Source organism: Wohlfahrtiimonas sp. G9077, from assembly GCF_002252155.1.
In the GTDB taxonomy this organism is placed as follows: domain Bacteria; phylum Pseudomonadota; class Gammaproteobacteria; order Cardiobacteriales; family Wohlfahrtiimonadaceae; genus Wohlfahrtiimonas.
This window is the reverse complement of record NZ_NEFD01000001.1, coordinates 459356-517026: the sequence shown is the minus strand read 5'-3', so window position 1 is coordinate 517026 and position 57671 is coordinate 459356. Positions and strand designations below refer to the sequence as shown.

The following is a 57671-nucleotide window of genomic DNA, read 5'->3' as shown; positions in this document are numbered from 1 at the left end:
TCAAGAGGCACATTCTGCCTTTTTAAAGAGCATGAGTGAATATTCTAAAGATTTACAGGCGGACATCGGTTTATTGCAGCAATTGCGCTTTCAGACGAGTGCGCGCAATCAATTGGTGGGCGAAGTGGTCAAAGTGCACACATTTGGCGTGCATGATGAGATCGAATTTAACATTGGCGCGGATGAATCCCCGCAATTACTCAAAGCATTCATCACCGATGAAAGCACAAAGTTGTTAGATGTCAAAGCGGGCGGCGAATTCATTTTGCTCATCAAAGCGCCCAATGTAGAATTGGTGTTAGAGGGCAGTGTGCCCGATGCATTGAGCGGCGTTGTGGTGGACAATAAAGTGGAAGCCGATGGCTGCGAGATCACATTGACAGTGGGCAATCAAACCCTCGTGTCTACCATGATGGCAGAATCGGTGAAAGACTTGGTTGAAGGGGATCGCGTCGGCGTGGTGATCGATCCTAAAAACATCATTTTGGTTAAAATTTAATGTAACAGTAACAACACATAAGGTGGCCGTATATGCAACGATGGATACGACTATTCATGATCGGTATGATTGCTTTGATCGTACAGGCATGTGACAACAACGTGATTCGTTATGAGCCTTTAGGGCAGGATGCTAAAGTACTGGCCTTTGGCGATAGCATCACGTTAGGCTACGGCGTTGGGGCGCAAGAGTCTTACCCTTATGTTTTGTCTGAATTATCCGGCTGGCAAGTGATCAATGCGGGCATCGGTGGTGAGACGGCAGAAGCGGCCAATAATCGCATTGATGCTGCGATGGTGCAACATCAGCCAAAATTAGTGTTGATTGAATTAGGCGGTAATGATTTTCTCAATAATGTTGAGCCAAGCGCCGTGAAAGAGAATTTGCGCCGCATCATTCGCCGTGTCAAGCGCCACAATGCCATTCCGGTGTTGATCGCCATTCCGGCACTCTCTTCATCCATGATGGTGACCACAAACATTGAAGATGCGCCCATTTATGCAGATCTTGCACGTGAAGAAGAGATCAATGTAGTGCCGGATGTGTTTAGCATGTTGCTGCGCACACCACGTTATAAGAAAGATTTGGTGCACCCAAATGGTGAAGGTTACCGTGTATTGGGTGAAGCCATTTATCTACAGCTCCACGGCATGGGATTGGTGCATTAAAGGACTCCCAATCACGTGAATCGTCTCGGTGGGAGTTAGAGAGTGATCAACGTGTGATTGGGATGAGTGCAGTATAAGCCATCTGTGTGTATCTGTTAGATGCAGTTTTTGCATTAAAAGCGATACAGATCAAGATAATCTATTGATTTTTAATCAGCTTACCCAAGCGTGCAATGGCCTTGTCTAAATCTGCGTGCCAACGCATGCCATAATTTAAGCGCATACAGTGTTTAAATTGATGGGAGGCTGAGAAAATTGGCCCGGGTGCCAATGTGATGTTTTCTGTCAATGCGGCATGATAAAGCTTTAAAGCATCCACGTGCGGCGGCAATTGAACCCACAAGAAATAGCCACCTTGCGGCTCGCTGACAGCCGTTTGGATGGGAAAATGTGCGGCAATGGTAGCCCTCATTTTTTGTGCTGAGATTGCTAAGGTATAACGTAAACGTTGCAAATGACGATCATAATGTTGATGTTGCAAATAATGAGCGAGTGCCAATTGTGACGGCATTGCCGGAGAAAGAGAGGTCATGAGTTTTAAGCGCTTAATGGCTTGATGAAACCGGCCAGCAGCCACCCAACCAATGCGGTAACCGGGGGCTAAACATTTAGAAAAAGAGCTGCAATGAAGTACCCATCCTGCTTGATCAAGGGCTTTGAGGCACGGAGGCGCCGTTTGTCCAAAATACAATTCAAGATAGACATCATCCACAATGATGGGCATGTGCAGTTGTTTACTGAGCGTGACCAATGCTTGTTGGGCGGACAGCGCTAGATTGGCGCCCAATGGATTTTGACAATGGGTCATCAGCACCACGGCTTTGATGTCAAACTGTGTGGTGGCATGAGTGAGTGCCGCAATGTCCATGCCTTCTGTGGGATGCACAGGAATCTCGATGGCGGTGAGTTGTAAACGCTCCAAAATTTGTAAAATGGCATAAAAGGCGGGTGACTCAATGGCAACAATGTCGCCAGGTTTTGTCACCGCTTGCAACGATAAGCTCAAAGCCTCCATTGCACCATTGGTGATGATGAGCTCATCGTCCATCAATGCTGTGCCATTTAAACGATAACGCAGCTCAATTTGGCGAATTAAGTCAGGATGCCCGCGGGTCATGTTGGCAATTAACGCCTGTGGATTGTGCGTCAATGCTTTTAGGGATGCGGCCATGCTCGCTGACAGCGCTGGAATGGGAAAGAGCTCTGGCGCCGGGAAGGCTGAGCCAAATTGCACCATGTGTGGATGTTTGAGGTTTTGTAAGATGGAGAAAATAAAGTCACTGACATGAACTTCAGTGGTTTGTGTCGGTAAATGGCTCGGTTGCGGCGCCTTTAATGTAGGATTAAAGGATGGCGACACATAATAACCGGAGCGATCTTTGGCATAAATGAGCCCTTGAGCCTCTAACAGATAATAGGCTTTGATCACTGTGGATTGACTGACTTGAAAACGTTGGCTTGCAACGCGCACAGATGGCAATTGCTCTTTACCTTGTAAAGTGCCCGCGTGAATGAGCACCATCAATGTGTGGGCCAATTGTTCATAACGTTTCATGATCAAGGCTCATCATAACGGTGAAATTTGAAGGGAAGGATCTCATGAATGCTGACTTCATTTGAGGAAAGCGATAGATTACCCTAAAATCAGAGATTCTAATAATTTTTACGAGTCCATTATGGCCATTTCTGCAAGTCGCTCACTGAAGGAGCGCATTTTTCATGCCATCACGTTTGAGTTTTTTGCCATCGTGTTTACGATGCTGATCGGCATTTTTATTTTAAATAAACCAGTGGGTTCGATGGGCATGTTGTCAGTGCTCATTTCAGTGACGGCGCTGTTGTTAAACATTGTGTTTAACTGGCTGTTTGATCGCATGTTTCCGTTTGTCAATGGTGATCGCCCGGTAAAAATCCGCATGCTGCACGCCATCGGTTTTGAGGGTACTTTGGTGCTGTTTACTGTGCCCATGATCGCTTTTTTCCTCAAAGTGACACTCATCGATGCCTTTATGATTGAAATTGGCTTTTTGATCTTCTTCCTCTTTTATACGTATCTTTATAATTGGCTATATGACAAAGTGCGTCGTTATTTTGTGCAGGCATCTGTTTCGCGCTAACGGCAAGGGCTCTCATATTCTGAGAAAACATTTTTAATGCGCCATGTTGTCAAATTGTAGTGATTCGCATAATGTATTTTCCTTAAGATTGATTTTGATCAAATAAGGATGAATATGAGTCACACAATGCATGCCATTCCCAAGCTGCCAACGCCAGATTGGGATGCTATTTTTCAAGTGAATATTGAGGAAAACAGTGAGGCTTTGGTGAAAGTTGAGCCTTGTGAGCGGCTCTTTTGTCGTGCCTTTTATCATGAAACCGGCATTGATGGGGCGCTTGATGAGATTTATTTGCGGGAAAATGTAGCGAAAAAGTTGCATTTAGCCGCCGCTCATTTAGCGGATGATTATGCCTTAATGGTGCTCGATGGTTATCGTCCTTATGCGGTGCAAATGGCGCTGCGATCCTCGATTGCTGCGGTGCTGAAAGCCCAATCCCCTGATTTATTAGACGATGATTTTTTACGGCACCTCAATGAGTTTGTTGCGGTACCCAGCCGTGATCCGAAAGCCCCCAGCCCACATTTGACGGGCGGCTCTGTGGATGTTGCTCTCTGTGATCGTGCAGGCAATATGCTCGATATGGGTACACCTTTTGATGGTCCTGAAATTGACTCATGGACGGCTGCTTTTGAGGAGCGCGAGGGTGAAATTAGAATTCGCCGCCGCATTTTATTCAATGCCATGACAAATGCAGGCTTTACCAATTTACCAACAGAGTGGTGGCACTTTGATTTTGGCAATCAATTGTGGGCGCATTACAGCGGTCAAACACAAGCAGTGTATTCTGCTATTGAAGGAGTGTAAGGAGCAAATATGGAAACTTGGATTTCAGCAGACAACACGATTGGCTTGTGGGCATTTTTATTGATGGCCGCCACTGTCTCGATTGTGCTTGAGCAAAAATATCAATGGGCCGCGCGTTTATCGGGTGCGGTGATTGCTTTAATCATTGGGCTTGCTGCCACGAATTTCAATTTAGTGCCGCAGGATACCGCAGTGTATGATGCTGTGTGGGCATATGTGGTACCGCTGGCCATTCCGCTGCTCCTGTTTCATGTGAACATTCACGCCATTTTTAAAGAGAGCGGGCGCTTATTGGCGATCTTTTTATTGAGCTCCATTGGCACAGTGTTCGGTGTAATTGTGGCATTTTTTGCCTTAAAAAATTACATCCCTGAGCTTGATAAGGTGAGCGCAATGATTGGGGCAACCTATACAGGTGGCGGCGTGAATTTTGCGGCGATGGTGGCAAAATATGAGCCCACCAAAGACATTGTCGCTGCCACAACGGTGGCCGATAATTTGGTGATGTCTGTCTACTTTATTTTGTTGATCATGATGGCCAGTATGGGATTGTTTCGCCGCCGTTTTCCAACGCCTTTCATCAAAGCCTTTGAAGCAGAAGCCAAAACAGGGCAGGCACAAACCATTTCTGAAGCCTATTGGCAGCCTAAAAACATTGATTTAAAAGACATTGCCATCTCGATTGCCGCTTCAGCATTATTGGTGAGCCTCGCTTTTAAAACATCCGCATTGTTAAAAGGCTTTTTTGGCGTACCGGCCAACATTGCAGAAGAGATTGCCTTAGGACTCATGACAGATAAATATCTACTGTTGACCACCTTCACTTTATTGGCACTGATATTATTTAAGCGTCAGTTTGCGAAATTACAAGGCGCGCAAGAGCTTGGCACATACGCCATTTATCTCTTCTTTGTGGTGATCGCGATGCCTGCATCCATCACATTGATCATTCAAAATGCACCATTGTTATTCATCTTTGTGATTGTGGTGATGTTGATCAATTTAGTGTGGACGCTTTTGACAGGTAAACTCTTTAAATTCTCGTTAGAAGAGATTGTGCTTGCTTGTAATGCGAATGTTGGCGGGCCAACAACGGCGGCAGCACTTGCCATCAGCCAAGGTTGGAAAAGCCTCATTGGCCCAATTTTGGTGGTGGGCACTGTGGGATACATTACGGGCAATTACATTGGGACGCTGCTCTATATCTTTTTGTCTAAGTTGTAATCTGCTAAGGATGGGCAATTCTGTTAGAATCTGCCCATTCAATCAATCAAAAGAGGAGCACGCATGCAGTCAATTGTGGAGATCATTGCCAGCGAAATCAACGCAAAAACCGCACAGGTCAGTGCCGCTGTGGCATTACTCGATGAAGGGGCAACGGTGCCATTCATTGCCCGTTATCGTAAAGAGGTGACCGGCGGCTTAGATGATACGCAGCTGCGTACGTTAGATGTTCGCTTAGGCTATCTTCGTGAGCTCAATGAGCGCAAAGCCACGATTTTAGAATCCATTCGCAGCCAAGAGAAATTAACACCAGTTTTAGAGCAAAAGATTCACAATACGCTCACTAAAACAGAGCTTGAAGATCTCTATTTGCCCTATAAACCCAAGCGTCGCACCAAAGCGCAGATTGCACGTGAAGCAGGCATTGAGCCAATGGCGATGGCATTATTAGCATCTCCAGCGCTTGATCCATTGACGATTGCAGAGCAATATCTCAATCCTGAAGCAGGTTTTGCGGATGAAAAATCGGTGTTAGATGGTGCGCGCTTTATTTTGATTGAACACATGGCAGAACAAGCCGATCTTGTGGGCAAATTGCGCCAATTTGTGTGGGATGAAGGGGTGATTGTGGCTTCGGTGGATGAAGCGAAAAAGCAAGCGGCGATTAAATATTCTGATTACTTTGAGTTCCGCGAACCCATTAAAACCATTCCATCGCATCGTGCATTGGCGTTGCTGCGCGGTAAAAAAGAGGAATTGTTGAATGTAGAGCTCATTTTGCCTGAGCCTGCCATTGATGTGCCACACAGCCTCATTGCCGAATATTTTGGCTTAACAGAGATGCACAAATGGATGAGTGACACGGTGCGCTTATGCTGGCGCTCTAAACTCTTTTTATCCTTAGCGCTTGAGCATCTAGGCAAAATGCGTGATCAAGCGGATGATGAAGCCATTAAAGTGTTCGCGAAAAACTTAAAAGATTTACTATTGATGGCGCCTGCAGGGAATCAAGCCATTTTGGGCATTGATCCCGGGCAGCGCACAGGTTGTAAAATCGCGTGTGTGGATGCGACAGGCAAAGTGTTGGACACCACTGTGATTTATCCCCATGCGCCGCAAAATCAATGGGCGCAATCGTTAGCAGTGTTAGAGGCTTTGTGTCATAAGCATCAATTGACCTTGGTCTCAATTGGCAATGGCACGGCCTCCCGTGAAAGTGATAAGTTGGCCGCTGAGTTGTGTGAACGCGTCCCGAATCTTAAAAAGATTGTGGTGAGTGAAGCGGGCGCATCCGTCTATTCAGCCTCTGAATTGGCGGCAAAAGAGTTTCCGGACATGGATGTGGCGCTGCGTGGCGCGGTCTCCATTGCTCGCCGTTTACAAGATCCATTGGCGGAATTGGTGAAAATTGATCCAAAATCCATCGGTGTCGGTCAATATCAACACGATGTGAATCAAGTGCAGCTCAACAAAAGCTTAACGGCTGTGGTGGAAGATTGTGTGAACGCGGTGGGCGTGGATGTGAATACAGCATCAACAGCGCTGTTAACCTACATTTCAGGGTTAAATGGCACAATTGCTCAAAACATCGTGACATACCGTGATGAACATGGCGCCTTTGACAATCGTAAAGCCCTTAAAAAAGTGCCACGCTTAGGGGAAAAAACCTTTGAGCAAGCGGCCGGATTCTTGCGCATCTTTGGGGACAATCCGTTAGATCGATCCGCGGTGCATCCTGAGGCTTATCCTGTGGTGGAACGTATTTTAGAAAAGCATGCGATGACCATTGATCAAGTGATCGGCAATACATCTTTCCTCAAAGGACTCAAAGCCACAGATTATACCTGTGACAAATTTGGTGTGCCAACGGTGATGGACATCATTAAAGAGCTTGAAAAACCAGGGCGAGATCCGCGACCTGAATTTAAAACGGCCACGTTTAAAGAGGGCATCGAAACCCTGAAAGATTTAAAAGAGGGCATGTTGTTAGAAGGAGTGATCACCAATGTGGCGAACTTTGGTGCCTTTGTGGACATTGGCGTGCATCAAGATGGTTTGGTGCACATCAGTGCTTTGGCCGATCGCTTTGTGAAAGATCCACATGAAGTGGTGAAAGTGGGTGACATCGTGAAGGTAAAAGTAATAGAAGTGGATGTGCCGCGCAATCGCATTCAGCTCACCATGCGTTTAAGTGATGATGTCAATCAAATGAAAAACCCATCGATCAAAGGGCAGCCGAATAAAGGCAACTTCAATAAAAAGGCGGTGAAAGAAGCCCCAAGCAATAATCCATTTGCTGCTGCACTCCAAGGTTTGAAAAAATAACATCGATGCATCAAAGAGCCCCATTGGGGCTTTTTTATTGCCCATGATTTTGTCACGATCAAAAGGCATCAATAATATAATGATTAATCATTATATTTAATAAATATTTTATATTAAGCTCTGACTTACATAAGTGTGGATAATTGCGCTATGATGGAGACTGTGCGGCATTGGCAGTGATTTTTTAATGCATTAGTGATCCTGATCATGGGATTGATGGATCAAACATAAAAATAGTATGAGCTGAATGTATAGTAATGTTAAGATTGACGGCGAATGTATGACAGATCACTGATGGTTTGATATTTAAAATATGCAATCAACTAGGAGTTTATATGGTCAATTCAACAGCATCACATGTGGCATTGAATGAACAATTGATTCAGTTAAATGCACATCCTGCGGATAAAAAAGCGGCGATTGAAGCCGTGGGCACATTATTGGTCCAAGCAGGAATGGTGAAAAACGATTTTATTCAAAGCATGATGCAGCGCGAAGCGGTGTCAAATACCTATTTAGGTTCAGGCGTTGCCATTCCTCATGGTTTGGTGGAAGACAAAGGGCTCATTGAGCACGATGCCATTGCAGTTTTGCAAGTGCCAGAAGGCGTTGAATGGAATGATGGGCAAAAAGCAACCCTCATTGTGGCGATTGCAGCAAAATCCGACACACACATCACCATTTTACGTAAGCTCACCCGTTTATTGCAAAATGAAACGTTATTAACGCAATTGTCAACCACAGATCAAGCGGCAGCCATCATTGAAGCTTTAACGGGTGAAGCGGTTGCACCACAAGCAACTGAAACTGTGAAAGATTATGCCCATGCCATTGAGTGGACGGTGGATTATCCTTCCGGTTTACATGCACGCCCTGCATCGAGTTGGGCAGAGTTCGCCAAAAAACTCGGCATTCACATCCAAGTGCGACATGACAATGAAGTGGCAGCGGCAGACAATATGGTGGCGCTATTGCAATTGGGTTTGCGCATGGGGGATCACGTGGTGATCTCTGCAGACGGTGCTCAGGCGGATGCTGTATTGGCGCAATTTAAGCAAAGCATTATGGCATTAACTGCTAAAGAAAAAGAAGATGCTGAGCGTGCTCAAGCGCAAATGAAAGCACAGAATGTTGGTGGCTGGCAGCCTGCTGAAAATCATGGCGATGCATTGTATGGCGTAACGGCAAGCCCAGGATTTATGTTGGGCAAAGCCTATTATCTCTCCGCTCATGAACCGGACATTGTCGATGCCCCTGTAAGCCTCATTGAAGGTGGTGCATTATTAGATCAAGCATTGAATCAAGCTCGCCAACGCATGGTGGCATTGATTGACAGCACCACGCGCCGTTTAGGGGCAGGCGATGCTGAAATTTTTAAAGCGCAAGCCGCCTTGTTAGAAGATACATCTTTAGTGAGCGCGGCATGTCAATTGATGGTGGCAGGGCACGGCGTGGCTTGGTCTTGGCATCAAGCCATTGAGGATCGCGCGGCACAATTGACGCAATCGGGCAATCCATTGTTGGCAGAGCGCGCCGCAGATTTACGTGATGTGGGTCAGCGTGTGCTTGGCTATATTGATCCTGCGTTAAAACGCACCACGCTGGCGGACTTACCGGATGGTGAGTGGATTTTAGTGGCCAGTGATTTATCACCTTCTGACACAGCGCTCCTTGATGTTAATAAAGTCAAAGGTTTGGTGACAGAGTTTGGCGGGCCAACCTCGCACACCGCCATCTTGGCCAGAACGTTGGGCATTCCAGCAGTTGTGGCGGTTGGGCAGGGTTTACACATCATTGAAACCAATGATGAGATCATTGTGGATGGTGATGGCGCGGCCATTTATGTGCGCCCAACGGTTAAAAACATTGAAGCGGCCAATGCATGGATCATCACGCAGCGCGAAAAACGTGAAAAAGAGGAGGCAGATCGTCGTAAACCTGCCATAAGTACAGATGGTCACACCATGATGGTGGCTGCGAATGTTAACCGACCAGATCAAGTGGCATTTGCCATGGCACAAGGTGCGGAAGGCGTTGGGCTCATGCGCACAGAATTCCTCTTTTTAGAGCGAGGCGATACGCCTTCTGAAGAGGAGCAATATGAAACCTATCGCGCCATGATGATGGCATTAGATGGCGCACCGCTCATCATCCGTGCATTAGACATTGGTGGGGATAAACAAGTGGCGCATCTTAAATTGCCCCATGAAGAGAACCCATTTTTAGGCGTGCGCGGTGCACGTTTGTTGCTGCGCCGTTTAGACTTGTTATTGCCACAACTTAAAGCCATTTATCGTGCGGCGAAAGATGGCAAAGCAGTGGCCATTATGTTTCCGATGATCACATCGGTGGCAGAAATCACAGCGCTCAAAGCCCATTGTGAAGAGATGCGTGCCGCTGTTGATGGACCAAACATTCCGATTGGCATCATGGTGGAAGTGCCCGCTGCAGCCTTAATGGCGGATGTGTTGGCAGAGCATGTGGACTTTTTCTCCATTGGCACCAATGATTTAACACAATATACGTTGGCGATGGATCGTCAAAATCCGGACCTTGCGGCAGAGGCAGACAGTTTGCACCCTGCAGTGTTGCGCTTGATTGAAAAAACTGTACAAGGCGCGAAAAAACATCAGCGTCATGTGGGTGTGTGTGGTGGTTTAGCCGGTGATCCATTAGGCGCATTGTTATTGATGGGTTTAGGCGTGGATGAATTATCCATGACGCCGCGAGACATTGCCTCTGTTAAAGCGCGCATTCGTCAGCACTCTTTAGCGGATATGCAAGCGATGGCTGCTAAAGCCGTCACCTTTGAAAACGCCGCCGAAGTGCGTGCATTAACAGGAGAAATGGCATGAGTATCATCACCGTGACATTAAATCCCGCGATTGATCAAACCATTCAGTTAGAACAATTGACGGTAGGCGAAGTGCATCGTGCGCAATCGGTGCATTATACAGCGGGCGGCAAGGGCATTATGGTGGCTTCTTGTTTGGCCGATTGGTTTGATGAGCCGATTGTGGTGACGGGCCTTTTAGGCAATGAAAACATTGGTATTTTTGAGGCGATGTTTGACTATAAAGGCATGGATGATCAATTCATTCGTGTGCCGGGGCTTAATCGCACCAACATTAAAATTGTGGATCACGATTGCACCACAGACATCAATCTGCCAGGCATTGCTGCGAGTGAAGCGGCTTTAACACAGATGATGGGCGCTGTGGCGCAAGATTATGAGATCGCCATTTTATCGGGTTCCATTCCGCCTTTGTGTCAAGGCACCATTTATGCCGAGATTTTAGAGGCACTTTCGGCTCATCAAACCAAAGTGATTGTGGATGCAAGTGGTGTTGCGCTCAAAGCAGCATTGGCATCTTCTGTGAAGCCTTATTGTGTCAAACCGAACTTTGTGGAGCTCTCTGAATATGCAGGACGCACATTAACCACAGAAGCTGAGGTGATTGAAGAGGCTAAAAAATTATTGACCAGTGGCATTCGCTTAGTGGTGATTTCCATGGGCGGCGATGGTGCGCTTTTTATCGATGACACAGGTGTCATTAAAGCAAATCTCATTGCGCCTAAAGTGATGACCACCGTTGGTGCAGGTGATGCAATGGTGGCTGGTATTGCGAGCGCCCTTCGTGAGCATGCAAGCCTTGAGCGCATTGCCCGCTTAGCCACCGCCTTTGCGGTCTCTAAATTGGGTTCCATTGGGCCAAATTTACCAGAACATGAAGTTGTAGAAGCATTTGCAGTACAAGTGACAATCCAAACTTTGGAGGTATCATCATGAAAAACATTTGGGTCATCCTCAATTCAGACCAATCAGATGTGAAGGCCATTTTAGCCAAAGAGGCATTGCACCAAGCGGCCAAAGAGCTTGGGCACAATGTGGATGTGGCGATCATTTCAAATGATCAAAAAATGGTGAATTTTAAAGCTTTACCCAGCGCACAAGATGCCTTGATTTTAGCAGATGTGGGGCAAGACATTGCTGAGCAATATCCACAAACGGATCAAAAAATGGTCACCATGAGTGATCTATTGAGTGATCCCAAATCTGTGTTAGAAACGGTGGCAAAAGAGACATCCGCAGCCTTATCTTCTGATGCTGTGAAAAAAGAGGGCGTTCATAATATTGTGGCCGTCACCTCATGCCCAACAGGCATTGCCCACACTTTTATGGCGGCAGAAGGATTACAAACCGCAGGTGAAGCACTCGGTTATCATATGCGAGTGGAAACGCAAGGCTCTGTCGGTGCGCAAGATGTATTGACGCCAGAAGAGATTCAAAATGCAGATTTGGTGATCATTGCGGCGGATCGTGAAGTGGATCGTTCCCGCTTTAATGGAAAGCGTGTGTATGCATCTGGCACAAAAATGGCCATCAGCAATGGTGAGGGTTACATTCAAAAAGCGATTGCAGAGGCAAAAGTGCAGCAAGGCAGTGCCACTTCTGATGCAGGTGAAGCGACTAAAAGTGAAGGACAATCGGCAGGTGGCGTTTATAAACATTTGATGTCCGGTGTCTCCTTCATGTTGCCATTTGTGGTGGCAGGCGGTTTATTGATTGCACTTGCCTTTGCTTTTGGTGGCATCAATGCCGGCAGCCCAGAAAATGCTGGCACCTTTGCCCATACATTGTCCACCATCGGTGGCGTTGGCTTTTCGTTGATGGTACCTGCATTGGCAGGGTACATTGCTTTTTCCATCGCCGATCGCCCAGGTTTGGCGCCCGGTATGATTGGTGGTTTACTTGCAGCACAGATCGGTTCAGGCTTCTTAGGTGGCATCATTGCAGGTTTTATGGCCGGTTATTTGGTGTTGTGGCTTAATAAACACATTAAACTTCATCGCAATTTAGAAGGTTTAAAACCCATTTTAATCCTCCCGTTACTCGGCACATTGATCGTGGGCTTAGTGATGGTGTATGTGATTGGTGAGCCTGTGGCGGCGATTTTACATGGTTTAGAATCATGGCTTCGCAGCATGCATGGCGCAAGCTCCTTTGTGATTGGTGCAATCATCGGCGGCATGATGGCGGCAGACTTAGGTGGGCCGATCAATAAAGCTGCATATGCAACGGCTGTGGCACTCATTGCATCTGGTGTGTATGAGCCCATTGCAGCAGTGATGGCTGCAGGTATGGTGCCACCATTATCTGCTGCTGTGGCAACGCGTTTATTTAAAAATAAATTCACCCACGATGAATATGAAGCCGGGGTTGCCACCGGTGTGTTAGGTTTAGCCTTCATCAGTGAAGGGGCGATTCCTTTTGCAGCGCGTGATCCATTACGTGTGATTCCATGCTTTGTGGCCGGTGCTGCTGTGGCCGGTGCGATCTCTATGGCATTGGGTTGTCAGCTCAAAGCACCACATGGTGGTATCTTTGTGTTGGCCATTCCAGGCGCAGTCTCTAACTTATTGGGCTACGCACTTGCGATTGTGGCCGGTACGGTTGTCAGCGCTGTACTGCTTGGCATCGTGAAAAAAACGGTGGTGGCCAAAGCAGCCGCTTAAGTGATTTTTCGGTATAATCAATGCGCCTTTCGGGGCGCATTTTTTATGGAGGGAATGGGATGCGCATTGTGAGTATGATGGTTGGCCTGTTTTGGCTATTGGGCATAGCGATGGCTGAACCGATGGATCGCCAAATGCAATTGGCCAATTTAGATGAATCTGTGATGGTCATCTATCCTGCTGCGGCGACAACGCAGCACACCGTTACAATTTTTACGGATGTGTTGTGCCCATATTGTCGGGCGTTGCATCAAAATCTAACTGATTTGACAGATCATGGCATTACGGTGCGTTTTGTGCCGTTTCCTTTGATGGCAGAATCTAAGCCCATTTTAGAATCCATTTGGTGTGCACCGAAGGATCAACAACATTTTTTATTGGATGCAGCGATGATCTATGGGAAATTTAAGGCGCGCCCATGTGATGCGCCCATTTTAGCGAAGGCACAAGCCGCTGCAAAAGCGATGCAAGTGTTTGGCACGCCTTCGATCTTTTTAGAAGATGGCCGTAAAGTCAGTGGTTTTATGTCGCCTAAAGAGATTCGAGCCGGCCTGAATGGCGAGCTCGACTTTGACACATGGCAGAGAACTAATCCCCAATGATGCGGGCGCGGCAGCGAATGTTTTTAATGGGGTTTTTCCAAATTTGATCCACCGCTTGCTTTGCATGTTCGCGGCGGATGGCCACATAAGCTTGCATTGGCAATAGCGTGATTTTGCCCACATCTTTACCGGCGATTTCGCCTTTTGCTGTCAAGGCACCTAAAATGTCGCCTGCGCTGATTTTAGATTTTTTCCCTTCACTGATCTCAATGGTGCTCATGGTTGCAATCAATGAGATGGGTTTCACATCTTTGAAATGTTCAGCCGGATATTGAGTAATGGTTTGATCTTGATATTTTTCAATTTCTTGCAGGCGATGCAATTTATCCATCACCACTAAACTGACGGCAATGCCTGTTTTACCTGCGCGCCCTGTGCGGCCGATGCGGTGAACATACACTTCAGGATCAAAGGGCAGGTCATAGTTGATTACCATCGATAAATCGGCAATGTCTAAGCCGCGCGCTGCCACATCTGTGGCCACCAATACGCGCGTGCTGCCGTTACTAAAGCGTAAAAGCACTTGATCGCGCTCACGTTGCTCAAGATCACCATGAAGGGAAACCACATCAATGTCTTGCTCAAATAAATAATCTTCCAACTCTTGGCACGCGGCAATGGTGTTACAAAAGATCACCGTGGATTCTGGCGCATAATGATAAAGCAGCGCTGCAGTTGTGGCGGCTTTTGCGGCTTGATTGTCCACAATCACCACAGATTGATCAATGTTTGGTTTGTCGGCAGCGGTCTCTTCCACCATGACGCGCACAGGATTGTGCTGAATGCGCGCGCTGATGGCTTCGATGTTTTCAGGGAAAGTGGCAGAAAACAGCAATGTTTGGCGTTGACGCGGTGCATGTTCAATGATGGCATCCATCTCATCGGCAAACCCCATGTCCAGCATGCGATCGGCTTCATCGAGCACCAAGACCTTAAGGGATTTGAGACTCAATGTATTGCGTTTTAAGTGATCTAATAAGCGGCCAGGCGTGCCCACAGCGATGTGTGGTGGGTGCTGGCTCATGGCATGAATTTGACGCGCAATGGGCGTGCCGCCACAAATGCTTGAAATTTTAAGATTTGGAATGTAACGGGCTAAACGGCGCAGTTCTTTACTCACCTGATCGGCAAGCTCGCGCGTTGGGCAAATCACCAAAGCTTGGGTTGCAAAGCGTGTGACATCAATGGTTTCTAAAACACCAATGCCGAAGGCGGCCGTTTTACCGCTGCCGGTTTTGGCTTGGCCCAGCAAATCTTTACCCTTTAAAATGGCCGGTAGGGCTGCAGCTTGAATGGGCGTTGTGGATTGATAACCCAAATCTTGAAGGTTTTTAAGTTGCGCGGCCGGTAAATGGAGTTCAGAAAATTGCATAGACACAGTGATTCTCGATGTTAATGAAAGACATAAAGGCCTCACTATACGGAAAATTGTCACTCAAAGCCATCTTTAATTGGCAAAAAGCCGATGACATTCATCGGCTTTTAAATATTGTGTCGTGTTGCCGTTGCTTTTTTTAAACTAAAATGTCTGACGTAATGTCTGCAATGGTGTTTGCACCCGTTAAGGTCATGGCCACTTTCATCTCTTTTTGGAAAAGATCGAGTAAGTTTTCAACGCCCGCTTGACCATTTGCTGCTAATGCATAGGCAAAAGCACGGCCAATCATGACGCTGTCTGCACCAAGGGCCAACATACGCACAACATCAAGACCAGTACGAATGCCTGAGTCTGCCAAGATTTTAAGATCACCTTTGACGGCATCTGCAATCGGTGGCAATGCACGCGCAGAGGATAAAACGCCATCTAATTGACGGCCGCCGTGGTTAGACACCACAATACCATCGGCGCCAAAGCTCACGGCATCGCGTGCATCATCAGGATCTAAAATGCCTTTAATGATCATTGGGCCATCCCAGAATTCACGGATCCATTCCAAATCTTTCCAGCAGATCGATGGGTCAAAGTTTTTCGTGAGCCAACCGATGTAATCTTCAAGGCCAATGGCAGAACCAAAGTATTTAGAGATATTGCCAAGGTCATGTGGCTTACCATTTAAGCCCACATCCCATGCCCATTTTGGATGCACCATTGCTTGACCAATGCGGCGAACATTTGCGTAAGGCCCGCTCATACCCGAGTGTGCGTCACGATAACGGGCGCCTGGCGTTGGCATGTCAACGGTGAACACAAGTGTGGTAACGCCTTGGGCTTTTGCGCGCTCAAGCACGTTTTTCATAAAGCCACGATCTTTGAGGACGTACAATTGGAACCACATTGGGCGATCAATGGCCGGAACCACTTCTTCAATTGGGCATACAGAAACGGAAGACAATGTGAAAGGAATGCCTTTGTTTGCAGCAGCTTTAGCTGCTTGTACTTCGCCGCGGCGTGCATACATACCGGTTAAACCCACCGGTGCAAGAATCACAGGAAGGGCTAATTTTTCGCCCCACAGTTCAGTTTCTGTGCTCACATGTTCCATATTGTTCAAAACGCGTTGTTTCAATTCAATGTCGGAGAGATCTTCTACATTGCGTCTTAAAGTATGCTCAGCATAAGCACCCCCATCAATGTAATGGAACAAGAAGGGCGGAAGCGTGCGTTTAGCGGCTTTTCGGTAATCTGTTGAGGCTGAAACAATCATGTTTTTCTCCAATGGTTAACTGTTTGACTCAATGAATTGCTTGACAAATAAACTACAATTCATTTACTTTTTCGCATACGGTAAGAAAAAACAAATCATAAAGCGATTTAACGCAGATTGGAATAATTAAATAACATTTTTTTGGATATTAGGATATGGAAGGGGTTTCTCAGCTGAAAAAGTCGCATGCATTATTTGTGCAGGCGCTTGGTGAAGTTTTACCAAAAGCGCAGATTTATACTGAGCTTGCGGTGCGTTTCGCCTATGGAACAGATGCAAGTTGCTATCGTTATGTGCCAGAGGTTGTGGTGCGTGCACAAAACGAAAAAGAGGTGTTAAATATTATGCAGCTTGCGGCACAATATCATTTGCCGATCACTTTTCGGGCATCAGGAACCTCATTGTCGGGTCAAACATCATCAGATTCTATTTTGGTGTTGTTAGGTGATGAATTTGTGGATGCCAAAATTTTGGACAAGGGCGATAAAATCAAATTGCGCCCGATGGTGATCGGCTCAAATGCGAACCTCATCCTCAAGCCTTTTGGCCGGAAGATTGGACCAGACCCTGCCACCATCAATACCGCAAGGATTGGTGGGATCGCTGCTAATAACTCAAGTGGGATGTGCTGTGGCACCAAAGATAACAGCTATCACACGTTGGACACCATGCGTGTCATCCTCGCTGATGGCACGATTTTAGACACTGCAGATGCCAAGAGCATTGCAGATTTTAAAGTCTCTCACCATCAATTTTTGGCGGATTTAAAGGGATTGTCTGATTTAATTCGCAGCAATCCTGAGCTCGAAGCACGCATTCGCCACAAATATCGTCTGAAAAACACCACAGGTTATGGCATCAATGCTTTGGTGGATTTTGATGACCCGATTGAAATGCTCACCCATTTGATGATCGGTTCAGAAGGTACATTGGGCTTTATCAGTGAAATCACCTACAAAACAGTGGTGGATCATCCGCACAAAGCCTCCGCCCTCATCTATTTTGATGATTTAGACAATTGCTGCAATGCGGTCACCGCACTTCGTCAGCAAGCGACGGTGGATTCATTGGAATTGCTGGATGCTCGCAGCATTCGCTGTGTGGGTGAAAATATTATCGATCGTTTGCCAAGCTTTTTCTATCAAGACATTCCTGAGGATTCTGGCTGCTTACTCATTGAAACGAAAGCAAAAGATGATGCCACGCTCGATGCGCAAATTGCGTTTATCAATCAATTGGTGGCCGATCATGGGGCGACAGAACATAGCACGTTTTCTAAAGATACAGTCGTCACGGATCTTTATTGGAGCGTGCGTAAAGGTTTATTGCCCATCATTGGTGGCAACCGTCCGCTTGGTAGTAATTTGATCACAGAAGATGTGGCATTCCCGATTGAACGCTTAGCTGAAGGCATGCGTGCTTTGACAAAATTGCTCAAAGCGTATGGCTATGAAGAGGGCATGATCATGGGTCATGCGCTTGAAGGCAATCTTCACTTTATCTTAACGCCAAAATTAGACAGCGAAGCAGAAGTTGCACGCTATAACAATTTTATGGCTGCACTTGCAGAGATTGTGGCAGTTGAATTCAATGGCTCTTTAAAGGCAGAGCATGGCACAGGACGCAACATTGCACCTTTTGTGAAAGTGGAATGGGGTGAAGATGCGTATGGCATCATGCGCAGCATCAAAGCACTGTTTGATCCGCTTGGCATTTTAAATCCTGATGTAATCATCACCGATGATCCTCATTTGCATTTAAAGAAACTCAAAGCGATGCCGGAATCCGATCCCATCATCGATCAATGCATTGAATGTGGTTTATGTGAGCCGGCTTGTCCATCGGATGGTTTGTCGTTAACGCCGCGTCAGCGCATTGTATTGTGGCGTCAACATGAGTATTTAACGCGCACAGGAGAACACCCTGAATTATTGGCATCGATTCAAAAAGTCTATCCGTACATGGGGATCGATACCTGCGCCACAACCGGTATGTGCGCCACCCGTTGCCCCATTGGCATCAACACAGGCGAGATGATAAAATCTCTGAAAACTGCCAATCGCCAACCGGATTTGGCCAATTATGCAGAGTCCCACATTAACTTTTTAAGCAAAACAGCGCGCACAATGCTCAAAGGTGCTCATGTATTGGGCGCAAAACGCAGTCATGGTGTCACAAAATCACTACATTCTGTGTTCAAAGGCATTCCGATTTTACCCGAGCATTTGCCAAAAGCCGCCAAACCCATCACGCCAATTTTGGACAATGAAAAAACGCCGGTGGTCTACTTTGTTTCGTGCGTTAACCGCACCTTTGCAGAGGGCACACAAGAGGCCGTTTCGGTTGCGGATCATACATTATCATTATTTAGAAAAGCAGGCTATCACGCCATTTTCCCTGAGGATTATCAATCATTATGCTGCGGGCAACCTTTTGATTCACTCAAAGAAGTGCTCGCCAGCGAACGCGCTGCAAATCGCGTGAACCAAGCGTTATTACAAGCGAGTCAAGATGGACAATATCCTGTCTATATTGACAATGCACCGTGCGCCTTGCGTTTATTTGATGCGCAAGAACAAGGCTTGATTGATGCACGCTTAAAATTGTATGATTCCGCCTCATTTTTAGCAGCCTTTGTGTTGCCAAAATTGACCATCGTGCATAAGCGTGAGCAATTATCCCTGCATATTCCATGTTCGGCCACGAAAATGAACAGCGGCACCGCGCTCACACAATTAGCGGCCGCTTGCACGGATTCGCTGAACTTCACCAATATTGCGTGTTGTGGATATGCGGGTAATAAGGGGATGTTTTTGCCAGAGCTCAATGCGAATGCATTGCGTTTATTAAAGCAGAACATTCCAAGCAACTGCGAACATGGAGTTTCCATGAGCCGCACTTGCCAAATGGGTTTGACTGAACATTCCGGCATTGAGTATCACAGCATCGAAGCTTTGCTCAATCACTGTTCAGGTTAATTAAACCATTCATCTATCTGTAACTTGTAAATTATGCCGATCTATATTGTGGTAGATCGGTCTTTCAACTAGCCTTTTTTTTGACAGAGGTATTTTATGACATGGATGCAAAATTACACACCCATTATGAATCTGGGTGTCTCTTCACTATTTGCTGTATTGCCAATTGTAACGTTTTTCTTATGTTTGACCGTTTTTAAACTCAAAGGGTACATTGCCGGATTATTGACATTGTCAATGGCCATTTTAGTGGCAATTTTTGTATACGACATGCCGGTAACAATGGCATTTGCAGCCTCGGGTTATGGATTTGTGTATGGCTTATGGCCGATTGCGTGGATCATCATCACTGCCGTTTTCTTGTATAAGATTGCTGTGAAAACAGGGCAGTTTGACATCATCCGCTCATCGATCATCTCCATCACTGAAGATCAACGCTTACAGTTGTTATTGGTGGGTTTTGCATTCGGTGCCTTCTTAGAAGGGGCGGCAGGTTTTGGTGCGCCGGTGGCCATCACAGCCGCTTTATTAGTGGGCTTAGGGTTTAAACCTTTGTATGCAGCTGGTTTATGTTTGATCGCCAATACAGCACCAGTTGCTTTCGGTGCGATGGGCATTCCAATCATCGTTGCCGGTGAGGTTTCTCACTTAGATGCATTCCACATTGGTCAAGTGGTGGGTCGTCAGTTACCGATTTTATCCATCATTGTACCGTTTTGGTTAGTGGCCATGATGGATGGTTGGCGCGGTGTTCGCCAAACATGGCCAGCGGTTTTAGTGAGCGGCGTTTCTTTTGCCATCACGCAATTTTTAACAGCAAACTTTGTGGGTCCAGAATTACCAGACATCACTTCTGCATTGGTGAGCCTCATCTGTTTAACGTTGTTCCTTCGCGTTTGGCAGCCTAAAGAGATCTTCACATTTGATGGTCAGAAAAAACCTTCCCCAAGACAAGCCAGCGGTTACTCCATTAAACAAATTTTCATCGCATGGTCACCGTTTATCGTATTGACCATCATGGTGACATTGTGGAGCTTTAAATCTGTTCAAGCGTTATTGACCTTTGCCACATTCAAATTTGAAGTGCCATACTTACACAACTTAGTGATGAAAGGTGCCCCAATTGTTGAAGAACCAACGGCATATGCGGCTGTGTATACATTAAACATTTTGGGCGCTGTGGGCACATCTATTTTGATCGCTTGTGTGATCTCTATGGTGATTTTACGCATGAAGGTCACAGATGGCATCAAAACCTTCACGGAAACTTTATATGAACTCAGAATGCCGATTTTATCGATTGGCTTGGTGTTAGGTTTTGCATTCATTGCCAACTATTCTGGTTTATCTTCAACCTTAGCGTTACTTCTTGCACAAACGGGTGTATTGTTCCCATTCTTTGCACCATTCTTAGGTTGGCTCGGCGTGTTCTTAACAGGTTCGGACACTTCATCAAATGCGCTCTTTAGCTCATTGCAAGCGAACGTTGCCAATCAGTTGAATGTGACCCCTGAATTATTGGTAGCGGCAAACACCACCGGTGGCGTGACGGGTAAAATGATCTCTCCACAATCAATTGCGGTGGCATGTGCGGCAACAGGCATTGTGGGTAAAGAGTCTGAACTCTTTAGATTCACCGTTAAACACAGCTTGATCTTCTGTAGCTTTGTGGGCTTATTGACGATCCTTCAAGCTTATGTCATGCCATGGACATTGATTTTCTTTAATAAATAAAGTGTCATTGCTCATATGAATGCATACAATCCTCCCATTGGGAGGATTTTTTTATGGAGGCAATATGGATTTAACGTATGTGTATATGGATTCGCCACTTGGGCAAATGGTGTTGTGTGCCCTTGATGATCGGGTGTGCGCGGTGGATTTTGTGGAAGAGGATGCTTTGTTTGCCATCAAACGCATGGAAAAATGTCATCAAGTGATCGCAAAAGCAGGCAACAATGCGGTGTTATCGCAAGTTATGGGAGAATTAGAAGAGTATTTTCAACAGAAACGGACAATCTTTACAGTGCCGATGTTGTTGTCCGGCACGCCTTTTCAGCAAAGGGTGTGGCAGATTTTGTTAGAGATTCCGTATGGGCAAACCATCAGTTATAAAACTGAGGCATTGCGCTATGGCAATGAAAGGGCCATCCGCGCTATTGCTAGCGCGAATGGGAAGAACCCCCTGAGTATATTGGTGCCTTGTCACCGTGTGATTGGTAGCAATGGCGCGTTGGTCGGATATGCAGGTGGCCTGCATCGAAAAGCAGCGTTATTGACATTAGAGCAATCCTGACTCGTTTTTGGACTGACGCACTTTGTCAAAGGCTTGATTGATGGTGTTTAAATTACACTCTAATAAACCAATGTAAGAGTCACATGGCTCACCTTTTGGCATGATGGTGTCAGAGATGAGTTGACCGCCATCGGTGATGTGATAATCCTTCACAACTGTATTGACAAAGCGGCTTTGCTCCATGGATTCAGAGAAAATCACCGGAATTTGATTGTCTTTGATCATGGTTTGAATGCCGGCAAACACTTTCACGGATGGCTCGCTTAAGCTGTGGGCATCGAGCACAGGGAAGAACATCATCGGATAGCGCTCAGAAAAATAGCGGTAACTGTCATGGAGCACAATGCCTTTAAGTGGTTGGCTTGGGTTATCGTTGAGCGAATTCATAATGGTTTGATCCACTTGATGTAACTTTTCTTGATACGCTTCTAGATTTTTGGCATAAAACTCGCGGTTCTCAGGATCTTTTTCAGAAAGTGCTTTGGCAATGTTTTCCGCCATAATGATGCCGTTGAGCGGATTTTGCCAAACGTGAGGATCTGTATCGCCATGATCATGGTGGTGATGGTCGTGATCATGATCATCGTGGTCATGATGATGGTGATGCTGTTCATCTTCTGCTAAATGGATCACTTTGATGCCATCGCTTGCGGTCACCACTTCGCCTTTAAAGTTCGATTGCTTGGTGGCGCGCTTGAGCCAATGCTCAAAATTTAAACCGTTGATGATAAGTAAATCGGCATTGTATAAGCTCTGAATGTCCGACATGGTGGGCTCATAATTGTGCGGGTTTTGATTGCGCTTAATCATGGAGGTGATTTTGATTTTATCCTGCCCGATGTTGGCCGTGATGTCTTCTAAAATGGAGAAGGATGTCACCACATTGAGCTCAGCAAAGCTGAGGGACAAGCTTGAGGCAAAAAGTGCCGATAATAAAAGTTTTTTCATAAATTACACAGTTCCTTGTATAAAGTGTTGAGAATCTTGACGCACAAGGATGCCTTCAAGCTCCATCATCATGATGGCTTGGGTGGCAATTTGTGTGTCAAGTTGTGTTCTCGCCACGATGTCATCGATGGTGAGAGGTTCGGTGAGCAGCTCAAAAATTTGGCGCTCAATGGGATCGGTGGGCGTAGGCACAATTTTGCGCACCGGCTGTAAAGGCGTGATGGGTGCTACCATGGGTGCATCAACCGCATGTGCATTGGGCAGCCAATGCTTGAGCTCAGAGAAGATGTCAAACGTGGATTCCACCAATTTTGCCCCTTCACGAATGAGGCGGTGGCACCCTTTGGATTGTGGATTATGAATGGAGCTTGGGATGGCAAACACTTCGCGGCTCGATTCATTGGCTAAGCGTGCGGTGATCAGAGAGCCTGACTTTTCTGCAGCCTCCACCACTAAAACGCCTAAGGATAAACCGGCAATGATGCGATTGCGCTTTGGAAAATTATTGGCAATGGGCGGCGTATGCAGTGGAAATTCACTGACCAAAGCGCCATTGTGCGCCACGATTTTCTCGGCCAAAGAGCGATGCTGCTTTGGATAAATGTCATTTAAGCCTGTACCAAGCACCGCAATGGTGGGCGATGGACTCGCTAAGGTGCCATCATGGGCAAATTGATCAATCCCCATTGCAAGGCCGCTTGTGATGGTTAAACCATATTCACCCAATTGCTTGGCAAAGTGATAGGCATTTTGCTCGCCCTCTTTTGTCGGGTGACGCGTGCCCACAATGCCAAGTTGTGGATTGGATAAAATCTCGGGATTGCCGCGCACAAATAAGAGTGCTGGTGGATCATCACAAATGCGCAATAACTCAGGATAGCGATCATCCGTCACCACAAGAATGTGGTTTAAAGGATCGCTCTCCATCCATAAATGCGCCGCTTCAGCTTTTTGACGGGCGACATCAGAACGCGCGGCGATGACTTGATCTGTCATGCCAGCTTTTCGCCAGTCACTGTTAGAGGCGTTGACTGCAAGGGTGGCAGAATCAAAATGTGCCACCAATTGCATCAATCGTTTTGCGCCAATATGCTTTGTATAATAAAGCGTTAACCAATCGATCAGCATTGCCATTACCCTTTTTAAGATGAGAAATTTTTATCTCTCTAAGAGTATAGCAAAGCTGTCAATAGGTAAATTTTAAGGGCTAAATTAAACGAGGGGAATGATCAAATGCCAAAGGACGATCGTCACAAACGAGACGGGAATCCCGATGCTTGTGAGGAAATTTGCCAACTCAGGATCTAAGTTTTTATCTGCTGCGATGATGACGCTCATCACCATTGGCGCCATGCCGATCTCTAAAATCGTCACCATTGAGGTCATTGGACTTAAGATGTGATCAAAAATGAATAGGGCAGGAATGGCCACAGACAATGGCATGATGATCAATTTGACCAAGAGCCCAATGGAGATCATTTTCACCATGCTTTTATCGCGCGGTAAACTTAAGCTGCAACCAATGGAGAGCATGGTCAATGGCGTTAAGAGTGAGCCAAATGAGCTTAAGGCATATTGAATGGCTTCAGGGTATTCGATCGGGCGCAATAAAATGCCTAAAATGAGCGCCACAACCGGTGGATAAATGAGTAAACGCAGGAAGATCTGTTTAAAATTGACAGAGGTGCCAGAATACAGATTTGCCACTAAAATCCCCATGGTAAAGAGCAAAATGAGGTTTGATTGATCCACAATGATGGCCACATTGAGGGCATCATGTCCTAAAATGGCTTGCAGCAATGGAAAACCGACAAAGGAGGTGTTGCTCGTGCCACAAATGAGGATCAGGCAGCCAGTGGTGACTTTCGAGAAGGGAATAAAAAAGCGGATGGCATAGATGGCGCCAACCGCTACAATAAAGGCTATCCACGGGGATAAAATGGGGAAGAAGGCATCACCTTCTAGGTGGATGGTGTGAATTTTGTCAAGAATCAAAGCTGGTAATGCCACGCGGACAACGAGAAGATTCAGGGTTCGGATGAGTTCTTGGGGGTTGGTTAATCGGGACAGTAGTTTGCCTACGCCAAGACAGATGATGATAAAAATTAAACCGCTCATAATTGATTTTCGCCAATTGAGGTTGTTACAGAAGGGGCGTTATTTTATCACCATTGATGTGGTTAACGTTAGCGTTTGCGCACTTTTTGAGTGAACCGACGGTTGGATAGAGCCCCAAAACTGTCGAAGGATTGCGCGTTGCCATCTGTAAACTTTTTTCAAAAGAATAATTTAGCGCCATCGTATTTTGAATGCATGAATATAGATCAATGTGGGCACCGGCAAGCTTACCTTCGTGATTGACGAGGCGATTTTTCTCACGATAAATGGTGTGGCCATTGAAATCAAATGCCATTAAATCACTGCCGAGCGTGGCCATTGCATCCGTGACGAGCACAATATTGTCAGGATGTTTGGCCTCAATGGCAATTTTCACCATCGTTGGATCCACATGAATGCCGTCATGAATAATGGAGCCATAACTGTTTCGATCACTCAGCGCGACGCCTAAGATGGAAGGATCGCGTGATAACATCGGCGGCATGGCATTAAAGAGATGGGTAAAACCTTTTAAGCCATGATTGAGGGCAATTTGCGCCTCATCAGCCGTTGCGTTCGTGTGCCCTGCAAATACGATGATGCCCGCAGCCGTTAAGGCTTGAATCATCGATGGGGGTACAATCTCAGGCGCGAGCGTGATCATCACTTTGCCAAGGTTGCGCTGCGTTAAACTTTGCAGCAGCTCATCACTTAATGGATGAATGTTTTTTTCAAAGTGAATGCCGCGTTTGGCTGCATTGATCATCGGGCCTTCTAAATGGATGCCAAGTAAACCTGGCATATTTTCTGCCATGGCGGCTTCCACTGCATCTAATGCGCGTGCAATGGTGTCATCATCACTGGTGATTAAGGTGATCATGATGTGATGAGTGCCAAGGGCGCGGTGCGCATTGACAATGGTGCGGATGCCTTCTAACGTTGGCTCATTATTAAAGAGCACGCCACCGCCGCCATTGACTTGTAGATCAATGAAGCCCGGAATCAACATGCCATCACTGTAATAGCTTTGGGATAAAAAAGTGGGGCTTTGGGTGATGCTGTGCACGCGATTGTGCTCAATGTTGAGCCACGCATCATGATGGTGCTGTTCACCATCATAAATGTGAGAAGCAAAGAGAGATTGCGCCATATTAAACCGTTTTGGTCACTTTATTGAGAAAAGGTGGCTCATCCGGATTCATGCCTTTTTTCATGGCGATCTCTTCGATGATGCTATAGAGCGCGGTGGTTTGAATCATGGGCTGAATGAGCGGGGAAGAGGCCGGAATGACCAATGTTTTTTCATCAAAGGCTTTGCTGTCGACGGTGTAGACATTCGCACCTAAATTGAGGAGCTTTTGTGTCGTTTCAACTGAGACTTTATGGCTTTCATCATTCATCAAAAAGTGCAAAATTGGAATGCCGCGTTCAATGAGGGCAAGCGGACCATGGAAAAACTCAGAAGATGAGTAATCTTTTGCAAACACTTGGCAGGTTTCATTGAATTTTAGTGCCACTTCTTTAGCGGTGCTAAAGTTAAAGCTGCGGCCTAAACAAAAGAGTTGATCTTCTGTGACCATGGCATCGGAAAATTGATCCCAACGCGTGTGCACCACTTGATCCATCACTTCAGGGAGGTGATAGAGTTCATCGGCCAAATCATTTTTACCGCAAAACATGGCATAAATGGAGGCAAAGGCATAAATGGTGGCAATGTAGGATTTTGTCGCCGCCACGCTGTGCTCTTTACCGGCTTTTAGGCCAAACAAAAAGTCAGACATTTTTGCAAGCGGGGAGTTTTCATCATTGACCAAACCAATGACAGTTGCACCGCCAGCTTTGGCATTTTCTGCATATTTGATCAAGTCAGGGCTCGAGCCTGATTGCGAGCAGACAAATAACAAATGGTTGTTAAAATTGAGGGTGCGATCATAAATGGAGGCCACCGATGGTGAGGCCATAGAAACGGGGATGTTTAACGCCGTTTCAAAAATGTATTTGGCATAATAACAAGCATTTTTTGAGCTGCCGCGCCCTAATAGCGTGATGCCGTGAATGGTCTCTTTTTTAATGAATTCAGCCAATTTGATGAGCATTGGGGCATTGCTTTCCCCCTGTTTGGCTATGACATCTGGGATTTCTCTGATTTCCTTTGCCATATAAGTGGACATAATTTTTATTCCTTGTTCATGTTTTTAAGTTGATGTGCACCTGAGAAACTTTTCGCAAATTGCATGGCCACTCGGCCGCTGCGTGATCCGCGTAAAAGGGCAAATTGTAACGCCTCGCGTTCGGCGTCAGGCGTGAAGTGACAATCCGGATCTAAGGTGGTTAACCAATTTTTGACAACATTGAGGTAATCTTGTTGGGAAAAACTATAAAAGGTGAGCCATAAGCCAAAGCGCTCAGAAAGGGAAATTTTCTCCTCAATGGCATCGCCTAAATGCACCTCACCGTTGTGATCATGTTGCGCGCGTTCATTATCTTTCATGTATTCAGGCAGCAAATGACGACGGTTTGAGGTGGCATAAAATAAAATATTGTCTGGCGGGTTCATTAAAGAGCCATCTAGAAGCGCTTTTAATGATTTATACGCCGCATCGTTCTCTTCAAAAGAGAGATCATCACAAAAGATGATGAAGCGCTCATTAGATTCACTGAGGCAGGTGAGCAGCTTTTGTAGATCCCCTAACGCATCGCGGTCAATTTCTACCATTTTTAGGCCTTGATCGGCAAACGCTGTCAAGGTGGCTTTAATGAGGGAGGATTTACCGGTGCCGCGTGCGCCTGTTAAAAGCACATTGTTTGCTGGTAGACCATGCAAAAATTGTAAGGTGTTTTGTCGAAGTGCCTCAATTTTATCTTCAACGCCCACTAAATTTTGATAATCAATGGCTGCAAAGCGAGGGATCGGTTGAAGGTGCGCCGGCATCCATTGACCAGCGCGCACCCAACGAAAGGCCGCGCATTCGGAAAAATCCACACAAGGTGGAACTTTCGGAATGAGCGGCTCAATTAAAGCAATGAGCGACAAAAGTCGCTCATTGAGAAGAGATTGATTGCTCATGGGCAATTACCCTTTGAATCGTCCAAATTTCATAATGCGATCATAACGTTGTTCCATGCGTGTGTCAGGATCTAACGCTTCTAATTCATTTAAGTATTGAAGGATTTGATGTTTAACAGATAAAGCCACCATTTCATGGTTGCGATGTGCGCCGCCTTCTGGCTCAGGAATCACGCAGTCAATGAGTTCAAGGTCAGACAAACGATCGGCTGTGATGCCCATTGCATTGGCCGCTTCCGTTGATTTATCCGCACTTTTCCAAAGAATGGAGGCACAACCCTCAGGTGAAATGACAGAATATGTGGAGTATTGAAGCATCATCACGCGATCGCCCACCGCAATGGCCAATGCACCGCCTGAACCACCTTGACCAATGATGGTACAAATGGTTGGCACTTTAAGCTTACTCATTTCCAATAAATTGCGTGCAATCGCTTCACTTTGGCCGCGCTCTTCTGCGCCAATGCCAGGATAGGCCCCGGGAGTATCAACGAATGTCACAATCGGGACATTAAAGCGTTCTGCCAATTTCATTAAGCGCAATGCTTTACGATAACCTTCAGGACGCGGCATGCCAAAGTTGCGTTGGATTTTTTCTTTTGTGTCACGGCCTTGTTGATGACCAATGATCATCACAGGATGATCACCAATGCGCGCAAAACCGCCCACGATGGATTTGTCATCCGCATACGCGCGATCACCATGAAGCTCTTGGAAATCGGTGGCTAAATATTTGATGTAGTCAAACGTGTAAGGACGCAATGGATGGCGCGCCACTTGTGAGATTTGTGAGGGCGACAATTTAGAGAAAATGGATTTAATCTCATTTTTGCGCTCAGCTTGCAATAAAGACAAAGCCTCGCTCACGTCTGCACCGGCTTGGGATGCTGCGCTTTGTAAGGCTTCGATTTTAGCATCGAGTTCTAAAATGGGTGCTTCAAAACTTAAAAAATTAGGGTTCAAAACTCATACTCCTAGAGTTAACGAAATGGGCATATTCTAGCATGCCCATTTCAAAACTAAAAAGAACGGATTATTTTGCTAAATAATCAGCCATAATTTTTTTATGTTCATTCAATTTTTCAGCGGTTAAAAATGCCAACTCTAAGCTTTGGGCTGCATTTAAACGCGGATCACAATGTGTGTGGTAACGGCTGGATAAATCAGCATCTGTGATGTTTTGTGCGCCACCTGTACACTCTGTGACATCTTTGCCTGTCATTTCAAAGTGAACGCCGCCGGCATGCGTTTTTTCAGCATTGTGTGCATCAAAGAATGCCGTTACTTCTGCCAAAATTCTGTCAAATGGACGCGTTTTATAACCCGATTCCGTTTTGATGGTGTTGCCATGCATTGCATCACAAATCCACACCACATGACGGCCTTCTTGTTTCACGCGGCGAAGCAATTGAGGCAAGTAATCTAAAAGATTTTTATCCCCCATGCGCGTGATGAGTGTTAAGCGGCCCGGTTCATTGTTGGGATTTAAAGTGTCAATCAAGCGAATCAAATCATCGCCCGATAAGTGTTGGCTCACTTTGACGCCAATTGGGTTAGAGATGCCGCGGGCAAATTCAATGTGTGCGCCATCTAATTGACGCGTGCGCTCACCAATCCAAATGAAGTGGGCAGAGGTGTCATACCAATCGCCTGTTGTGGAATCCACACGCGTCATCGCTTCTTCATAACCAAGGAGCAACATTTCATGAGAGGTGTAAAAATCCACTTCTTTTAAGGCGCGTGTTGAATCTGGGCGAATGCCGCATGCGGTCATAAAGTTCAAGGCATCTTGAATGCGGTTGGCAAGATCAGCATAACGTGCCGCTTGCGGTGTGGCATCGAGAAAATCCATCGTCCAGCCTTGAACACGGTGCAAATCTGCATAACCGCCGGTGGCAAAGGCACGGATTAAGTTGAGGGTTAAACCTGCTTGACCATATGCTTTCCACAAACGCTCAGGATCTGGCGTGCGTGACTCTTTGGTAAAATCAATGCCATTGACAATGTCACCACGGTAGCTTGGCAATGTCACACCATTGATGGTTTCTAAATCTTCTGAGCGCGGCTTGGCAAATTGACCCGCCATGCGCCCGATTTTAATCACAGGGCTGCTTGCGGCAAAAGTGAGCACCACCGCCATTTGTAAAAGCACGCGAAAACTATCTCGAATATTTGTGGCGTTGAATTCTGAAAAGCTCTCTGCACAATCCCCGCCTTGCAATAAGAATGAGCGTCCATAAGCGGCTTCTGCCAATGCTTTTTTCAGGGTACGAGCTTCCCCTGCAAAAACCAGTGGCGGTGCTTGATGTAAACGATCTTCAACTTCTTTTAATTTTGCAGCATCTGGGTAATTGGGCATTTGTGCCGCAGGAAATTTTCTCCAACTATCCGGTGTCCAAATATTAGACATAATTTTATCCTTTTCACTTCTAAAAAAAGAAGACTGAGTTCAGTCTTCTTTTTTAATCATTAAACTTTAGTTTTTAGACTGATCCACTAAACGATTTTGTGCGATCCATGGCATCATAGAGCGCAATTTTGCACCGGTTTTTTCAATTGGGTGCTCTGCTGTCAAACGACGACGCGCAGTCATTGAAGGGTAATTGGTTTTGCCTTCTAAGATGAACATTTTGGCGTATTCACCTGTTTGGATGCGTTTTAATGCTTGACGCATCGCTTCTTTAGACTCAGCATTCACCACTTCGTGACCGGTCACATATTCACCATACTCAGCATTGTTTGAGATGGAGTAGTTCATGTTCGCGATGCCGCCTTCGTACATTAAATCTACGATGAGTTTTAACTCATGTAAACATTCAAAGTACGCCATTTCAGGTGCATAACCGGCTTCTGTCAATACTTCAAAGCCTGCTTTAACCAATTCAACTGCACCGCCACACAATACGGCTTGCTCACCAAATAAGTCAGTTTCAGTCTCTTCGCGGAAATCTGTTTCAATCACGCCCGCGCGGCCGCCACCGTTGGCAGATGCGTAAGCCAATGCGATCTCTTTCGCTTTACCAGAAGTGTCTTGGTAAACTGCGATCAAAGTTGGCACACCGCCACCTTTAACATATTCAGAACGCACAGTGTGGCCAGGGCCTTTTGGTGCGATCATGATGACGTCTAAATCTTTGCGTGGCACGATTTGGTTGTAATGCACGTTAAAGCCATGAGCAAAGGCAAGGGCAGCGCCTTCTTTGATGTTTGGCTCGATGGATTCTGAATACACTTCAGGTTGATTTTCATCAGGCAATAAGATCATCACAAGGTCAGCGGCTTTAGTTGCATCTGCCACTTCCATAACAGTGTGACCTGCATTGACGGCTTTAGACCAAGATGCACCATTTTTACGAAGACCCACCACCACATTCACACCTGAATCTTTTAAGTTTTGTGCATGTGCATGACCTTGTGAACCGTAACCTATGATGGCAACAGTTTTGTCTTTTAATAAGGATAAGTCTGCATCTTTGTCATAATAAATGTTCATAAATTGATTCCTTTAAACTGGTTAATTTTTGTTGCTGTTATTTTTGGTCTAACAGCTAATAGTAATAGTCAAAATGTTAATTGATTGTCAAGCCTTTTGCGCCACGAACTAAGCCAAGGGCACCTGAACGGACAATTTCAATGATGCCAAGGGTCTCGACAGCAGTGACAAAAGCGTTCAATTTATCGGCGGTTCCGGTCATTTCAATGGTGTAACTCGACTCAGTGACATCTAATAGGCGACCGCGGAACATATCGTTTAAGCGATAGAGCTCAGAGCGCGCGTTTTCAGATTCAGCCTTCACTTTAATGAGCATGATTTCACGCTCAATGTGGGAGCCATCGGTTAAATCCACCAATTTGATCACATCGATCAGTTTATTGAGTTGTTTGACGATCTGCTCAATGACTGCAGCATTTGCAAAGGTCACGAGGGTCAATCGAGAAATTGACTGATCTTCTGTCGGTGCAACCGATAAACTTTCAATGTTATAACCGCGAGCAGAGAAGAGATTCACTACGCGCGATAAGGCACCTGACTCATTCTCCATTAAGATGGAGATGATGTGTCGCATGGGTTGTTGAGTTGTGTTCGTCATCATTGTCTCCTTATACTTGGCTCAATCCATCAACGGTTGTGTTTTCCATTTTATCCCGACCACGTAAAATCATCTCGTGATGACCTTTACCGGCAGGAATCATGGGGAATACGTTCGCATCTGAATCCACAATGATGTCTAAGAAAATGGTCTTATCTTTTTGCTTAAAGGCTTCGATAAGGGCGGGTTCTAGATCTTTTGGATCTCTGATTTGAATCCCGTCATGCCCGTAGGCTTTTGCTAAACCAATAAAGTCTGGTAACGATTCGAAATAGCTCATGCAGTAACGCTTCTTAAAGAAGAACTCTTGCCACTGACGAACCATGCCAAGGTAACCGTTGTTTAAATTCAAAATTTTTACAGGTGTGTGATATTGCAACATGGTGGAGAGCTCTTGAAGCATCATCTGAATGCTGCCATCGCCCGTGATGCACGCCACATCTTTATCTGGGCAACCAATTTTTGCGCCCATCGCTGCAGGTAAACCAAAGCCCATGGTGCCAAGACCGCCTGAGTTGATCCATTGTCTTGGGTGATCAAATTTGTAGTACTGTGCTGCCCACATTTGGTGTTGACCCACATCTGTGGTCACAATGGCTTGGCCTTTTGTCACTTTATATAAGGCTTCCACCACTTGTTGAGGCTGAATGATGCCGGGCGTTAAGTCATAACCCAAAGAATCCATTTTGCGCCAATCATCGATTGTTTTCCACCATTTGGCCAATGCCTCTTGGTTGAGCTGTTTTTCACCGCTTTTCACAAGTTCTAAGAACTCAGATAAAATTGGCTTAACTTGACCCACCAATGGAATGTCTGTAAAGACATTTTTGCCAATGGATGAAGGATCCACATCGATGTGGATGATTTTGGCATGTGGGCAAAAGTGCTCAAGCACGCCAGTGATGCGGTCATCAAAACGCGCACCAATGGCAAAGAGCACATCACAATTGTGCATCGCCATGTTCGCTTCATAGGTGCCGTGCATGCCGAGCATGCCCACAAATTGGCGATCAGAGGCAGGATAAGCACCCAAACCCATTAAAGTATTGGTGATGGGCACATTTAAGCGTTTGACCATTTCCACCAATTCATCACATGCATCCCCTAAAATCACGCCGCCGCCTGTGTAGATCATTGGACGTTTGGCTGTCATCAAAAGGTTATAGGCTTTTTTGATCTGTCCTGAGTGACCTTTGACAATTGGATTGTAGGAGCGCATGGCAATTTTTTTTGGGTAGCTGAATTTAGCTAAAGCCACCTGAACATCTTTTGGCACATCGATCACCACAGGGCCAGGGCGGCCAGTTGTGGCAATGTGAAACGCTTTTTTAATCGTAATCGCTAAATCTTCAACGTTTTTGACTAGGAAGTTATGTTTAACACAAGGACGGGTGATGCCAATGGTGTCCACTTCTTGGAACGCATCATTACCAATCAAGCTTGTGGCCACCTGACCTGAAAAGACCACCATGGGAATGGAGTCCATATAAGCTGTGGCAATGCCGGTGACAGCATTGGTGAGCCCTGGGCCAGATGTGAGTAAAACAACGCCGGGTTTGCCTGTCACGCGCGCATAACCATCAGCCGCATGGGCTGCAGCTTGCTCGTGGCGGACGAGGACGTGCTTAATTTCATCTTGTTGATAAATGGTGTCGTAAAGTGGTAGTACAGCCCCCCCTGGATAACCAAATATATATTCTACTTTCTCCTCAATAAGAGACTTTATAATGATTTCTGCACCTGAAGATTTCACGGTTTACCTCTGTTTTTTGTGTATCTATTTGTTTTAAATATGCTATGACCTGAAAGATTCGATTCTCAATAACTTCGCCTTGCCGCGGATGTTCGCGAGTGCTTCAATCGCGCGTAAGGATTCGAGAATTGCGTGTTCTTTCGTTTCATGCGTTGTCATAATGATATTAGCGAGATTGTCATCAACAGATTTTGTCTGGATCATCAATTCAATACTAATATCATGCTGAGCTAGGATATGGGTAATATCAGAAAGCACACCAGGTTGGTCCACAGCTTTAATTCTTAAATAGTAGGCTGTGTGAATGTCTGCTTGTGGCAGAATGGGCGCATTAGAGAGCGCCTGATTTTGGAAAGCTAAATAAGGCACATAGTGCTCTTTATCCGCTTCTAACATGCGTGAGATGTCCGCTAAGTCAGACAACACAGAAGATGCTGTGGGTTTGCCGCCTGCACCTGCGCCATAACTTAAAACGGGTCCAACGCCATTGGCTTTGACCAATACAGCATTCATCACGCCATTGACGTTAGAGATGAGCTCGGATTTTGGAATCAAAGTGGGATGCACGCGAATTTCAATGCCTTCGGGTAAATATTTCGCGATGCCCAAATGTTTAATGGTGTAGCCCAATTGATTGGCATATTGAATGTCTTCTGTTTCTAAAGTAGAAATGCCTTCCACAAAGACTTTATCAAACTGTAATGGAATGCCAAAGGCAATGGAGGCCAAAATGGTGAGTTTATGAGCAGCATCAATGCCTTCAACATCAAACGTTGGATCCGCTTCTGCATAACCTAAGGCTTGAGCATCTTTTAACGCATCTTCAAAGGAGCGGCCTTTCTCTTTCATCTCCGTTAAGATGTAGTTGCCTGTGCCATTAATGATGCCCGCTAAAGATTCAATTTTGTTACCAATTAAGCTTTCACGTAAGGTTTTGATCACAGGAATGCCGCCAGCAACAGAGGCTTCAAACATCAACATTAAGCCTTTTTCCGCCGCTTTCTTAAAGAGCTCATTGCCGTGCGTGGCAATTAAGGCTTTATTGGCTGTGATCACATGTTTATTTTGATCAAGGGCTGTTTGAATGTAACTTAAGCTTGGTTCAATGCCGCCCATGAGTTCGACTACCACATCGATGTTTGGATTCATCAAAACATCATTGACATCTGTGGTGAGGGATAAACCGTAAGGATTGTCACGGTCCATTGAGCGCACAAAGATTTTTTCAATCGCAAATTCGTACCCTGTACGACGCGTAATTTCCGCATGATTTTCTTTAATTAAATCAACAACTCCCGTTGCAACTGTACCAAAACCCAAAATACCAATATTCAAACGTTTCATGCGCTAATAATTCCAATGTGACTAATGTGTTAACTGTTTTAATAATTCTTCGATGACAAAACCTGAACATAAAGATATATCATAAGGTGTGGCATCATGGAACATGTAAGCACCACTTGTGATTAATTTATGTTCAATATCGATGTGTCCTTCGTGTAATTTTGTCTCGATGTGGTTGATATTCCAATCATTTAATGCCGGTAAAAAATTTCCCGCATTTTCAGCGGCGCCAAAGCTGACAGATGCTGCTTTTTGCGCATCACGCATCGCAAGTGCTGCGACCAATGGCGCGGCACAAATGGCAACCACCCAAAGATTGTGGTCAATGGCATCTTTTAAGGCGCGGCCAATGTCATCCATTAACGTCGCTTTGTTGCCTTTTTCAAGGAAATTTGTGAAATTTTTCACAGCGCCAAAGCCACCTGGCATAATCACTGCAACATATTCACTGGCATCAAATTGGTCAATGGGGGCAATGTTGCCGCGGGCAATGCGTGAGGATTCCACTAAAATATTGCGAAGCTCTGGCATGGATTCCATCTCTTTGTGATTGATGACATCGGCTTGGGAACGGTTCGGTGCAAAGCACACTACATCAAAGCCATGTTGGGCAAGGGCAACACGCAAGGTGACAGCTTCTGTAATCTCAGTGCCATCTAAATGTCCTGATCCCGATAAAAAGAACGCAACTTTCCTGTTCATTTCATGCTCTCCCCATAAAATTTATTTTTATTTGTGATTCATTTGATCATATCGACTATTTTTGTAGATTGCTATAGCTAAATGCAAAGAATTCGAGATAGGGAAGAAACCCCACTTTTTTTAGTGTAGAATTGAGCCGAAATATCAGAGAGGAAAACCGCCATTATGATCAAACAGATGACACTTGGACTCGTTGTTGGGCTATTCATTTCGATGGGTAGTGCCAGCGCAAAAGCGCCAAAAGAAGAGAATCTAATGCTGAATTTCTTATTGGGTGAATTGGCATTTCAACGCAATGATCTTGAAACTGCAGAGAATTATCTGGCAAAAGTCACCAAAGACAATAACATTGCCTATGTGTTAAGACAGCAATTTAACATCGCCTATGTCAATGGTGATTATCTCAAAGCCCTCTCGTTATTGAATCAGATTTTAGAAGATGAGCCCGATAACATCGAAGTGCTGCTGTTTGAGGCCATCATTTATGCCCAATTAAACGACAACAGTAAAGCAGCTGCGGTAATGAATCGTGTGGCAACGCTGTATGCCAAAGATCAGCCTGACGACAATGGTTTTCACTTTTTGTACCGTGAATTAAAAGGGGCGATTGCACCGGATCAATTTTTAAAGATTTATCGTCAAATTGCGAAAATGAATGATTATTCCCCAGAAGTGACGCCGCTTTTAGCGAGCCTTTTGGTGGACAATGGTTTGTATGAAGAAGCATTGCAATATTTAACGCGCGTGATTGACCAAGCGCCAGACAATGCCGTCAATTACGCATTGTTAATGTATGTGTATGCGCTGTTAAATGAGCCTGAAACTGGCTTGGCCATGGTCAAAGCGGCGGCTGAACAGAGCGGTCAAGTGGATTTGAAATTAGAGTATGCCCAAGGGCTCATCAATCAATTTAATTATGCTGCGGCTTTGCAATATATCAAAGAGTTGGCCAAAACGCAGCCAAATCATGCAAAAGTGCAAGGCCAATTGGCATTTCTCTATTTTGTCTATCAAGACAGCGATGCTGCCCGAACCCATTTAGATAAAATGGTGCAATTAAAGGGCGATTATGTGACGGTGATCTACAAAATGGCAGACTTTGCTCGCTCAGCAGGGCGCATGGGCGATTTGTATGATGTGTTGCCAAATGTCAATGTGATTGATGTGCAAGTGGTGCGTTTGTTGTCAGAAGCGGACATGGCATTGAAGAAAAAATCATATGCCACATTTTTGGCGATTTTTGATGAACTTCGCACTAAATTCCCGGATCGTGCAGAATATTTATATAATCAGCAGTTAGAGATGTTGGATACATCCTTTGATTATCAGCTCTTATTGCCTTATGCTGAGATTTTAGATGTGGTGACCAATTATGAAGTGTTCACCTATTCATATTACAAAGCCATTGCCTATGAAGGGATGCAAAAACCGGCTCAAATGCAAGCGGTGCTCAAAGCTTGGCTCAATAAACATCCGGATGATCCCTTAGCGCTCAATGGTTATGGTTATATGCTCTTAGAAAATGCCAAAACAGAGGCGCAAGCGAAAAAAGCCTTGGGGTATTTACAAAAAGCCATTGCCTTAGCGCCAGAGGAGCCAGCCATTATGGACAGTTTAGGCTGGGCGTATTTTAAGGCCAAAGATTATGCAAAAGCACGTCAATACATTGTTCCGGCATTTCATCGCCTAAAAGAACCGGATGTGATCAGTCACTACATTGCTTTATTGATTGAAGAGCAAGCGATTGATCAGGCGCGTGCATTATTTGAACAGTTGCAAGCCATTTTACCCACGCATCCTGAAACATTGGCTTTGCTTAAACAATATCCAGAGGTTTTACAGTAGTGATGAGACAGGTTTTACATAGATTATCCCGCTGCATCGGTGTATTGATTGTATTGCTCGGCATGATGCCGTGGGCATTGGCTGTCACATTGGTTGGCAATGGCACAAGCTCCACAACGCCTGATGGCAATTTACGCATCGTTTTTCCTCTGAATGAGCGCACCACATTTACAAGCTTTCGTTTAGACAGCCCGCCGCGCTTAGTGGTGGACATTCCAAATGCGCAATTGCGTAATAAAGTGCAATCGTTGGCCATTGCCGGCAAACATGTGGCCGGCGTGCGTTTAGGCACGCAGCAAGGCACGGATTTACGCATTGTGGTGGATTTGACGCAATCGGTGCCCGGCACAACGGCTTTGGTGAAAGGTAAGCAGGGCTATGAATTGGTCATCATGATCAGTCAAGGCGCCACAGCCGTTTCCCGTGATATGGCCATTACTCGCGAATCTGAAATGGTGGTGGCAGAGCAGTCGAGCGTACAAGTGGCCAAGCAAGTGCCAAAGAAAAATGTCATTGTGGTGATTGATCCTGGTCACGGTGGTAAAGATCCTGGTGCGATCGGGCAAAACAAAACACGTGAAAAAGATGTGGTGCTGGCCATTGGTAAAAAATTGCGGGATCGCATTAATAAAGAGCCTGGTATGCGTGCAGTGATGACGCGTGACAGCGATCGCTTCATTCCGCTGCGTGAACGCGTGTTGATCGCAAAACGTCAAAAGGCAGACATGTTTATCTCCATCCATGCGGATGCGGCGCTCAATCGCTCTGCATGGGGCGCATCGGTTTATGTCTTGTCCACAAAAGGGGCATCGAGTGAAGCTGCGCGTTTGTTGGCGGAAAAAGAGAACCGCTCGGACATCATTGCGGGCGTTAAAATGTCTGATAAAGACAATGCCATTGCATCAATGCTCTTAGACATTTCCCAAGATGCCACCATTGAAGCCTCCCATGAGTTGGGCGCACAAATCCTAACGCAGTTGCAGCGCGATACGAAATTGCATAAGCAAAATGTGGAGCGAGCAAACTTTGCGGTGCTCAAAGCACCAGACATTCCTTCAGTTTTGGTGGAAACAGGCTTTATCTCAAACCCTGATGATGAGAAAAAGCTGAAAAGTGCTTCGCATCAAAATCGTTTAGCTGATGACATGATGAAGGGCGTGCGTGCATACTTTAAAAAACGTCCTGCGGTTGAGCTCGTTTACAGCACCGTTGCGCCACCTAAAAAAGTGAACCCAACGCCGGTGCCGCCGCCCACGATTACAGCGCGCCCCAATCCAACGCCTGCTGTGCCAGAGGTGCGTTTAGAGAGCCCATCACATGCCAAAGATGCCCAAGTGGTGTTTCCAGAATTATCGCTTGAGTCTCAGCAAAATGTACAGTCGGCGCAAGTGGTGGCAAAACCTAAACCGCAACCTGCGGTCAAACGTCACACAGTGCAGCGCGGTGAAGCGTTGGCAGACATTGCCAAACGTTATCGTGTATCGCTCGAGAGCTTATTGAAAATCAATCGCTTGCCGAGCAATCAATTGCGTGTGCCGGTGGGCACTGTGCTCGTGTTACCGTAAGGGAGTGCAAAGCAATTCAAATCGGATAGCGTAAATTGTTAAAAATATAAAGAAATTGATAAATTCGGTCATTTTTGTGGGGTTGGAAGTTTGTTTCTCTGATAATTTCAGGTATGATAATCCGCTTCTCTGGCCATCTTTATTTGAGAGTAATAGTAATGTCTTCGATTATTTCTTTATGTGGTTCTTTGGCGCTATCCGATTTTAGATTGGAGAAGCTTCGACAAAATGCAGCAAGGTTGAATCTGCCGCCTGATATTAATATAACCGCAACATATTGGTATTTTATAGAAAGCAAACAACCCTTAACATCCTCATCTTTATCCTCTCTCTCGGCTATTTTAACAGCCACACAAAATCCTCCTCCTGCGCTCTCTTCTAGCGAACATCTCTTCTTAGTCACACCTCGCATTGGCACCATCTCTTCTTGGGCATCTAAAGCAACAGACATTGCACACAATTGTGGCTTTGATGATGTGTTGCGCATTGAACGCACGATTGCGTATGTGTTGGGTGGCGACTTAACCGATGCTGAGCGCAAAGGTTGGGGTGCTTTATTATATGATCGCATGACAGAGTCATTACTCACTTCATTTGATGAGGCCGAATCACTCTTTCATCACACACAAGCGCGCACGTATGAATCGATTGATATTTTAGGTGAAGGCATCAGCGCTCTACAAAAGGCGAATGTGACTTTTGGTTTTGCCTTGTCAGAAGATGAAATCGAATACTTAGTTGAAAACTATCAAAAATTGGGTCGCAACCCCACAGATGTAGAGCTTATGATGTTTGCTCAAGCAAACTCAGAGCACTGCCGCCATAAAATCTTCAATGCAGATTTTATTTTAAATGATGAAAAACAGCCAAAATCACTGTTTCGCATGATCAAAGATACCCACGAGAAAACGCCAGAAGGTACTGTGGTTGCGTATAAAGACAATGCATCGGTGATTGAAGGTTATACGATTGATCGCTTTTATCCAAATGCGGATGCGTGTGAATACCAATTCAATGAAGAACTCACACACATCGTGATGAAAGTGGAAACCCATAACCATCCCACAGCCATTTCACCCTTTGCAGGCGCATCCACAGGTGCCGGCGGTGAGATTCGTGATGAAGGCGCCACCGGCCGCGGTGCACGTCCAAAAGCGGGTTTAACCGGTTTTAGCGTTTCCAATCTTCAAATCCCAAATTATGTGCAGTCGTGGGAGCAGTATCAGAACGATGGCAGTTATGGTAAACCGGATCGCATCAGCAGCGCCTTTGACATCATGATCGATGGCCCATTGGGCGGCGCTGCCTTTAACAATGAATTTGGTCGTCCAAATTTATTGGGCTACTTTAGAACCTTTGAAGCACCTTATAAAGGCAAAGTGCGTGGTTATCATAAACCCATCATGATTGCCGGTGGTTTAGGGAACATTCAAGCACAGCAAGTGGAAAAAGGCATTTTCCCTGCTGGCGCATTGTTGATTCAATTGGGCGGCCCGGGTTTATTGATTGGTTTAGGCGGCGGCGCAGCCTCGAGCATGGAAACTGGCGCAAACAGTGCCGATTTAGACTTTGACTCTGTGCAACGCGGTAACCCTGAAATCGAACATCGTGCACAAGAGGTGATCGATCGCTGTTGGCAGCTTGGTGATCAAAACCCGATTGTCTCCATTCATGACGTGGGTGCTGGCGGTTTATCGAATGCCTTCCCTGAGTTGGTCAATGATGCAGGGCGCAGTGCCATTTTCAATTTGCGTGACATTAAGCTGGAAGAAGAGGGCTTAAGCCCAATGGAAATCTGGTGTAATGAGGCGCAAGAGCGTTATGTATTGGCCATTTTGCCTGAAGATTTAGAACGTTTTCGCACATTGTGTGAGCGTGAACGTTGTCCATTTGCTGTTGTGGGCACCGCAACCGATGATGGCGTGTTAAAGGTCAAAGATGCGCTGTTTGACAATGAACCTGTGGATTTACCATTGGACATTTTATTGGGTAAACCGCCAAAAACCACGCGCATTGATCACACGATTGTGGATGCAGAGATTCCTTTTAATGCCACACAAGTGGATTTGGTTAAAAGTGCATATGATGTATTACGTTTGCCAACTGTGGCGAGCAAAAACTTCCTCATCACCATTGGGGATCGCACTGTGGGCGGCTTAACGTATCAAGATCAAATGGTGGGACCTTATCAAGTACCGGTTTCGGATGTGGCTGTGACAAAAATGGGCTTTGACACCACGCACGGCGAAGCGATGACAATGGGTGAAAAAGCCCCTGTTGCTTTGTTTGATGCTGCAGCATCTGGCCGTTTAGCAGTGGGTGAAGCCATCACGAACATTGCCGCAACAGACATTGGTGAGATCAAACGCATTAAATTGTCGGCAAACTGGATGGCGCCTTGTGGTTTACCGGGCGAAGATGAAAAACTCTATCGCACAGTGGAAGCGGTTTCGAATTTCTGTCAGGATTTATCATTGTCCATTCCGGTGGGTAAAGATTCTTTATCCATGAATACAGTTTGGGAAGATCAAGGCGAGCAAAAGTCCGTCACCGCACCATTATCTTTGGTGATCACCGCCTTTGCACCGATTGAAAATGTGCGTAAAACAGTGACGCCAGAGCTCAAAGCTGTAGAAAATAGTCAGCTCTTTTTGGTGGATTTAGGGGCAGGGCATGCGCGTTTAGGCGGCAGTGCTTTAACACAAGTCAATGGTCAATTGTCTGATGTGGCACCGGATGTATCGAGCGAACATTTAGGGGCATTCTTTAAACTCATGCAGCGCATGGTGGCGACGGGCGAATTGCTTGCTTACCATGACAGAGGTGATGGCGGTTTATTGGCCACATTGGCAGAAATGATGTTTGCTGGCCGCTTAGGTATGCACATTGATTTAAGTAGCGTAAAAGCGGCATTGGTGGCAGAAGGCTCAAGCCATGAGCAACATCTACGCATGCTCTTTAACGAAGAGTTGGGTGCAGTTGTGCAAATTGATGAGAGCTTTGCGGGTAATTTCACTGCACTTGCAGAAGCAATGGGCATTGGGCATTTGGTGCATCAAATCGGTACGGTGGTGGATGATTACACACTCACCATTCGCGCAAATGATGAAACATTATTGACAGAATCTGGCGTAGCATTGCAGAAAGCTTGGAGCGAAGTGAGTCATCACATGCAACGCTTACGCGACAATCCTGCGGCAGCGGATAGCGAATTTGCGTTGATTGAAACGCCTGAGCTTAAAAAACTCTTTACAAAAACCACCTTTGATGTCAATGAAGACATTGCAGCGCCTTACATTAACCTTGGGGCACAACCACGCATTGCGATTTTGCGTGAACAAGGCGTCAATGGTCATGTGGAAATGGCAGCGGCCTTCCATACTGCAGGCTTTGCAGCGCAAGATGTGCACATGAGTGACTTAATTGCAGGACGCGTCTCTTTAACAGACTTTGATGCCCTTGCGGCATGTGGCGGCTTTAGCTACGGTGACGTCTTAGGTGCCGGTCAAGGTTGGGCGAAGAGCATTTTATTCAATGCAAAATTGCGTGATCACTTTGCAAGCTTCTTTGCGCGCAATGATACATTGAGCTTAGGGATCTGTAATGGTTGCCAAATGATGAGTCAGTTGGCGGAAATCATTCCGGGTGCAGAACATTGGCCAACCTTTATGCGCAATGAATCAGAACAGTTTGAAGCGCGTTTAACGATGATGGAAGTGGTTAAATCACCGTCCATTTTCTTCAATGGCATGGAAGGCTCTATGATGCCGATTGTGGTGAGTCATGGTGAAGGCCGTGCACACTTTAAAGATGGTCTGGGCAACATTGATGTGGCCGCGCGTTATGTCGATGGTTTAGGGCAAGTGACAGATCGTTATCCATTGAATCCGAATGGTTCACCACAGGCAATTGCCGGCGTGACATCGAAAGATGGCCGCGCCACCATCATGATGCCGCACCCTGAGCGTGTGTATCAGCGTGATCAGTTGAGCTGGAAACCAGAAGATTGGGAAACGTTCAGCGGTTGGTATCGCATGTTTGCCAATGCGCGTAAATCATTTGTCTAAAGACTTGCATCTTCATTAGACTTTCAATACTCTGCCTCGGCAGAGTATTTTTTTTTCAAAGGACAAAAGTGATGGAAGAGATTGTGGTGGGATTTGATTATGGCGTGAAGAACATTGGCTTAGCGGTGGGCAATCGTTTGACGAATACCGCCCAGCCCATTGCCATCTTAAAAGCCACCGATGGTCAGCCCGATTGGGAAGAGGTGGCGCGCCATTTAAAAGATTGGACACCCACAGTTTTGGTGGTGGGCATTCCATACACTGCAGATGGTACAGAAACTGAGCACATCAAAAAGATTCGTAAATTTATGAATCGTTTGCATGGGCGCTTTGGTTTGCCGGTGGAAGAGGTGGATGAACGCTTATCCTCACAAGAGAGCGAACAATACATCAAACCCTCTAAAAAAGGTAAGAAAGGGCAATTAGATGCCCATTCAGCCGCGATCATTGTGGAGCGCTATTTAAATGGTGATTGCCTGTTTTAAGTGCGCTTAATGATAAAAATTAGTCAAAAGGGGAAATGTGTTTTCCCCTTTTTTATGGGAATAAGGGGCACTGATTCGGATGCAATGGTGCAGCATTTTTAACTAAAATAAATCAATTAAATATATATTTAAGGTAATAGTCAATAAGTTATATGGATTTTAAAAGCGCATAATATAGCGCGTTGATTCATGAAAAACAAATTTTATCTGAATGAAAAATAATCACATATTTAATGTATATGTAATATATGCAAAAATTATTTGCACATCAAAAATCTTAATGCTATAAATATTGAGCTTAAGCAAAATATTTTATTCAGGAGTTTTACGATGCAAATGTTAATGTCAATGATGTGCTGCTGTTCTACGCAAATGTCACACACCACTTTATTAGATCAAATTTTATTAAAATCACGGGCACTTCATCATGATCGAGTTTCAAAACATCACCAAAAGCTATCTTAAAAACAACAAAGAAGTCACAGCGCTTCACCCCATCAATTTAACCATCAACAAAGGCGATGTCTTTGGCGTCATCGGTTACAGCGGCGCCGGCAAAAGTACCCTCATTCGCTTAGTCAATGCCCTCGAATGGCCAACTTCTGGCAACGTCATCATCAACGGGCAATCCCTCCAATCCCTTTCTCCGACTGAACTTCGCAATGTCAAAAAACGCATTGGCATGATCTTTCAGCACTTTAATCTGCTTGAAACGAAGACAGTGGCAGAAAACATCGCGCTCCCCTTAAAACTCAACTCTAATTTATCTAAAGCGGCGATTGATGCGCGCGTTGATGAGTTGCTTGCGTATGTGGAAATTCCTGATAAGAAACATGCGTATCCACGTGAGTTATCCGGCGGGCAAAAGCAGCGTGTGGGCATCGCACGCGCATTGGCAAACAATCCTGACATTTTATTGTGCGATGAGGCAACGTCCGCACTTGATCCGCAAACTACGCAGTCGATCCTCAATTTATTGCGTAAGATTAACCAAGAGCAGGGCATTACCATCATGATGGTGACCCACCAAATGGAAGTGGTCACAAGCATTTGCAATCGCATTGCGGTGATGGATAAAGGCGTTGTGGTGGAAACAGGTTCCACGAAAGAGATTTTCCAAAATCCGGCAGCCGCCATGACTCGTAAATTCATCAATACGTTGATTGAAGATGAGATTCCCAAAAGCATCATTCGCAACATCGATGATGCGCACCCTAACCACATTTATCGCTTGGAATTTTTGGGCGATTCTGCGAAAACGCCGGTGGTCAATGAGCTCATTTTAAATCGCTTGGTGGTGGTCAATTTCCTATTTTCTAACATGATCGAGATCGAAGGCTCCGTCATTGGCAGCATGTTTGTGCAGTTCATTGGCGATGATGATGCGGTGGCAAAGGCCGTTGCGTACTTAAGAGATCATGGCGTTCGTGTGACGCACAATCAGTTGGATTAGGAGAGTTTTCATGGAACAATTAACCGCAATTTTTAAAGATTTATTCATTCCGCACACCGTGGGTTTAGATGGGTTTATTTTAGCTGGCCAACAAACGTTATGGATGGTGGCAGTCTCTTTGGTGCTTGGCGTCATTTTAGGCGGATTGCTTGGCATTATTTTGGTGTTGACGCGCCCAAATGGTATTCGTCCACATCGCGCCATTTATAATGTGCTCAATCCCATCATTAACATTGTGCGCTCTTTACCGTTCATCATTTTATTGGTGGCGGTGATGCCCATTACGCGTCTGATTTTAGATGTGGGCATTGGTACATCTGCTGCCATTATTCCGCTGACCATCTACATTGCGCCATTCATTGCGCGTTTGGTGGAAACATCACTCTTGGAGGTGGATCACGGCATCATCGAAGCTGCCAATGCCATGGGCGCTTCCACTTTTGAAACAGTGTGGCACTTTTTAATTCCTGAAGCCAAAGCATCCCTCATCTTAAACTTCACCACTGCAACGATTGGCCTCATTGGTGCAACTGCCATGGCAGGTGCGATTGGTGCAGGCGGCATCGGCGATTTGGCCATTAACTACGGCTACAATCGCTATGACAACGCTGTGATTGTTTACTGTGTCATCATTTTAGTGGTCTTGGTTCAAGCCATTCAGATGATCGGTAACTACTTCGCAAAACGCGTTCGCTCATAATTCCCTAATTCTTCGGAGATCACATGACACTATTCACCCATGACAACATGGGTGAGCGTCTTGCTTTGACTCAAAAAACGGCTCAAGCCTTCAAAGCACGCGCTCATCACCATGATCAAAACAACAGCTTTCCCTTTGAAAACATTGAAGATTTAAAACGCATTGCCTATCCTTCGCTCACATTGACGCCTGAATATGGCGGCATTGGCGTCACGCTAGAAGAGATGTTGCGCCATCAAGCCATCATTGCCCAAAACGATGCTGCCACCGCATTGGCCATTGGTTGGCACATCGGCATGACCAAACAATTGAGTGATGATCGCCCTTGGGATGAAGCGATTTTTCGTGATTTTGCTTTAGATGTGGTGGCAACGGGTGCTTTGATCAACAGCGCTGCCACTGAAGCGGCCACCGGCAGCCCAACGCGTGGTGGCTTGCCACAAACTACGGCTCGCGCAACCGATTCTGGTTGGACAATCACAGGGCATAAAACATTTACAACCTTATCCCCCGTGCTCGATTATTTTGTGGTGTCTGCTCGCATCAATGACACCGATGAAGTGGGGCAGTTTTTGGTGAAAAGCGCGCTGGAAGGCTTACGCATAGAAGAGACATGGAACATGCTGGGCATGCGCGCAACCGGCAGCCATGATTTGATTTTAGATGATGTTCTATTGCCAAAAGATGCTTTGTTGATGACCAAAGTGGTCAACAGAGCACCACAAGGTTGGCTCTTACACATTCCGGCGGTGTATTACGGGATTGCACAGGCGGCGTTTCATGAAGCCTTGGCATTTGCCGCCCATTATGCGCCGAACAGCTTGGCATCCGGTACGATTGGTGATTTGCCGTTGGTGCAGCAAAAGCTTGGGCAAATGCGCGCAAAGCTCATCGAAAGCGAATATTTACTCTTTGGTGTGGCACGTGACTGGGATGCAGCGGATGCTAAAACGCGTTCAACACTTGGGGATGCCTTGGCAGTGACAAAAACTTCTGTCGTCAATCACGCCATTGAAGTGGTGGATTTAGCGATGCGTTTGGTGGGTGCGCGGTCTTTGTCCATGGACAATCCATTGCAACGCCTCTATCGCGATGTGCGCGCAGGTTTACACAATCCGCCCATGGAAGATATGGTTTACATCAATTTAGCGCAATCGGCATTGCGTACACTTAGGGAGAATCATCATGCATCAAATCTTTAAAGTCACAGCAGCCATCGTGGTGATGGGATTATTGGCCGCATGCGGGCAGGGTGAGAAGAACAATTCACCCGCGATTGTGGTGGCGTTTGGTCCTTCTACCTATTCTGAGCAGTTCATGAAAGGTATTTTGCCCATCATGGCGGCAAAAGGTCATCACATTTCGCCAAAAGTTTTTTCACAAAACAGTCAAATCAACCGCAGCATGAAAGATGGTGAAGTACATGCTTCGATTTTCCAAAGTGAAGCCTTTATGAAGGATACCAATCGTTTGACGGGATCGAATATGATCAAGTTGGCCGATACGGCCAGTGCGCCGCAATCATTGCGTTCGAGTCGTCACACAAGTTTGGCAGACATTCGCGATGGCATGACCATCACCATTCCAAATGATTCTGTCAATGCTGAGCGTGCTGCGCGCATTTTAGAAAAACTCGGTTGGGTGACGATTCGTGAAGGCGTCGATCCGATTCGTTTTAGTGTCAAAGACATTTTGCCAGGGCAATATACTTTAAACATTAAAGAGATTGATCCAGCACAGGCTTTGCGCTCTTTAGAAGATGCGGATTTTGCAGTGGTCAATGGCAATTATATTGTGAGCATGGGGCTTAAAATCAGCGATTCATTGGCCATTGAAGAGACGCCACCTGAGCATGTGGTGATTGTCACCATTCCTGAGGCGCTTAAAGACGAACCTTGGGCAAAGGATCTCAAAGCCGCTTATGAATCTGATGAATTTAAAGCCTACATTTTAAATGAGCCATTATACGATGGTTTTATTTTGCCAAGCGCTTGGCAATGATCAATCGATAATTGAGAAACTCGCCGCGGCGAGTTTTTTTTTGTTACGATGAAACCTCAATCTAGCGAATGGGGGTAGTATGAGCATTAAATTGATGGCCATTGATATGGATGGCACCTTGTTAAACTCTGATCATGCAGTCAGTCAAAAAGTGGCCGACAGCATTCGTGTAGCACAGGCGCAAGGCGTGGAGATCATTTTAGCCACCGGTCGACCATTTTCCGGCATGAAACCTCACATTGATGCATTGGGCATTTACAATCGCGGCACCTATTGCATCAGCAATAATGGCGCTTTGATCCAAAATTTTGCCACGGGCGAAGTGGTCTATGAGAGTTTATTGACCCATGCAGATTATGATCGCATTGAACAACTGAGCCGCAATTTTGATGTTGCTATGCATGTGATCAGCGATGGAGCGCTGTATACACCGAACACTGCCATTGGCCGTTATGTGGTGTATGAATCGTATTTATCGAACATTCCGTTGATTTATCGTGCGCCCCAAGATATGGAGCCGGATCGTTTATATACCAAATGTTTATTTTCCGATGTGCCAGACAAACTCGCCCTTGTGGAGGCACAGATTCCGGCCGCATTTTATGAGCAATACAATGTGGTCAAAAGCGCGCCGTTTTATCTTGAGTTTTTGCACTTAGATTCCAGTAAAGGGCGAGCATTATCGCGCATTGCCAATGAGTTTGGGCTCAAAAAAGAGGAGATCATGTGCATTGGGGATCATCAAAATGATTTTTCCATGTTTGAAGTGGCGGGCACGAAAGTGGCAATGGGCAATGCCATTGATCTACTCAAAGCGCATGCTGATTTCATCACAACGACGAATGATCAAGATGGTGTTGCCGTTGCGATCGAGCGCTATTTGTGACTTGATAATTTATTTAAATTGCCTATAGTGATTGCATAACAACAATAAATGAGGCAATCAATGGATTATCTGCATGGCTCTGATCTTAAGGCAATTTTACATTCAAAACGCGCAAATCTTTATTACCTCGAACATTGTCGGGTGATGCAAAAAGATGGGCGCGTTTTGTATTTAACGGAAGCAAAAAAAGAGAATCAATATTGGAACATTCCGATTGCCAATACCACGGTGATTTTGCTTGGAACAGGCACATCGATCACGCAAGCGGCCATGAGAATGTTGGCGTCTGCCGGTGTTTTGGTGGGCTTTTGTGGCGGCGGTGGCACGCCGCTGTTTATGGGATCTGAAATCGAGTGGATGACGCCGCAATCAGAATATCGACCCACTGAATACATGCAAGGTTGGATGAAGTTTTGGTTTGAGGATCATCATCGCTTAATGGCCGCGAAAGATTTTCAGCGCGCCCGCATTGCTTTTATTCGGGCAGTTTGGTCAAAAGATCGTGATTTACAGGCAGAAGGCTTTCATGCCAATGATTGTGCGGTGGAAAAAGCATTGGGCGATTTTGAGGCGCGCTTGCCAAATCTCACTCGTGTGGGTGATGTGCTTTTAAGCGAAGCGCAAATGACCAAGCAATTGTATAAATACGCCGCAAAAAATTTAGCCTTGACGAGTTTTGCTCGCAATCCAGATGAGGGCGATTTGGCCAATGACTTTTTAAATCATGGCAACTATTTGGCTTATGGTTTGGCCGCTTGTTGTTTATGGGTGCTGGGCATTCCACATGGTTTTGCAGTGATGCATGGCAAAACGCGCCGCGGCGCTTTGGTTTTTGATGTGGCAGATCTTATTAAAGATGCTGTGGTGCTGCCTTGGGCATTTATTTGTGCAAAAGAGAACATGAAGGAACAAGAGTTTCGTCAGCAAGTTTTGCAAAAATTCACAGAGCATCAATGCCTTGATTACATGTTTAATGTGGTCAAATCCATGGCGCTCAAGGAGTGGCAAGCATGATTGTCACCTTCATCAGTCAATGTGAGAAAAAGGCATTGAGTCGCACTCGCCGTGTATTGGATGCTTATGCCAATCGCATTGGTGACAATGTTTGGCAAACGATCATCACGCAAGAAGGTTTGTTGATGGTTAAAAAGTTGTTGCGTAAAACGGCCTCAAAAAATACAGCCGTCAGCTGCCATTGGATCCGTTCCCGCCGCAGAAGTGAATTGTTATGGATTGTGGGCAATCGCAGCCGCTTTAATGACATGGGGTATGTGCCGGTGAATGCAACCAAACGGAAATTATTGGTGCGTGATTCAGAGAATGATTGGCCTTATCTAGATTTGATGAAGGGTTTGACGGCCATTGCAACATTGCTCCATGATTGGGGGAAATGCTCGGATCTTTTTCAGTCAAAACTGGTGACAACATCGCAGCATTTTAAGGGCGATCCAATCCGCCATGAATGGATTTCATGTTTATTGCTGCGGGCATTGGTGGCGCATTCAGGCGATGAGGCAACAGATGTTGCTTGGCTCACCTTGCTGCAAGAGGGCAATTGGCAAGAAAAAATACTGCAAAAAAAGATGGCGGCTTATTTAAAAGAGGGCACGTTCACAACGCTTGGGCCATTGCCGCCGATGGCACAAATGGTGGCTTGGTTGATGCTTTCTCATCATCGTTTGCCGGATTTACCGTTTGATGAAGCGTATGAAGAATTTTCAGAAGAGTACATGCCCTCTTTAGGGCAGCTTTTGAAAAAGGTGGCCGTGCATTGGCATTATCAAAATCAATATGATGACAGTTATGAGAAACGCCTGAAAAAATGTTTTCAGTTTAAAGAAGGTTTACTGCAATCATCGCCTGAATGGATGAGTGCATTGAAACGCTGGGCGCGCCGTTCGCTTGCGGTGCAGGATAAAATTGAAACGGTGATGAGCGATGGCAGCTGGCGCATCATCATTCAAAATGCTCGTTTGGCATTAATGCTTGCCGATCACTATGTTTCCTCACTGCCCAAAGAGACGTCGCCCCATAAAATTTGGCAACCACACACGCCATTGTTGGCCAATACAGATCGCACAACCCGCGCGCCTAAACAATATTTAGATGAGCACATTGTGGGCGTTTATCAGCAGGCACTTAAAGCCATGCAAGCGCTTAAGACATTAACACTTGAGATGCCACAAGCACATGATTTACGCGCACTGAAGCAGAAAAGCCCACCGAAGTTTGCCTGGCAAGATCAGGCGGTGAAAAAGATTTTGAGCCTTAAAAATAAGCGTGATGATCAAGCCATTGAAGGTTGGTTTGTGGTGAACATGGCCAGCACCGGCACCGGTAAAACGATTGCGAATGCCAAAATGATGCAGGCATTGTCCGATGATGGTGATGCATTGCGTTATGTGTTGGCATTAGGCTTGCGGACGCTGACATTGCAAACGGGGGATGCATATCGTGAACAGCTTGGCATGGCCAAAGATGAGCTGGCGGTATTGATTGGCTCAAAGGCGGTACAAGCCCTGCATGAACAGGTGAAATTAGAATCTGAGTCGCAAATGCCCACCTATGAGGCGGTGGGTTCTGAATCATTAGAGGCATTGTTAGAAGAGCCGGTTTTGTTTGAGGATCAATATTATCCCGATTTTTTAGAAAAACTCTTTCCACAGGATCAAGCCCGTAAAAGCCAAGCCTTTTTGTATAAACCTGTGTTGGTGTGCACCATTGATCACATGATGGCGGCGACTGAATCCACGCGTGGCGGCCGTCATTTATTGCCATATTTGCGCTTATTGTCCTCCGATTTGGTGATTGATGAAGTCGATGACTTTGGCATTGAGGATTTGATCCCAATTGCGCGCCTTGTCCATTTAGCTGGAATGCTTGGGCGCAAAGTGATGATTTCATCGGCCACCATTCCGCCCAGTTTAGCCGAAGGTTTATTCAATGCTTATCAAAAGGGTTGGCAGGCATTTTGTGCCTTTCGACAGCTGAAAAAAGCGCCGCTTTATGGCATGTGGGTGGATGAATTTAAGGCGGAAATTGTCAAAATGCCCATCATTTCAGATGCCACAGCATTGATGGCGCATTATCAACAATCGCATCAGTCCTTTATAGAAAAACGTGTGAGCCGTTTATCAGATGGGGTTGTCAAGCAATATGCCAACATCATTGAATGTGAGGATTTACTGAGTGATGATGGGGAAGATTCTCGCCAAGCACGCTATTTTGAGCGCATTCAACAGAGCATTTTGGCGCTGCATCACAATCATCATACGGTGGATGAGATGACTGGCAAACGTATCTCTTTTGGCGTTGTGCGGGTGGCGAACATTCCACCTTGCATTGCGTTGACGCGCCATTTATTGTCCGCAGATTGGCCAGATGCTGTGGCACCTCGCGTTTTGGCTTATCATTCGCGCCAAATTTTATTACTCAGAAGTGTGCAAGAGCGGCATTTAGATGCGGTGTTGTCCCGCAAAGAAAAGGCAGGGCAGATGGCCAAGGCCTTCAGCGATCCTGTGATTCGTCAGCACATCGATGGCACCGATGCACAAGATGTGATCTTTATTTTAGTGGCAACGCCGGTGGAAGAAGTGGGACGAGATCATGATTTTGATTGGGCTGTGATTGAGCCATCATCTTACCGTGCCATCATTCAGTTGGCCGGGCGGGTTCGTCGTCATCGCGCGCTAGAAACGGACATCACAGCGCCCAATATTGCATTGATGCAATACAATTTAAAGGGCATTCAGGGGAAAAAATTGGCTTTTGTGCGACCAGGTTTTGAACGGGATCAATCACGATTTCGTTTGGTCAATAAAGATTTGATGCAATTGATCAAACATGAGCAAGGCGCATTGCCGATCAACGCCATTGCTCGCATTCAAATGGATGAACAATTGACGCCGAATGCATCCCTTGCAGACCTTGAACATGCCCGCATTCAAGCAGCATTGACAGATTATGAAGAAACCGGCGCTAAACCTTTGCAAGGTTGGCTTGATGAAGTGTGGTTTTTAACCGGTTTACCGCAGCGTTTTTACCGTTTTCGAAGCAGTGAGCCCACCCTTCGTTTGTGTGCTGTGTATGAAAATGAGGCGATTCGTTTTAAAGAGCAAGATCAAGCAGGAGATTGGGTGGATCGCACAACGCATTATCAAATTGAACCGTTGTCATTGTCAGCGTTAGAAATGTCGCGTTTGTGGCTTGTGCGTGATTATCGTGCGGCATTATTGTCAACGGTGCATGACGAATGGATGGCCGATGAAGCATCTGCCTTACGACGTGCCTCTTTCTTATATGGTGAAATTTCATTGCCTGGCGCTGATGATGCATCGCGCCGCTATCATTACTCGGATCAATTGGGATTAATGGTGGCAAATAATGGCCAGTAGTAATTGAATATTGATGGGAATGTGATAGAGTAAAACTCTGCTGAAAAAGCAGCTTAGCGGTATTTGACAACAAAATAGATAAACAAATACAGGAAAAATAGAATGATAAAGTCCATTAATGAGTATTTAACCGGACGGCAAACCGATTGGTTGGAAAAGAAAATCAAAAATGCCAAAGAGGATCATGAGGCAATTGCGGCGTATCAGTTAGAGGCCAGCGATCGATTTCATCCAAAACATTGGGTGAGTGATGCTGCAAAGCGTGCAAAACAACTCTATATGACCACGCATCCTTGTAAATTTAGTCATCCGAGCTCAAAGAGTACGCCGATCATAGCAACGGCTAGCGCCCGCAATGACGGTTATGTGCGCACCGGCAATATTCACGCAGTGACGACTGCCGATGTATATGGCAATGCAGCAGCGCTGGATGTTTATAAATTTTTAATGCTGCCATTGACAGATGACTGCACGGTGATTGAAGGCTTTGAAACGCGTCATCCTTTGTTGGTGCAATACATTGAAAGTTTAGGGCTTGATTTTGATGAGATGGCCAAAGAATTTTTAGAGATCAAAGCCGATGATGGTGCATTGAAAACCGATGGGCTGTTAAAGCAAGTGTATTTCCCATTAGGGGATGATCATTACCATTTATTGTCTGTGCTCACATCTTCAAACACATTGCTGCGTGTGAAAACTGAGATTGATGAGATGCGTTTTTCTGAGTTTTCTAAAGCGGCGCGTAAAGCTCGACGTGAAGGCAAGTGGCATGAGCCGTATCAAGATCTCTTGGATTTAACCATGTTAAGCCATGGCGGCACCAAACCACAAAACATCAGCAGCATCAACAACCAAATGGCAGGCAAAGTCTATTTATTGCCTTCATTGCCACCGAAATTAACCAAGCGCACCGTGCGTTTACCAACGACAGATTTCTTTAAGCAGACGTTGTATTTGAAAAAAGAGCATGCACGTTTTAAAGCATTGCATCGCTTTGTGAAACAAGATTATAACACTCATGAAATACGGGCCATGATTGCGCGCATCATCAACGGCATCATCGATGCCATTTTACGTAAAGCGTATCAAGTGCGCGGATCGATGCCTGCAAAATGGAGTGAAGATGAGCATTATCAGAATCTGCCCAAGGTGCAAAAAATTTGGTTGGATGCTCAATACGCAAAAGAGCGCCAAGAGGATGATTGGCAGCAGGAGATTTCAAAAATCATCACCAAATGCATTGTCAGCGAGTATGAACTTGTCGATCGTGCCCATAAGTTGGATGAACCTGCCCGTAAAGCCATTCGCTTAGAGGTGATGGCATGTTTAGCGAATGATAAGGAGTTTTTCTGATGGCCAAACGATATTTTTTAAAAATTCCGCACCTGTCCATTCACAATGCCAATGCATTGAGTAGCCCCTTAACCATAGGCTTTCCCGCAATGACTGCATGGCTTGGGGCAATGCATGCATTAGAGCGCCATTTACGCACGCAACCTGAGTTAGACAGCGTCCGTTTAACGCAAATGGCCGTCAGTTGTCATGATTTTCTTTTACACACGTATAAAGGTCGTGGTGATTTTGTTCGCTCCATTGTTGGTACGGCCAATCCTTTAGATAAAACAGGCAGTCGCCCTGCATTTATTGAAGAGGCAAGATGTGATTTACGTGTCACGCTGTTGATGGAAGTCACCGGCGCCATCATCAAAAGCAGTGATGCACGTGCCGCATTGGTGAAAGCCTGTGATGCATATGTCATGCGCATGAAGTTTGCCAGTGGCGATGTCACATCTGTACACGCCTGTGAGCTCATTGACACTAAAGGTGAAGATGAAACGGCTGATTTGCGTCAATTGTCCCATGCATTAATGTTGGGCAATGTTTTGGTGGAAGCGCGCGATGTGATGATGGATGCAATGGCCGCAGCGCCAGATAAAGATGCCATTTCAGTTTTACTGGATCATTTAGCCGTCAAACATGAAGCTACGCCCCATGAACACAATGATGGCGCGCAATGGTCATCCTCTCGCCTTGGTGATCATGGCTGGCTGGTGCCGATCGCTGTTGGTTTCCAAGCATTGTCACCGGTGACAGAGCCCATTTTGTATCAGCGGGATGATCAAACGCCGCACCGTTTTGTGGAGAGCATTTTAACTTTGGGGCGATTTGTGATGCCGCATCGCTGTGAATCATTAGAAGCACTGTTTTGGTCTTATCATGTCGATGAGGAAAACGGGCTGTATCTTTGTCGTAATCAACAACAATAATCGTTTAATCAATCAATAAAAAAAGAGGAACAAAATATGTCTAAAAATGAAAAAATTAAAGTTGCGAGTGTGTTGTCTTTTGAGAAAAAATTGGTGCCATCGGATGCATTCTTTTATGGCACTTGTTGGAATGAGCGCGCAACCGCTGCGCCAACACCTTTATCATTGATTGAAAAATCTGTGCGCGGCACCATCTCCAATCGCTTAAAAGCGGCACTGGCCAAAGATACAACTAAATTGGATGCCGAGGTGGAAAAAGCCAACTTACAACGAGTGGATGCATGTGCATTGGGCGCGGATCAAGATACATTAAAAGTCTCTTTTACCCTCAAAATATTAAATGGTTTAGAGCAGCCATCTGCGTGTAACAATCAAGAGTTTTTAGCATCTTATCGTCAAATGGTGACGGAATATGTTCAGTCATTGGGTTTTGCAACGTTGGCCAAACGTTATGCGTACAACATCGCCAATGGCCGCTTTTTATGGCGCAACCGTGTGGGCGCAGAGCAGGTTGAAGTACATGTCACATTAAATGCCACTCATGAAGAGAAAAAAGAGAGATTGGTGTTTGATGCCAAGTCTTTATGCATCAATGATTTTCAAGAACCAGCCAATCCAGAGAGCGCAGCGCAGTTACAAAAATTGACCGATTACATTGCCAATGCGCTTGAACATTCAGGGGATCACTTTTTAATACAAGTGGATGCTTATGCTTTGATGGGTAAAGCGCAGGAAGTTTATCCAAGTGAAGAGTTGGTGCTGGATAAAAATGAGAGCAACAAAGAGAAAAAGAGCAAGATTTTATATGCCGTCAATGGCACAGCAGCAATGCACTCACAAAAAGTGGGCAATGCGCTTCGCACCATTGATACTTGGTATCCTGATTTTGCGGATCATCAAGTGCCGATTGCCATTGAACCTTATGGCGCGGTGACCAACTTAGGGCGCGCGTTTCGTACGCCAAAAGATAAAAATGATTTCTTCACGTTGTTTGACACTTATGCCACAGGCGGTGTGCTAGAGAATGATGAGCAAAAGCATTATGTGATGGCGGTGCTCATTCGTGGCGGCGTTTTTGGTCAAAGCGGGAAAGAGTAGGGGATCTACATGCATTTTTATCAAGAGATTACATTGATTATGCAAGAGGAGATGCCGCTCAGTCATATTCGTGATCAAGTGTTTAAGCAGCTGCATTTTGCATTGGTGAATATGCACAATCATCAGCAGCATAAAGGGATTGGATTGAGTTTTCCTGGGTATCAATTTATCCCGGAAAAGCACAAAATAGGGCTTGGCAAAAATCTGCGCATTTTTGCAAAAACTGAAGCGGAATTGATGGCCATGAACATTGGATTGTGCTTGATGCGTTTGAGTGATTATGTGCACATTTCTGCCATTAAACCGGTGCCTAAAGATGTGAAAAGCTATGCTGTTTATCAGCGTCATCAGGTTAAAAGTAGCATTGAGCGTTTAGCGCGCCGTTATGCAAAGCGCAACAATGTGACTTTTGAGGATGCAGTTACACATTTTAAAGATAAACAGCCAAAGTACAGTGATTTGCCTTACGTGAAAATGAGCAGTGAAAGCACGGATCAACGTTTTAAATTGTTGATTCATAAGAATCCTGTTTCATCACCAACGGAGGCCGCTCATTTCACAACTTATGGTTTGAGTGCTGGAGATTCATTGTCCACCGTTCCTGAATTTTAACCAATGTTTTTTGCTCTTTAAAAATTTGGATAAAAATCAGTAGCTTATTAAATAAGGAAAAATCATTGGTTGTTTTAGGCAAAATACCTTCGATCAGTGATTTTTCCTATCTTTTGTGCCGAAATTTTATTGTTCACTGCCGCATAGGCAGCTTAGAAATGAAAAATATCCTCATTTCTATTATCATCTGCGTTCACTGCCGCATAGGCAGCTTAGAAATCTCTCGTTAGCTCAACTGTGTGAGTTAATTTGTTCACTGCCGCATAGGCAGCTTAGAAAGCTTGAGCCTGTAGTCTTGGATCATCTTCTGAGTTCACTGCCGCATAGGCAGCTTAGAAAACATTGGTGATCATCCGTATCTATCAAAATTTGTTCACTGCCGCATAGGCAGCTTAGAAAAAGTGGCAGTTGCTGGCATTGATGTGATGACAGTTCACTGCCGCATAGGCAGCTTAGAAAAGCGTATGAAATAGCTAATAATTCATGAACGAGTTCACTGCCGCATAGGCAGCTTAGAAATCGCCGTACTTCTTGATCTCCTCATTGATTGCGTTCACTGCCGCATAGGCAGCTTAGAAAACAAAGCAATAAAGAACCCAATGCAAAGCGTAGTTCACT

General features: G+C 45.6%; 44 protein-coding genes and 1 CRISPR repeat array (2 of these 45 running past the window's edge). Of the genes, 28 read left to right on the top strand and 16 right to left on the bottom strand.

Annotated elements, in window-relative coordinates:
* Positions 1-499 carry the 3' portion of a TOBE domain-containing protein gene (locus B9T20_RS02405; protein WP_094489653.1) on the top strand. Its footprint begins 278 nt before the window's first position, so 499 of the gene's 777 nt are visible here — the last part of the coding sequence; its start codon lies off the left edge, out of view; the stop codon is at positions 497-499.
* Positions 500-531: 32 nt separating this feature from the next.
* A complete protein-coding gene (locus tag B9T20_RS02400) occupies positions 532-1167 on the top strand; it encodes a GDSL-type esterase/lipase family protein (RefSeq protein ID WP_233491499.1) in 636 nt (211 codons plus the stop codon).
* A 139-nt stretch (positions 1168-1306) separates the two neighbouring features.
* On the opposite strand, the gene B9T20_RS02395 is transcribed toward B9T20_RS02400, so the two are convergent.
* Positions 1307-2722, bottom strand: a complete 1416-nt coding sequence (locus tag B9T20_RS02395) for a PLP-dependent aminotransferase family protein (protein ID WP_094489651.1) — start codon at positions 2720-2722, stop codon at positions 1307-1309.
* Positions 2723-2843: 121 nt separating this feature from the next.
* Here B9T20_RS02395 and B9T20_RS02390 point away from each other — a divergent pair, with 121 nt between their 5' ends.
* The 8 genes from B9T20_RS02390 to B9T20_RS02355 all read left to right on the top strand — a co-directional run bounded on the left by B9T20_RS02390 (position 2844) and on the right by B9T20_RS02355 (position 13759).
* Positions 2844-3284, top strand: coding sequence for a PACE efflux transporter (locus tag B9T20_RS02390; RefSeq protein WP_094489650.1), 441 nt, complete (start codon positions 2844-2846; stop codon positions 3282-3284).
* A gap of 114 nt (positions 3285-3398) precedes the next feature.
* A complete protein-coding gene (locus tag B9T20_RS02385; RefSeq protein WP_094489649.1) occupies positions 3399-4091 on the top strand; it encodes a M15 family metallopeptidase in 693 nt (230 codons plus the stop codon).
* A gap of 9 nt (positions 4092-4100) precedes the next feature.
* Entirely contained in the window at positions 4101-5315 is a 1215-nt protein-coding gene (locus B9T20_RS02380) for a DUF819 domain-containing protein (protein WP_094489648.1), read from the top strand.
* A gap of 63 nt (positions 5316-5378) precedes the next feature.
* A complete protein-coding gene (locus B9T20_RS02375) occupies positions 5379-7640 on the top strand; it encodes a Tex family protein (RefSeq protein WP_094489647.1) in 2262 nt (753 codons plus the stop codon).
* Between the two features lie 335 nt (positions 7641-7975).
* Positions 7976-10495: a phosphoenolpyruvate--protein phosphotransferase gene (gene ptsP, locus B9T20_RS02370; RefSeq protein ID WP_094489646.1), complete on the top strand. Its 2520-nt coding sequence runs from the start codon at positions 7976-7978 to the stop codon at positions 10493-10495.
* Positions 10492-11430 (top strand): 1-phosphofructokinase, encoded by a 939-nt coding sequence (pfkB, locus tag B9T20_RS02365; protein WP_094489645.1) that lies wholly within the window; start codon positions 10492-10494, stop codon positions 11428-11430. Before ptsP ends, pfkB begins: the two co-directional genes overlap by 4 nt.
* On the top strand, positions 11427-13157 hold the full coding sequence (locus tag B9T20_RS02360) for a PTS fructose transporter subunit IIC (protein ID WP_094489644.1): 1731 nt from the start codon (positions 11427-11429) through the stop codon (positions 13155-13157). The genes pfkB and B9T20_RS02360 overlap by 4 nt, the downstream gene beginning before the upstream one ends.
* 59 nt (positions 13158-13216) lie before the next feature.
* Entirely contained in the window at positions 13217-13759 is a 543-nt protein-coding gene (locus B9T20_RS02355; protein ID WP_094489643.1) for a DsbC family protein, read from the top strand.
* Here the strand turns inward: B9T20_RS02355 and dbpA are convergent.
* Entirely contained in the window at positions 13746-15131 is a 1386-nt protein-coding gene (dbpA, locus tag B9T20_RS02350) for an ATP-dependent RNA helicase DbpA (protein WP_094489642.1), read from the bottom strand. The genes B9T20_RS02355 and dbpA overlap by 14 nt on opposite strands.
* 142 nt (positions 15132-15273) lie before the next feature.
* Positions 15274-16404 (bottom strand): FMN-dependent L-lactate dehydrogenase LldD, encoded by a 1131-nt coding sequence (lldD, locus tag B9T20_RS02345; protein WP_008314330.1) that lies wholly within the window; start codon positions 16402-16404, stop codon positions 15274-15276.
* A 155-nt stretch (positions 16405-16559) separates the two neighbouring features.
* Between lldD and B9T20_RS02340 the strand changes: the two genes are divergently transcribed.
* The 3 genes from B9T20_RS02340 to B9T20_RS02330 all read left to right on the top strand — a co-directional run bounded on the left by B9T20_RS02340 (position 16560) and on the right by B9T20_RS02330 (position 21678).
* Positions 16560-19382 (top strand): FAD-binding and (Fe-S)-binding domain-containing protein, encoded by a 2823-nt coding sequence (locus B9T20_RS02340; RefSeq protein WP_094489641.1) that lies wholly within the window; start codon positions 16560-16562, stop codon positions 19380-19382.
* A gap of 96 nt (positions 19383-19478) precedes the next feature.
* Positions 19479-21116, top strand: coding sequence for a lactate permease LctP family transporter (locus B9T20_RS02335; RefSeq protein WP_094489640.1), 1638 nt, complete (start codon positions 19479-19481; stop codon positions 21114-21116).
* Between the two features lie 64 nt (positions 21117-21180).
* A complete protein-coding gene (locus tag B9T20_RS02330; protein WP_094489639.1) occupies positions 21181-21678 on the top strand; it encodes a methylated-DNA--[protein]-cysteine S-methyltransferase in 498 nt (165 codons plus the stop codon).
* On the opposite strand, the gene B9T20_RS02325 is transcribed toward B9T20_RS02330, so the two are convergent.
* The 13 genes from B9T20_RS02325 to elbB form a co-directional block, all read right to left on the bottom strand.
* Complete coding sequence (locus B9T20_RS02325; RefSeq protein WP_094489638.1) at positions 21664-22626, bottom strand: metal ABC transporter solute-binding protein, Zn/Mn family; 963 nt, start codon at positions 22624-22626, stop codon at positions 21664-21666. The two genes, B9T20_RS02330 and B9T20_RS02325, sit on opposite strands and share 15 nt — an antisense overlap.
* 3 nt (positions 22627-22629) lie before the next feature.
* The gene (dprA, locus tag B9T20_RS02320) at positions 22630-23754 is read right to left on the bottom strand and encodes a DNA-processing protein DprA (protein WP_094489637.1); all 1125 of its coding nucleotides are present in this window, start codon (positions 23752-23754) and stop codon (positions 22630-22632) included.
* A gap of 84 nt (positions 23755-23838) precedes the next feature.
* The gene (locus B9T20_RS02315) at positions 23839-24744 is read right to left on the bottom strand and encodes an AEC family transporter (protein ID WP_094489636.1); all 906 of its coding nucleotides are present in this window, start codon (positions 24742-24744) and stop codon (positions 23839-23841) included.
* Between the two features lie 25 nt (positions 24745-24769).
* Positions 24770-25873, bottom strand: a complete 1104-nt coding sequence (gene nagA / locus B9T20_RS02310; protein ID WP_094489635.1) for an N-acetylglucosamine-6-phosphate deacetylase — start codon at positions 25871-25873, stop codon at positions 24770-24772.
* 1 nt (position 25874) lies between these two features.
* Positions 25875-26894 (bottom strand): SIS domain-containing protein, encoded by a 1020-nt coding sequence (locus B9T20_RS02305; protein WP_094489634.1) that lies wholly within the window; start codon positions 26892-26894, stop codon positions 25875-25877.
* Between the two features lie 5 nt (positions 26895-26899).
* Positions 26900-27790, bottom strand: coding sequence for an ATP-binding protein (locus tag B9T20_RS02300; protein WP_094489633.1), 891 nt, complete (start codon positions 27788-27790; stop codon positions 26900-26902).
* A 6-nt stretch (positions 27791-27796) separates the two neighbouring features.
* Positions 27797-28753 (bottom strand): acetyl-CoA carboxylase carboxyl transferase subunit alpha, encoded by a 957-nt coding sequence (gene accA / locus B9T20_RS02295; RefSeq protein ID WP_094489632.1) that lies wholly within the window; start codon positions 28751-28753, stop codon positions 27797-27799.
* Positions 28754-28823: 70 nt separating this feature from the next.
* A complete protein-coding gene (locus B9T20_RS02290) occupies positions 28824-30200 on the bottom strand; it encodes a class II 3-deoxy-7-phosphoheptulonate synthase (RefSeq protein ID WP_094489631.1) in 1377 nt (458 codons plus the stop codon).
* A 66-nt stretch (positions 30201-30266) separates the two neighbouring features.
* On the bottom strand, positions 30267-31283 hold the full coding sequence (gene ilvC / locus B9T20_RS02285) for a ketol-acid reductoisomerase (protein WP_094489630.1): 1017 nt from the start codon (positions 31281-31283) through the stop codon (positions 30267-30269).
* Between the two features lie 76 nt (positions 31284-31359).
* On the bottom strand, positions 31360-31857 hold the full coding sequence (ilvN, locus tag B9T20_RS02280) for an acetolactate synthase small subunit (protein WP_199415216.1): 498 nt from the start codon (positions 31855-31857) through the stop codon (positions 31360-31362).
* Positions 31858-31891: 34 nt separating this feature from the next.
* Positions 31892-33634 (bottom strand): biosynthetic-type acetolactate synthase large subunit, encoded by a 1743-nt coding sequence (ilvB, locus tag B9T20_RS02275; RefSeq protein ID WP_094489628.1) that lies wholly within the window; start codon positions 33632-33634, stop codon positions 31892-31894.
* Between the two features lie 42 nt (positions 33635-33676).
* Complete coding sequence (locus B9T20_RS02270; protein ID WP_094489627.1) at positions 33677-34978, bottom strand: homoserine dehydrogenase; 1302 nt, start codon at positions 34976-34978, stop codon at positions 33677-33679.
* Positions 34979-34999: 21 nt separating this feature from the next.
* Positions 35000-35680: an isoprenoid biosynthesis glyoxalase ElbB gene (gene elbB, locus B9T20_RS02265; RefSeq protein WP_094489626.1), complete on the bottom strand. Its 681-nt coding sequence runs from the start codon at positions 35678-35680 to the stop codon at positions 35000-35002.
* A 165-nt stretch (positions 35681-35845) separates the two neighbouring features.
* On the opposite strand from elbB, the gene B9T20_RS02260 reads away from it, so the two are divergent.
* From B9T20_RS02260 to cas6f, 15 genes are all read left to right on the top strand, one after another.
* Entirely contained in the window at positions 35846-37525 is a 1680-nt protein-coding gene (locus B9T20_RS02260; protein ID WP_094489625.1) for a tetratricopeptide repeat protein, read from the top strand.
* A 2-nt stretch (positions 37526-37527) separates the two neighbouring features.
* Entirely contained in the window at positions 37528-39090 is a 1563-nt protein-coding gene (locus B9T20_RS02255) for an N-acetylmuramoyl-L-alanine amidase (RefSeq protein ID WP_094489624.1), read from the top strand.
* Between the two features lie 158 nt (positions 39091-39248).
* Positions 39249-43157, top strand: a complete 3909-nt coding sequence (gene purL, locus B9T20_RS02250; RefSeq protein WP_094489623.1) for a phosphoribosylformylglycinamidine synthase — start codon at positions 39249-39251, stop codon at positions 43155-43157.
* Positions 43158-43228: 71 nt separating this feature from the next.
* The gene (ruvX, locus tag B9T20_RS02245; RefSeq protein WP_008314362.1) at positions 43229-43642 is read left to right on the top strand and encodes a Holliday junction resolvase RuvX; all 414 of its coding nucleotides are present in this window, start codon (positions 43229-43231) and stop codon (positions 43640-43642) included.
* 427 nt (positions 43643-44069) lie between these two features.
* Positions 44070-45095 carry a methionine ABC transporter ATP-binding protein gene (locus tag B9T20_RS02240; RefSeq protein WP_094489622.1) on the top strand — a complete coding sequence of 342 codons (1026 nt, stop codon included), beginning with the start codon at positions 44070-44072 and terminating at the stop codon, positions 45093-45095.
* Positions 45091-45795 (top strand): methionine ABC transporter permease, encoded by a 705-nt coding sequence (locus B9T20_RS02235; protein ID WP_199415215.1) that lies wholly within the window; start codon positions 45091-45093, stop codon positions 45793-45795. The genes B9T20_RS02240 and B9T20_RS02235 overlap by 5 nt, the downstream gene beginning before the upstream one ends.
* Positions 45796-45818: 23 nt before the next feature.
* Positions 45819-46997, top strand: coding sequence for an acyl-CoA dehydrogenase family protein (locus tag B9T20_RS02230; RefSeq protein WP_094489620.1), 1179 nt, complete (start codon positions 45819-45821; stop codon positions 46995-46997).
* The gene (locus tag B9T20_RS02225; RefSeq protein WP_094489619.1) at positions 46981-47796 is read left to right on the top strand and encodes a MetQ/NlpA family ABC transporter substrate-binding protein; all 816 of its coding nucleotides are present in this window, start codon (positions 46981-46983) and stop codon (positions 47794-47796) included. Before B9T20_RS02230 ends, B9T20_RS02225 begins: the two co-directional genes overlap by 17 nt.
* A gap of 79 nt (positions 47797-47875) precedes the next feature.
* Positions 47876-48682, top strand: coding sequence for a sugar-phosphatase (gene yidA / locus B9T20_RS02220; protein ID WP_094489618.1), 807 nt, complete (start codon positions 47876-47878; stop codon positions 48680-48682).
* Positions 48683-48742: 60 nt separating this feature from the next.
* The gene (gene cas1f, locus B9T20_RS02215; protein WP_094489617.1) at positions 48743-49696 is read left to right on the top strand and encodes a type I-F CRISPR-associated endonuclease Cas1f; all 954 of its coding nucleotides are present in this window, start codon (positions 48743-48745) and stop codon (positions 49694-49696) included.
* Positions 49693-53076 carry a type I-F CRISPR-associated helicase Cas3f gene (gene cas3f, locus B9T20_RS02210; RefSeq protein ID WP_094489616.1) on the top strand — a complete coding sequence of 1128 codons (3384 nt, stop codon included), beginning with the start codon at positions 49693-49695 and terminating at the stop codon, positions 53074-53076. The genes cas1f and cas3f overlap by 4 nt, the downstream gene beginning before the upstream one ends.
* A gap of 102 nt (positions 53077-53178) precedes the next feature.
* Positions 53179-54429 carry a type I-F CRISPR-associated protein Csy1 gene (gene csy1 / locus B9T20_RS02205; protein ID WP_094489615.1) on the top strand — a complete coding sequence of 417 codons (1251 nt, stop codon included), beginning with the start codon at positions 53179-53181 and terminating at the stop codon, positions 54427-54429.
* On the top strand, positions 54429-55343 hold the full coding sequence (csy2, locus tag B9T20_RS02200) for a type I-F CRISPR-associated protein Csy2 (RefSeq protein WP_094489614.1): 915 nt from the start codon (positions 54429-54431) through the stop codon (positions 55341-55343). The genes csy1 and csy2 overlap by 1 nt, the downstream gene beginning before the upstream one ends.
* 36 nt (positions 55344-55379) lie before the next feature.
* Positions 55380-56441: a type I-F CRISPR-associated protein Csy3 gene (gene csy3, locus B9T20_RS02195; RefSeq protein ID WP_094489613.1), complete on the top strand. Its 1062-nt coding sequence runs from the start codon at positions 55380-55382 to the stop codon at positions 56439-56441.
* Positions 56442-56450: 9 nt separating this feature from the next.
* Positions 56451-57053 (top strand): type I-F CRISPR-associated endoribonuclease Cas6/Csy4, encoded by a 603-nt coding sequence (cas6f, locus tag B9T20_RS02190; protein ID WP_094489612.1) that lies wholly within the window; start codon positions 56451-56453, stop codon positions 57051-57053.
* 131 nt (positions 57054-57184) lie between these two features.
* A CRISPR array of direct repeats spans positions 57185-57671; the repeat unit is 28 nt; unit sequence GTTCACTGCCGCATAGGCAGCTTAGAAA (it continues 1761 nt past the right edge of the window).

Bases quoted from the DNA above. Each gene is read 5' to 3' on its own strand.
- B9T20_RS02400 (WP_233491499.1), top strand. From the start codon at position 532: ATGCAACGATGGATACGACTATTCATGATCGGTATGATTGCTTTGATC.
- B9T20_RS02395 (WP_094489651.1), bottom strand. From the start codon at position 2,722: ATGAAACGTTATGAACAATTGGCCCACACATTGATGGTGCTCATTCAC.
- B9T20_RS02390 (WP_094489650.1), top strand. From the start codon at position 2,844: ATGGCCATTTCTGCAAGTCGCTCACTGAAGGAGCGCATTTTTCATGCC.
- B9T20_RS02385 (WP_094489649.1), top strand. From the start codon at position 3,399: ATGAGTCACACAATGCATGCCATTCCCAAGCTGCCAACGCCAGATTGG.
- B9T20_RS02380 (WP_094489648.1), top strand. From the start codon at position 4,101: ATGGAAACTTGGATTTCAGCAGACAACACGATTGGCTTGTGGGCATTT.
- B9T20_RS02375 (WP_094489647.1), top strand. From the start codon at position 5,379: ATGCAGTCAATTGTGGAGATCATTGCCAGCGAAATCAACGCAAAAACC.
- ptsP (WP_094489646.1), top strand. From the start codon at position 7,976: ATGGTCAATTCAACAGCATCACATGTGGCATTGAATGAACAATTGATT.
- pfkB (WP_094489645.1), top strand. From the start codon at position 10,492: ATGAGTATCATCACCGTGACATTAAATCCCGCGATTGATCAAACCATT.
- B9T20_RS02360 (WP_094489644.1), top strand. From the start codon at position 11,427: ATGAAAAACATTTGGGTCATCCTCAATTCAGACCAATCAGATGTGAAG.
- B9T20_RS02355 (WP_094489643.1), top strand. From the start codon at position 13,217: ATGCGCATTGTGAGTATGATGGTTGGCCTGTTTTGGCTATTGGGCATA.
- dbpA (WP_094489642.1), bottom strand. From the start codon at position 15,131: ATGCAATTTTCTGAACTCCATTTACCGGCCGCGCAACTTAAAAACCTT.
- lldD (WP_008314330.1), bottom strand. From the start codon at position 16,404: ATGATTGTTTCAGCCTCAACAGATTACCGAAAAGCCGCTAAACGCACG.
- B9T20_RS02340 (WP_094489641.1), top strand. From the start codon at position 16,560: ATGGAAGGGGTTTCTCAGCTGAAAAAGTCGCATGCATTATTTGTGCAG.
- B9T20_RS02335 (WP_094489640.1), top strand. From the start codon at position 19,479: ATGACATGGATGCAAAATTACACACCCATTATGAATCTGGGTGTCTCT.
- B9T20_RS02330 (WP_094489639.1), top strand. From the start codon at position 21,181: ATGGATTTAACGTATGTGTATATGGATTCGCCACTTGGGCAAATGGTG.
- B9T20_RS02325 (WP_094489638.1), bottom strand. From the start codon at position 22,626: ATGAAAAAACTTTTATTATCGGCACTTTTTGCCTCAAGCTTGTCCCTC.
- dprA (WP_094489637.1), bottom strand. From the start codon at position 23,754: ATGCTGATCGATTGGTTAACGCTTTATTATACAAAGCATATTGGCGCA.
- B9T20_RS02315 (WP_094489636.1), bottom strand. From the start codon at position 24,744: ATGAGCGGTTTAATTTTTATCATCATCTGTCTTGGCGTAGGCAAACTA.
- nagA (WP_094489635.1), bottom strand. From the start codon at position 25,873: ATGGCGCAATCTCTCTTTGCTTCTCACATTTATGATGGTGAACAGCAC.
- B9T20_RS02305 (WP_094489634.1), bottom strand. From the start codon at position 26,894: ATGTCCACTTATATGGCAAAGGAAATCAGAGAAATCCCAGATGTCATA.
- B9T20_RS02300 (WP_094489633.1), bottom strand. From the start codon at position 27,790: ATGAGCAATCAATCTCTTCTCAATGAGCGACTTTTGTCGCTCATTGCT.
- B9T20_RS02290 (WP_094489631.1), bottom strand. From the start codon at position 30,200: ATGTCTAATATTTGGACACCGGATAGTTGGAGAAAATTTCCTGCGGCA.
- ilvC (WP_094489630.1), bottom strand. From the start codon at position 31,283: ATGAACATTTATTATGACAAAGATGCAGACTTATCCTTATTAAAAGAC.
- ilvN (WP_199415216.1), bottom strand. From the start codon at position 31,857: ATGCGACACATCATCTCCATCTTAATGGAGAATGAGTCAGGTGCCTTA.
- B9T20_RS02270 (WP_094489627.1), bottom strand. From the start codon at position 34,978: ATGAAACGTTTGAATATTGGTATTTTGGGTTTTGGTACAGTTGCAACG.
- elbB (WP_094489626.1), bottom strand. From the start codon at position 35,680: ATGAACAGGAAAGTTGCGTTCTTTTTATCGGGATCAGGACATTTAGAT.
- B9T20_RS02260 (WP_094489625.1), top strand. From the start codon at position 35,846: ATGATCAAACAGATGACACTTGGACTCGTTGTTGGGCTATTCATTTCG.
- B9T20_RS02255 (WP_094489624.1), top strand. From the start codon at position 37,528: ATGAGACAGGTTTTACATAGATTATCCCGCTGCATCGGTGTATTGATT.
- purL (WP_094489623.1), top strand. From the start codon at position 39,249: ATGTCTTCGATTATTTCTTTATGTGGTTCTTTGGCGCTATCCGATTTT.
- ruvX (WP_008314362.1), top strand. From the start codon at position 43,229: ATGGAAGAGATTGTGGTGGGATTTGATTATGGCGTGAAGAACATTGGC.
- B9T20_RS02240 (WP_094489622.1), top strand. From the start codon at position 44,070: ATGATCGAGTTTCAAAACATCACCAAAAGCTATCTTAAAAACAACAAA.
- B9T20_RS02230 (WP_094489620.1), top strand. From the start codon at position 45,819: ATGACACTATTCACCCATGACAACATGGGTGAGCGTCTTGCTTTGACT.
- B9T20_RS02225 (WP_094489619.1), top strand. From the start codon at position 46,981: ATGCATCAAATCTTTAAAGTCACAGCAGCCATCGTGGTGATGGGATTA.
- yidA (WP_094489618.1), top strand. From the start codon at position 47,876: ATGAGCATTAAATTGATGGCCATTGATATGGATGGCACCTTGTTAAAC.
- cas1f (WP_094489617.1), top strand. From the start codon at position 48,743: ATGGATTATCTGCATGGCTCTGATCTTAAGGCAATTTTACATTCAAAA.
- cas3f (WP_094489616.1), top strand. From the start codon at position 49,693: ATGATTGTCACCTTCATCAGTCAATGTGAGAAAAAGGCATTGAGTCGC.
- csy1 (WP_094489615.1), top strand. From the start codon at position 53,179: ATGATAAAGTCCATTAATGAGTATTTAACCGGACGGCAAACCGATTGG.
- csy2 (WP_094489614.1), top strand. From the start codon at position 54,429: ATGGCCAAACGATATTTTTTAAAAATTCCGCACCTGTCCATTCACAAT.
- csy3 (WP_094489613.1), top strand. From the start codon at position 55,380: ATGTCTAAAAATGAAAAAATTAAAGTTGCGAGTGTGTTGTCTTTTGAG.
- cas6f (WP_094489612.1), top strand. From the start codon at position 56,451: ATGCATTTTTATCAAGAGATTACATTGATTATGCAAGAGGAGATGCCG.